Here is a 55,858-nt window from a genome sequence, read left to right on the forward strand (position 1 = left end):
GGCCGGGCGGGCCCGGCGGGCGGCGGGGGCGCCGCGGCCAGGTCCCGTTCGGCCCGCGCCTCCGCGTCGTGCCGCCGCGCCGGTGCGGGGAGCCGCCCGGGCGGGCAGGGCTCTATCTCACTGCCGTCGACGGGGTTGACGGTGAGCAGGTAGTCCCCGGCGACGAGCTGGACGACCCGGACCGGTACGGGCCCCTGGCCCGCGTCCTCCGCCGGGGAGTCCGCACCCGTACGGCCCTCACCCGTGCGCGGTCCCTCGGGTGTCCGGTTGGTCGGGTCCATCGTTCAAAGCCCCCCAGTCGCGTGGCGTGCCGTCGTGTCTCCCGGCCTGTCCGCGCACTTCCGACCACCGGTCCGGCGCCCGTCGCGGGCTTGCGAGCCTTCGGAGCGACGGGAAACCGAACAGACCTTGGGACAGTATCTCCGACCAAGGGGGCACGTGTTGCCCCGGGCGTCACAGTCTTCCGGGGATTCGGGGCACTCGTCTCACACCCGGCTCATCCGGCGCGCTCGCACGCCGGGAGCGAGGCGGCGTGGCCCTGGCGCGCGCCCACCTCACCGGTCTCGCCGGCTCCTTCGCCCTCGATGGCGAGGATGCGGTGCAGCCGGGTGGCCACCAGCACCCGCTGCATCCGGTCCGGCACCCCGCGGAGCACCAGCCGCCGGCCGGTGCGCCCGGCCCGGCGGTGGGCGCCCATGATGACGCCGAGGCCGGTGGCGTCCCAGGAGTCCAGCTCGGTCAGGTCGAGGACGAGGTCGCCCCGGCCGGCGTCGAGGGCGGAATGCAGGACCGTACGGGCGTCCGCCGCGTTGCGGACGTCGAGGCGGCCCCCGACGACCAGTTCGGCGTGGTCGCCCCTGATATGCATATGCGCTCCCCTGAGTGCTGCTGGTGTGGGTGTGGCTCTAAAGAACTGACTGCCTCTCACACGCGAAGGTTGCCGTCTGTTAGCGAACCAATACCGAATTCACACTGTGGGGTGAACAGGTTTTGGTGCCGACGGGTCAGTACTGGTAAAAGCCCTGTCCGCTCTTGCGGCCGAGGTCGCCCGCGTCGACCATGCGGCGCATGACCTCCGGCGGGGCGAACTTCTCGTCCTGGCACTCGGTGTAGATGTTGCCCATGGCGTGCAGGAGGATGTCCACGCCCGTCAGGTCGGTGGTGGCCAGCGGGCCCATCGCGTGGCCGAAGCCCAGCTTGCAGGCGATGTCGATGTCCTCGGCGGAGGCCACCCCGGACTCGTACAGCTTCACGGCCTCGCCGACCAGGGCGGTGATCAGGCGGGTGGTGACGAAGCCGGCCACGTCACGGTTGACGACGATGCAGGTCTTGCCGACGCCCTCGGCGAACTCGCGCGCCCGGGCGAGCGTTTCGTCGCTGGTCTTGTAGCCGCGCACCAGCTCGCACAGCTGCATCAGCGGAACCGGGGAGAAGAAGTGGACGCCCACGACGCGCTCGGGGCGGGAGGTGGCGGCGGCGATCTTGGTGATCGGGATGGCGGAGGTGTTGGAGGCCAGGACGGTCTCCTCCCCCACCAGACCGTCGAGGGTGCGGAAGATCTCGCGCTTGGTGTCGACGTCCTCGAAGACCGCCTCGACCACGACGTCCGCGTCGGCCGCCGCGTCCAGGTCGGTGGTGGCCGTGATCCGCCCGAACGCCGCGTCGGCCGCCTCGGCCGTCAGCTTCCCCTTGGAGACGAACTTGTCGTAGGAAGCCCTGATCCCGTCCGTGCCCCGCTTCAGCGCCTCGTCGGTGACATCCCGCAGGACGACCTCCCAGCCGGCCTGGGCGGAGACCTGGGCAATCCCGGAACCCATCAGTCCGGCTCCGACGACGGCGAGCTTCTTGGCCACTGCTGTCCCCTTAATTCCTGTTCGCTTACCGGCGGTTCACTTACGGCTCCGCTGCGGACCTTAGCGCCCGTCACCGCGCTGGTGGAGGTTTGGAGATGCGCGTCACGTCCCAAATGACGGACATCACACCGGACACCTCGGCGGCTCGAACGCACACAGCAATCCAGCCACTCCCGTACCGCCGGTCACACCCCCTCCGGGGCCCGGAACGCTCCGGGAGGCCGCCCGGGCGGTGGCGGGGCTAGGCTCGGGGGCATGGTCAACCTGACGCGCATCTACACCCGCACCGGCGACAAGGGCACCACCGCGCTGGGCGACATGAGCCGCACCGCCAAGACCGACCCCCGCATCGCCGCCTACGCCGACGCGAACGAGGCGAACGCCGCGATCGGGGTGGCCCTCGCGCTCGGACAGCTGCCGGAGGACGTCGCACGGGTGCTCGTCCGGGTGCAGAACGACCTGTTCGACGTGGGGGCCGACCTGTCCACGCCCGTCGTCGAGAACCCGAAGTACCCGCCGCTGCGGGTGGAGCAGTCGTACGTCGACCGGCTGGAGGCGGACTGCGACCTGTTCCTGGCCGGCCTGGAGAAGCTGCGCAGCTTCATCCTGCCCGGGGGCACCCCGGGGGCGGCGCTGCTGCACCAGGCGTGCACGGTGGTGCGCCGGGCGGAGCGCTCGACGTGGGCGGCCATGGACGTGCACGGGGAGACGATGAACCCGCTGACGGCCACCTATCTGAACCGCCTCTCCGACCTGCTGTTCATCCTCGCGCGGGCCGCCAACAAGGAGGTCGGGGACGTGCTGTGGGTGCCCGGGGAGAACCGGTAGGCGTCAGGCGTCGGGGGCGCGCCGCGACCCCAGGCTGTAGTAGGCCGCGACCGCCACATTGATGCCGATCATGATCAGCATCTTCGACTGCCAGGCCCGCAGCGAGGACGTGTCCCCGTCCGACCCGACGTACCAGACGGCCGCCTGGAGCAGGGCCAGGGCCACCAGCCCGGCCGTCACCCACCGGCCCGCGGTCCTCCATTCGTGCACGGCCCGCTCCCGTCCGTACTTCGGCGGCTTCACCGGCGGCGGGCCGCCCGCGAACCGGTGGGCGAACCGCTGGTCCGCCCAGGTGATCATGGAGTGGCCGAGGCCGACGGAGAAGCCGACGTAGACCGCGGCCAGGCCGTGCTTCCAGTCGGCGGTGGCGCCGTTCCGCAGGTCGATCGCGGTGGCGACCAGGAGCACCAGCTCCAGCACCGGCTCCAGCAGCAGTACGGCGACCCCGGCCCGCGGCATCCGGGCCAGGTAGCGCAGGCTCAGCCCGCCGGCCAGCAGCACCCAGAAGCCGACCTCGCAGATCACGATCAGCGTGATGATCACAGCGTCCTCCTCCCTCCGTCGTCCCTCCCTTCCAGCGTGACCGCCGCCCGCGGCCGTCCCCTCCTCTCGGCCGACGATCCGGGGCTACATCCTTCGATGTACCGGACGGGCGCGAGCGGACCCGGGCGAAGGGCGACCCCACCCGCTCCCACGTGCTGTGATGGGGGTATGCCGGTCCGACTCCCCCGCCGCCTTCCGCTGGAGGAGGCGCTGATCGCGGCGGCCGGTGTGGCCGGCGGGATCGCCCTCTACGCCCTCGGGCTCACCAGCACCTCGCTGGGGCTCGCGCACCGCTGGACGCTGGCCGCCCTGGTGGTGATGGCCGGGGCGGAGCTGCTGCGCCGCCGGGCCCCGCTGGCCGGGCTCGCCGTCGGTTCGGCGGCGCTCGGCCTCGACATCGTCTCCGGCAGCCTGATCGCGACCGTCCTCATGTACACGGACCTGGTGTACGCGGCGGTGCTCCACGGCCCCCCGGCCGCCTACCGCCTGATCCCCCGGGCCGCGGCGTTCGTCAGCATCGTCGGCACGCTGCTCGCCGTCGCGGCCATCCGGGAGCCGCAGGCGGTACTGATCGGGCTGACACTCGCCCTCGTCACGGTGGCCCCCGCCTGGACCGGGGTCGGCGTCCGGCAGCACCGGGACGCCGCGGAGGCCGCCCGGCTCGCGGCCGAACGGACCGTCCTGCTGGCCGAGATGGACCGGCGCGAGGCGGTCGTCACGGAGCGCGCGCGGATGGCCCGCGAGCTGCACGACGTGGTCGCGGGCCATCTGTCGGCCATCGCGATCCACTCCACCGCCGCCCTGTCGATCGACGAGGCGGACACGTCCCGCGAGGCGCTGGGCGTCATCCGGCGGAACAGCGTGCAAGGTCTGGCCGAAATGCGCCGCCTCATCGACCTGTTGCGCACGGCGGACGCGGCCGGCGACCCGGCCGCCACCCCCACCCTCGACAGCCTCGACGCCCTCCTCGACCGGACCCGTTCCGCACTGCCCGGCGAGCGCTTCACCGTCGTCCTCCGCGACGCCCGCGGGCCCGGGCCGCTGCCCGCCCCGGTGGAGCTGGCCGCCTACCGCATCGTCCAGGAGTCCCTGACCAACGCCGTCAAGCACGCGGCACCGGGCGAGGTGACGGTGGAGCTCACCGGCGGGGACGTCCGGGCCAGGGGCCGCGGGCTGACCGTGCGGGTGACCAGCGCCCTGGACCGGGCGACGGAACCGCGGGCCCCGGGCTCCGGGGCGGGCCTGGTGGGGATGCGGGAACGCGTCGTCCTGCTCGGCGGCCGGCTGACGGCCGGACCGGCCGCGGAGGACGGCGACACCTGGGAGGTACGGGCCGAACTGCCCCTGAACGACGAGGAGAAGAACGCATGAGCGAACAGGAACAGCCGATCCGTGTGGTCGTGGCCGAGGACCAGGCGTCCGTACGGTCCGGCCTGATCCTGATCCTGGGATCGTCCCCCGGGGTGGAGGTCGTCGGGGAGGCCGCGGACGGCGAACAGGCCGTCCGCCTGGCCAGGGAACTCCGCCCGGACCTCGTCCTGATGGATGTGCAGATGCCGCGCCTGGACGGCATCTCGGCCACCCGGCTGATCGCCGGCGAGGGCCTCGCCGACGTCCTGGTCCTGACCACCTTCGACCTCGACGAGTACGTCTTCGGCGCGCTGCGCGCCGGAGCCGCCGGCTTCCTGCTCAAGGACAGCGAGGCCGGTGAGCTGCTGACGGCCGTACGGACCGTCGCCCGCGGCGAGGGCCTGATCTCACCCGCCGTCACCCGCCGGCTGATCTCGGAGTTCGCCCGCCGCGCACCCGACCCCGCGGCGCATCCGGACGCCGCCGCGGTCGACTCCCTCACCCCCCGCGAGCGCGAGGTGCTGGGCTGTCTCGGCGGCGGGCTGTCCAACGCGGAGGTCGCCGCGCGGCTGGGGATGGCCGAGGCGACCGTGAAGACCCATGTCAGCAGGGTGCTGGCCAAGTTGGGGCTGCGGAGCAGGGTGCAGGCGGCGGTGCTGGCCCAGGAATGGGGCATGGTCCAGACCTCTTGACCGTTGGTACAGACCTTCTTACGCTCCCCTCACAGTCGTGGTGAGCGTCATCGCGAAACGCACCCCCCTGCAATGGCCCGCCCCCCTCCCGCTTTCGCGTGCTCACCTCGCTGCGCACAGGTCACGGAACCCCCCACCCACCCCCCACACCTCCTGACCTCACCGAGGAGCACTGTCTTGAGAACAGAGACCTCGCGACATCACCGACACCTCTCGTGTACCTCACCCCTCACCCGCATCGTCGCCGTCCTCGGCGCGCTGCTCCTCCCGGCCGCGGCGCTCGTCGGCCTCGCCGCACCGGCCGGCGCGGCACCGGCGAAGGCCGCCTCCGCCACCGCGTCGTTCGCCAAGACCGGTGACTGGGGCTCTGGCTACCAGGGCGAGTGGACCGTCAAGAACACCGGCACGACGACGATCGACGGCTGGACCGTCGAGTGGGACTTCCCCGGTTCCACCACGGTCGGCGCCTACTGGGACGCCCTGATCACCGGCTCCGGCACGCACTACACGGCCAAGAACCGCGAGTACAACGGCTCCATACCGCCGGGCGGCAGCGTCAGCTTCGGCTTCGTCGCCACGGGCGACGGGACCCCGGCCGGCTGCAAGCTCAACGGCGGCGCGTGCGACGGCTCGTCCACCGACACCCCGCCCAGCGCCCCGGGCACCCCCGCGTCGACCGGGATCACCGCCGACAGCATCGCGCTGAAGTGGGCGGCGGCCACCGACGCCAAGGGCATCAAGGACTACGACGTCTACCGCGGCACGGCCAAGGTCGCGACCGTCACCAAACTCGCCTACACCGACACCGGGCTGACGGCCGACACCGAGTACACGTACACCGTGGTCGCCCGCAACCTCGACGGCAAGACCGGCCCCGCGAGCCCCGCGGCCACCTTCCGCACCACGAAGGGCGGCTCCGACAAGCCCCCGTCCGCGCCCGGCACCCCGCAGGCCACGGCGGTCACCGACACCTCGGTCGCCCTCAAGTGGGCCGCCGCGACGGCCGACAAGGGCGTCAAGGACTACGACGTCTTCCGCGGCACCTCCAAGGTCGCCACCGTCACCAAACTCGCCTACACCGACACCGGCCTGAAGCCCGGCACCGACTACACCTACACCGTGGTCGCCCGGGACACCGCGGGCCAGACGGGTCCGGCCAGCCAGCCGCTCACCGTACGGACCAGCGGCGGCGAGCCGCAGCCCACGGGCGACATGATCAAGGCCGGGTACTTCGCGCAGTGGGGCATCTACGGCCGCGGCTACACCGTGAAGTCCCTGGACACCACCGGTGCCGCCGCCAAGCTCACCCACATCAACTACTCCTTCAGCAACATCGACCCGAACAACCTCACCTGCCTCAACGGCGTCACCAAGGCCACCGGCTCCAACCCCCAGGACCCCAACCAGGGCGACGGCGCCGGTGACTCCTGGGCCGACTACGAGAAGTCCTTCGGCTCCGGCGAATCGGTCAACGGCAGCCAGGACACCTGGGACCAGCCCCTGGCCGGCAACTTCAACCAGCTCAAGCAGCTCAAGGCCAAGTACCCGAAGCTCAAGGTCATGATGTCGATCGGCGGCTGGACGTACAGCAAGTACTTCTCCGACGTCGCGAAGACCGACGCCTCCCGGCAGAAGTTCGTGAAGTCCTGCGTCGACATGTACCTCAAGGGGAACCTGCCCGTCACCAACGGACGCGGCGGCAACGGCGTCGCCGCCGGCATCTTCGACGGCTTCGACATCGACTGGGAGTGGCCCGGCTCCGAGGGCCACGCCGGGAACCACATCTCGAAGGACGACAAGGCCAACAACACCCTGCTGTTCGCCGAGTTCCGCAAGCAGCTCGACGCACTGGGCGCGTCCACCGGCAGGAAGTACCAGCTCACCGCCTTCACCCCGGCCGACCCCGGCAAGATCGAGGCGGGCTGGGACATCACCACCAAGGACGGCACGCCCAGCGTGTTCGACTACATGGACTTCGCCAACGTCCAGGGCTACGACTTCCACGGCTCCGGCAGCGACAACAGCTGGGAACCCAACCTCACCGGTCACCAGGGCAACCTGTACCCCGACGCCAAGGACCCGTACACCACGAAGTTCAGCGTCGAGAAGACCGTCCAGACCTACCTCGACGCCGGCGTCACCCCCGCCAAGATCGTCCTCGGCCTCGCCTTCTACGGCCGCGGCTGGCAGCAGGTCGCCGACGGAGGCGTCCACGGCGTCTGGCAGAAGGCCAACGGCGCCGCCCCCGGCCAGTTCCCCGAGGAGTCCGGCACCCGCGGCTACGACAACCTGCTGGCCTCCGTGCCGAATCTGAAGATCTACCACGACGAGGAGTCGGTGGCGACGTACGGCTACACCGGCGACAACGGGCAGTGGTGGACGTTCGACGACGCCTGGTCGATCGGGAAGAAGACGGCTTGGCTGAAGTCGAAGAAGCTCGGTGGAGCGATGGTGTGGGAGATGTCGGGTGACAGCGGCACTCTGATGACCGCTCTCGACAACGGCCTCCGCTAGGTGAAACCGCGCTGCGCGCGGTTGTCCTCAAACTCCCCCAGAGGGGGCACCCCCAACGGGCTGAGATAGCCCGTCCGGCGTTTGAGGACAGCGCGCGCAGCGCGCTTCTGGGGGCGCGGGGGCTCGCCCCCGCAAGAAACGGTGAAAGGGCGGGCCAGGGGCAAAACCCCCTACGCCACATTCACCCGCTGCCCAGGAGGCGCGGCCTCCAGCCACGCCAGAAACCCGGTGAGAGCGTCCTCGCTCATCGCCAGTTCCAGAAGCGTCCCCCGGTGCGAGCACCGCAACACCACCGCGTCCGACAACAGGGCCAGTTCCTCATCCCCCAGCGGCGCCCGCCGCTCCAGGACCTCGATGGACGCCCGCTCCAGCACCCGCCGCGGCCGGTACGCATAGGAGAAGACCCGGAACCACTCGATCCGGTCACCGCTGTACCGCGAGACGCCGTACACCCACCCCTTGCCGGCCGGGTCGGCGGCCTGCTCGGGGACGTCCCAGCGCAGGCTGCAGTCGAAGGTGCCCCCCGACCGCTGGATGAGCCGTCTGCGCAGCCCGAAGACGAAGAGTCCCAGCAGTACCAGCAGAACGACGATGCCGCTCACGAGCAGAGCGAGGACCATCACCACCGACCTCCTCGCATCATCTAGAGCAACCGCACCTGTATTGCCTCAGCCGCGGACCGCCCTGGATTCTTCCAGGCGGTCCGCGGCTGAGGGACGTACTTCAGTGTGGCCGTGGGCTAGTGAGGGCCCGCGACCGCACGCAGTCGGACATCCGCGCGACGCTCGGCGGCGGCGTCGGCGTCCGACTTCGCGCGCTCCCGAGCCCGCTCCGCGCGGGTGACGTCGATCTCGTCCGCCAGCTCGGCGATCTCCGCGAGCAGCGACAGCTTGTCGTCCGCGAAGGAGATGAACCCGCCGTGCACCGCGGCGACGACGGTGCCACCGCCGGCGGTCCTGATGGTCACCGGGCCGGACTCCAGCACACCGAGCAGCGGCTGGTGGCCGGGCATGACGCCGATGTCACCCGATGTGGTACGCGCGATGACCAGAGTGGCCTCGCCGGACCAGACGCTTCGGTCCGCCGCGACCAGCTCGACGTGCAGCTCAGCAGCCAACGTGGCTCCTCGGGTCTCCACCCGCCGGGCGCGGCGGGTGTTGGGTCAAAGAATAGGGGACGTACGGTCCGGGGGCGGGAGTGCCCCGCCCCCGGGCCGCGAGCATCGGGATGCTCAGGAGACGCCCAGCTCCTTGGCGTTCTTCTTGAGGTCCTCAAGACCACCGCACATGAAGAAGGCCTGCTCCGGGAAGTGGTCGAACTCACCGTCGCAGATCGCGTTGAACGCGGCGATGGACTCGTCCAGCGGAACGTCCGAACCGTCGACACCGGTGAACTGCTTCGCCGCGTGGGTGTTCTGCGACAGGAAGCGCTCGACGCGACGGGCGCGGTGGACGACCAGCTTGTCCTCTTCGCCCAGCTCGTCGATACCGAGGATGTTGATGATGTCCTGGAGGTCCTTGTACTTCTGCAGGATCCCCTTGACGCGCGAGGCGCACTCGTAGTGGTCCTGCGCGATGTAGCGCGGGTCCAGGATCCGGGACGTGGAGTCCAGCGGGTCCACGGCCGGGTAGATGCCCTTCTCGGAGATCGGACGGGAAAGCACCGTCGTCGCGTCGAGGTGGGCGAAGGTGGTGGCCGGGGCCGGGTCGGTCAGGTCGTCCGCGGGGACGTAGATCGCCTGCATGGAGGTGATCGAGTGACCGCGGGTCGAGGTGATGCGCTCCTGGAGGAGGCCCATCTCGTCGGCCAGGTTCGGCTGGTAGCCCACCGCGGAGGGCATACGGCCGAGCAGGGTCGAGACCTCGGAACCGGCCTGGGTGAAGCGGAAGATGTTGTCGATGAAGAACAGCACGTCCTGCTTCTGCACATCGCGGAAGTACTCCGCCATGGTCAGACCGGCCAGGGCGACGCGCAGACGGGTGCCCGGGGGCTCGTCCATCTGGCCGAAGACCAGCGCGGTCTTGTCCAGAACGCCCGACTCTTCCATTTCCGCGATGAGGTCGTTGCCCTCACGGGTGCGCTCACCGACACCGGCGAACACGGAAACACCGTCGTGCAGCTTGGCCACACGCATAATCATTTCCTGGATCAGCACGGTCTTGCCGACACCGGCACCACCGAACAGACCGATCTTGCCGCCCTTGACGTACGGGGTCAGCAGGTCGACGACCTTCAGACCGGTCTCGAACATCTCGGTCTTCGACTCGAGCTGGTCGAACGCCGGCGCCTTGCGGTGGATGGACCAGCGCTCGGTGACCTCGTTCTCGGCCTCGGGGTCGTTCAGGATCTTGCCCAGGGTGTTGAACACCCGGCCCTTGGTGACATCGCCGACGGGAACGGTGATGCCGTTGCCGGTGTCGGTCACCGCCGCCTGGCGGACCAGGCCGTCGGTGGGCTCCATGGAGATGGCGCGCACCAGGCCCTCGCCCAGGTGCTGCGCGACCTCGAGCGTCAGGATCTTCTTCTTGCCGGCCTCGGCCGGGTCGGAGACCTCGACGGTCAGGGCGTTGTAGATCTCCGGCATCGCGTCGACGGGGAACTCCACGTCGACGACCGGGCCGATGACCCGGGCGACGCGGCCCGTCGCGGCGGCCGTCTCAACAGTGGTGGTCATTTATCGGTCACTCCCCGCGGTCGCGTCGGCCAGGGCGCTGGCGCCACCGACGATCTCGCTGATTTCCTGGGTGATGTCGGCCTGTCGGGCCGCGTTGGCAAGCCGCGTGAACGACTTGATGAGCTCTTCGGCGTTGTCGGTCGCCGACTTCATCGCCCGGCGCCGGGCCGCGTGCTCGGAGGCCGCGGCCTGCAGGAGGGCGTTGTAGACCCGGGACTCGACGTACCGCGGCAGCAGCGCGTCGAGCACGGCCTCGTCCGACGGCTCGAACTCGAACAGCGGAAGGATCCGGTCCTTCGCCGCCGCGTCCTCGGCGTCCGCCTTGTCGAGGGTCAGCGGCAGCAGCCGCTTGTCCACCGGCGTCTGCGTCATCATCGACACGAACTCCGTGGAGACGATGTACAGCTCGTCCACGCCGCCCTCGGCCGTGTCCTTGAGAACGGCCTCGATCAGCGGGTCGGCCACCTTCTTGGCGTCCGCGTACGTCGGGTTGTCCGTGAAGCCCGTCCACGACCCGGCGACCGGGCGCTCCCGGAAGGAGTAGTAGCCCACGCCCTTGCGGCCGACGATGTAGTGGACGATCTCCCGGCCCTCGCCGCGGAGCCGCTCGGTGAGCTGCTCCGCCGCCTTGATGGCGTTGGAGGAGTAGCCGCCCGCCAGACCGCGGTCGCTCGTGACGAGCAGGACCGCGGCCCGCGCCGGCTGCTCGACCTCGGTCGTCAGCGGGTGCCGGGTGTTGGAACCGGTGGCGACGGCGGTCACGGCCCGGGTGAGCTCACTGGCGTACGGAGTCGACGCGGCCACCCGGCGCTGTGCCTTGACGATGCGCGAGGCGGCGATCATCTCCATCGCCTTGGTGATCTTCTTGGTCGCGGAGACGGCTTTGATCCGCCTCTTGTAGACCCGGAGCTGGGCACCCATGCTCAGCCCTCGCCCAGCAGCTTGCCGTCCGCGGTCTGGAACTGCTGCTTGAAGGACCCGACGGCGTCGCCGAGCGCCTGCAGCGTGTCGTCCGACATCTTGCCGCCCTCGACGATGCTGGTCATCAGGCCCTTGTGCGCCTGGTGCAGGTAGTCCAGCAGCTCGCGCTCGAAGCGGCGGATGTCCTCGACCGGGACGTCGTCCATCTTGCCGGTGGTGCCGGCCCAGATGGAGACGACCTGGTCCTCGGTGGCGTACGGGGCGTACTGGGTCTGCTTCAGCAGCTCGACCATGCGCTTGCCGCGCTCCAGGGACGCCTTGGAGGCCGCGTCCAGGTCGGAACCGAAGGCGGCGAACGCCTCCAGCTCACGGAACTGGGCGAGGTCCACACGGAGGCGGCCGGACACCTGGCGCATGGCCTTGTGCTGGGCGGAGCCACCGACACGGGAGACCGAGATACCGACGTTCAGGGCCGGGCGCTGGCCGGCGTTGAACAGGTCGGACTCCAGGAAGCACTGGCCGTCGGTGATGGAGATGACGTTGGTCGGGATGAACGCCGACACGTCGTTCGCCTTGGTCTCGACGATCGGCAGACCGGTCATCGAGCCGGCGCCCATGTCGTCGGAGAGCTTGGCGCAGCGCTCCAGCAGACGCGAGTGCAGGTAGAAGACGTCACCCGGGTAGGCCTCGCGGCCCGGCGGGCGGCGCAGCAGCAGGGAGACGGCACGGTAGGCGTCGGCCTGCTTCGACAGGTCGTCGAAGACGATCAGGACGTGCTTGCCCTGGTACATCCAGTGCTGGCCGATGGCGGAGCCGGTGTACGGCGCGAGGTACTTGAAGCCGGCCGGGTCGGACGCCGGGGCGGCGACGATCGTCGTGTACTCCAGGGCGCCGGCCTCCTCCAGCGCGCCGCGGACGGACGCGATGGTGGAGCCCTTCTGGCCGATGGCGACGTAGATGCAGCGGACCTGCTTCTTGGGGTCGCCGGTGCGCCAGTTGGCACGCTGGTTGATGATCGTGTCGATCGCCAGGGCGGTCTTGCCGGTCTGGCGGTCACCGATGATCAGCTGACGCTGACCGCGGCCGATCGGGGTCATGGCGTCGACGGCCTTGTAGCCCGTCTCCATCGGCTCGTGGACCGACTTACGGACCATGACGCCGGGGGCCTGCAGTTCGAGGGCGCGGCGGCCCTCGGTCTCGATCTCGCCGAGGCCGTCGATCGGGTTGCCCAGCGGGTCGACGACGCGGCCGAGGTACTTCTCGCCCACTCCAACGGAGAGCACCTCACCGGTGCGCTGCACCGGCTGGCCCTCCTCGATGCCGCTGAACTCGCCGAGGACGATCGCACCGATCTCGCGCTCCTCAAGGTTGAGGGCGAGGCCGAGGGTGCCGTCCTCGAACTTCAGCAGCTCGTTCGCCATGGCCGAGGGAAGACCCTCGACCTTCGCGATGCCGTCGCCGGCAAGGCTGACCGTACCGACCTCCTCGCGCGAGGCCGCGTCCGGCTTGTACGCCTGGACAAAGTTCTCCAGCGCGTCCCGGATCTCCTCCGGCCGGATCGTGAGCTCCGCCATCTGGGTTCCCTGCTCTCCTTGTTGGGCCCGAAGTATTTCTCTCCCGCGGGGATTCCCCCGTGGGACACCGTCGGCCCAACCCGGGCCGTCAGTCATGCTCTTGAGTTGGTGGCCGCTCAGCCGGCCAGCTGCCGGCTCGCCTCGGCCAGCCGGTCCGCGATGGTCCCGCTGATGACCTCGTCGCCGATGCGCACCTGGATGCCACCGAGGACCTCCGGGTCGACGTCCAGGTTGAGGTGGACGCCCTTCCCGTACAGCCTGGCCAGCGCATCGCCGAGACGCTGCTTCTGCCGGTCGTTGAGCGGCACCGCGGAGGTGACCTCCGCGACGACGCGGTTCCGGCGGTCCGCGGCCAGCTTGGAGAGGGCGGTGAGCCCTGCCTCCAGGCTACGGCCTCGCGGCGCGGTGACGAGGCGGACGACCAGCCGCTCGGTGACCGGGTTGGCCCGGCCGCCCAGCAGACGGCGCAGCAGCTCGGCCTTGGCGGACCGCTCGGCGACCTTGTCGGTCAGCGCGGAGCGCAGACCGGGGTTCGAGTCGACGATCCGGCCGAAGCGGAACAGCTCGTCCTCGACGTCGTCCAGCTGGCCGGCCCGCTGGGCGGCTGCCAGGTCGGCCGTCGCGGCCAGCTCCTCCAGTGCGTCCACCAGGTCGCGCGAGGACGACCAGCGCGAGCGGACCATGCCGCTCACCAGGTCGGCGCTGTCGGCACCGACCTGTCCGCCGAGCAGACGCCCGGCCAGCTCGGCCTTGGCCTGGCCGCCCTGCGCCGGGTCGGTGAGGACCCGGCGCAGCGAGACCTCGCGGTCGAACAGCGCGGTGACGGAGGCAAGGTCCCCGGCCAGCTTCGCGGCGTCGACCGAGGCGCTGTCCGCCAGCGCGTTGAGGTTCTCGCGTGCCGAGGCAAGGGCCTCGCGGCTCGCTCCGTTCATCGCGTGACCTCAGCCTTCGTCGTGTCGGCCGGCTTGGCCTCGAGCGCGTCGAGGAACCGGTCGATGGTGCGCTCCTGTCGGGCGGAGTCCTTCACGGACTCGCCGACGATCCGGTCGGCCAGGTCGATGGCCAGCTTGCCCACGTCCTGACGGAGCGAGGCCGCGGCGGCCTGGCGGTCCGCCTCGACCTGGGCGTGACCGGCAGCGATGATCTCCTCACGCTGCCGCTGGCCCTCGACCCGCATCTCGGCGACCATCGCGGCGCCCTGCTCCTGCGCGTCCTGGCGCAGCTGTGCGGCCTCGTTGCGGGCCTCGGCGAGCTGCGCGCGGTAATCGTCGAGAACCTGCTGCGCCTCGTCCTGGGCGGCCTTGGCCTTCTCCAGACCGCCCTCGATGGCCACCCGGCGCTCGTCCAGGACCTTGTTCAGGTTCGGGAGGAGCTTCTTGCCCAGGAAGAAGAGGACGATGAGGAAGGCGAGCAGGCCGATGACAAGCTCCGGCATCGGCGGGAGGAACGCGGGTTCCGTCTCCTCCGACGCCAGCGGTACCAGGGCGATCACATCAGTGCCTTTCGTCGCGTAATGAGTGGCCGTCTACGGATCAGCTGTAGACGAAGCCCATGACGAGGCCGATGAGGGCGAGCGCCTCACAGAGGACGAAGCCGAGGATCTGGTTGGCGCGGATCAGGCCGGCCGCCTCGGGCTGACGGGCGAGGGCCTGGGTGCCGTTACCGAAGATGATGCCGACGCCGACGCCGGGGCCGATGGCGGCCAGGCCGTAGCCGACCGACGCGACGTTGCCGACGAGGTTCTCCTTGGCACCGGCGGCGAGGTTGACCATTTCGAGAGCAGCGGACATGCCGTTACTTCCTTCTCTTTCACGGACCGGTGGGGGTTGGCCACCGGACGTCTGGGGGTCTGTGGGGAGGGTCTGCTCAGTGGTGCTTTGCGAGAGCGCCCTGAATGTAGGAGCAGGCCAGGAGCACGAAGACGTACGCCTGAAGGGCCTGGATAAACATCTCGAAGACGGTCAGCAGGATGACCATCACGAAGGAGACACCGGCGTAGGCGATGCCGATCCCGTTCAGCAGGTACCAGCTGGCGATCGTGAAGATCAGCAGCAGCACGTGGCCCGCGAACATGTTGGCGAAGAGCCGCACGGCGTGGGTGAAGGGCCGGATCAGCAGGTTGGAGAACAGCTCCAGAACCATGACCAGCGGAAGAACCCAGCCGAGTTCCTTGTTGTAGCCGCTGATGTTCTTGATGCCGCCGATGAAGCCGTGCCGCTTGAACGTCAGGGGCACCCAGATCAGGTAGACCAGCAGGGCCAGACCCGCCGGGTAGGCGATGATCGACGTCACCGGGAACTGGGCGACCGGGATGATCGACCAGAGGTTCATCATCCAGATGAAGAAGAACAGCGAGACCATGAGGGGGACGTACTTCTCGCCCTCCTTCTTCCCCAGGGCCTCGTAGACGATCCCCTTGCGGATGAAGTCGTAGCCCGCTTCACCGACCATCTGGAGCTTGCCGGGGACCAGCTTGGCCCGGCCGAAAGCGGCCCAGAGGAACACGATCGTGATGACCGAGCCCAGGACGGCCAGGAGCATCGGCTTGTTGACCTCGATACCGCCGACGGTGAACAGCGGCTCGAACACAAAGGAGTGGAGCCCTGGCGTCGGGAAGCCGCACCCGTCGAAGATGTGGCAATCGGTCTCGAAGGCGAGCATTTGGTCAGCACTCACCGCGAGCTCCTTCAGCGTGGCGCATAGGTACGGCAACCTCGTTGTGTCGGCGCGGCAAGCAGCCACGGAACGGCACTGGACTGGTCTTACGGTTAGGGGTGCGGCAGGTCGGCCGGTGGCCGGGAGCCATCGCGGGCATCAGCTGCGCGGACCGCCGATTCGCTCCCGCCGGAAGCGGGGACCCGGCTGTCTGCGTCCGCTGCACCTCAGATGGCACCGGACGATAGCAGGTGAGCACCTGGGCGTTTATCCCGGCCCTACCTGTCATGACGGAGACTCCGCCGGCGCGGGCTTCTTCGCGTCGGCGGCGGCCTCCGGATCGACGTAGAGGATCTTCATCTTCATGTGGGCACGCAGCTGTGCGGCGACCCACACCAGGGTCCCGGCGAGCACGGAGAAGGCGAAGGCCCGCGGGTTGAAGAGCGTCGTGTCCTTCAGGACGCCGAGGAGGACGGCGATCACCAGGAACTGCACGGCGTAGAGCGCGAGGCCCATCATCTGGAAGACCTGCGGCCATTGGCGCGCGGTCCGCTGGAGCATGTAGAGGCCCAGGGACATGTTCGCCAACGCCAGGAGGATCCCCGCAGCGGCCCCGATGCCACCCTTCCCGCCCGCCACCGCGAAACCGATGGCGACGGCGACAGCCCCCGCGACAAGGGTCGGGACGGCGCACTGAAGTAGCGTTCGGGCGTCGTTGGCCTGCATGAAGGGTCTCTCCGGCGGATTCGGAAGCAACGATTCGTCGGGGACGAGCGTATCCCGGTGGTGGGCGCGACCTCGCGACGAAGGAACCGCCGGGGGGCGCTCCACTACGGTCCTTCGGCTCTGCCACGGGTTTCGTGAACGGTATCACAAACTATTTGATGAGGTCTTTACCTATATCGTGTGCCGCCTGTCACACACAAGAGTCAAGCCGCCCGTCATTGTGCTGACGAGCGGCCTGTTCTCTGATAGAAGCCCGCGGTCTGCCTGTCGGCAGGTGGGCTAACGGTGGGTGCTGATGTTGCGGGCGTGACTGAACCGTGAGCGGTCGCCGACGGCCGTGGCACCGTGCAGCCCCGCCGGCACCGGCTCCTGCTCCTTCTCGTCGACGGCCGGTGTCTCTTCCGGCGCCTCCGTCGCCACAAGCCCCTCGGGACCCTCCTCCGCCCCATGAGCGGACGCCCCGGCCCGGCGTTGCCGGTAGCGGGGCGGCACCAGGCGCTCGGCCCAGCGCGGGGCCCGCGGCCGGAAGCGCGGCATCAGCAGCAGCACCAGGCCGACGGCGCTGAGCGCGACGATCAGCAGCAGCACCATGACCGCCGAGTTCACCGAGTACGCCACCGTGCCGAAGGCGATGAGCGCCGACCAGAAGTACATGATCAGCACGGCCCGGCTGTGCGAGTGGCCGATCTCCAGCAGCCGGTGGTGCAGGTGGCCGCGGTCGGCCGCGAACGGCGACTGACCGTTCCACGTCCGGCGCACGATCGCCAGCAGCAGGTCCGCGGCCGGGACGGCGATGATCGTCAGCGGCAGCAGCAGCGGGATGTAGACCGGCACCGTGGCCTGGACGGTCGCCTTCTCCGAGCCGGTGAAGGTGCCCAGCAGGTCGGGGTCGACCTGACCGGTGATGGAGATCGCCCCGGCGGCCAGCACCAGCCCGATGAGCATCGAGCCCGAATCGCCCATGAAGATCCGGGCAGGATGCATATTGTGCGGCAGGAAGCCCAGGCACATACCGATCAGGATCGCCGCGAACAGCGTCGCCGGGGCGGCCGCCTCCACGTTGTGCCCGTACCAGAGCCGGTACGCGTAGAGGAAGAACGCCGCCGCGGCCAGGCACACCATGCCCGAGGCGAGGCCGTCCAGGCCGTCCACGAAGTTCACCGCGTTGATGGTGATGACGACCAGCGCGACGGTCAGCAGGGTGCCCTGCATGGGGGTCAGGACCACCGTACCGACGCCCGGTACCGGCAGCCAGAGGATCGTCAGACCCTGGAGCACCATCACACCGGCGGCGATCATCTGTCCGCCGAGCTTCACCAGGGCGTCCACGCCCCACTTGTCGTCCAGCACCCCGAGCAGCCAGATCAGCCCGGCGCCCGAGAGCAGCGCCCGCGGCTCGTTCGAGGTCTCGAAGACCTGCTTGAGGCTCGACAGATGGGAGGCCACCAGCAGCCCCGCGCAGAGACCGCCGAACATGGCGATCCCGCCGAGCCGCGGCGTCGGTTCGCGGTGCACGTCACGCGCCCGGATCTCGGGCATCGCGCCCGCCGCGATGGCGAACTTCCGCACCGGGCCCGTGAGCAGATAGGTGACCGCCACGGTGACGCACAGCGTCAGCAGGTATTCACGCACGGGCTGCCCCAGGGATCTCGCCGGACATCACAGCCCAACACCATATTCGCGTCCGGTCCTGATCCGTGAATGCAGATGAAGACGTTCACCACCCCCTGATGGTTGCGAGCGACCTGACGTTTGCGAGCGACGCGCAAACGATCATGCCAGCGCAGGATACGGCGGAAAGTCCGCCGTCAGTTCCGCGACCGCCTCCCGGAGCCGGGCCCCCTGCTCCTCGCCCCGGAGCGCCGCCCCCATGAGCGCCGCCACCCGCGCCATCTCCGGCTCGCGCATCCCCTGCGTGGTCACCGCCGCGGTGCCCAGCCGCAGGCCCCGGGCCCCGCCGTGGCCCAGACCGCAGACGTCCAGCACGATGCCCGCCACCGCCAGCCTCCCGCGGGCCGCCGTGGCCTCCAGACCGAGCCCTGCGGCGTCCGCGGTCACCAGGTGGGTGTCCGTACCGCCGGTGGCCACCGAGAGCCCCTGCCCGGCCAGGGCGGCCGCCAGGGCCCGCGCGTTCGCCACCACCTGATGGGCGTACCCGGTGAAGGCCGGCGCCGCCGCCTCCCCGAACGCGACCGCCTTCGCCGCGACCGTGTGCATCTGGGCGCCGCCCTGCGTGAACGGGAACACCGCCCGGTCCACGCGGTCCGCCGACCGTGCCCCGCACAGCAGCATCCCGCCGCGCGGGCCGCGCAGCACCTTGTGCGTGGTGGCGCACACCACATCCGCGTACGGGACCGGATTCGGTGCCGCTCCCCCGGCCACCAGCCCGATGGGGTGCGCCGCGTCCACGATCAGGAAGGCGTCCACCTCGTCGGCGATCTCGCGGAAGAGCGCGTAGTCGATGTGGCGCGGGTACGAGATCGAACCGCAGACGATCGCGCGCGGCCGCAGCTCGCGGGCGAGGTCCCGCACCCGGTCGTAGTCGATGAGCCCGGTGTCCTCCCGGACCCCGTAGCCCGTGAAGTCGAACCACCGCCCCGAGAAGTTCGCCGGCGACCCGTGCGTCAGATGACCGCCCTCCCGCAGCCCCATCGCCAGCACCCTGTCCCCCGGCCTCAGCAGCGCCGCGTACGCCGCCAGCACCGCCGCCGACCCCGAGTGCGGCTGCACATTCGCGTGATCCGCCCCGAACAGCGCCTTCGCCCGCTCCGTCGCCACCCGCTCCGCGAGGTCCACCACCTCGCATCCGCCGTGGTGGCGCGCCCCCGGATACCCCTCCGCGTACTTGTTCACCAACGGCGACCCCAGGGCCGCCAGCACCGCCGGCGACGTGAAGTTCTCGGCCGCGATCAGCTGCAGGCCCGTGCTCTGCCGTCTCGCCTCGCCGAGGAGGATGCCGGCGATCTCGGGGTCCTGTCGCATCAGCGCGTCGGTCGCTGCTTCGGCCCTGGAGGGTGCGGGGGTGACGGGCATCGGAGGCTCCGTGCGGTGGACGGGTGAGCGCCGTACTCACCACCCAATGTAGGCCGGGTGGGTGCGCGATGCGCTGCGGGAGGGGTGCCCCGGTCCCGCCCTTTCACCGTTTCTTGCAGGGGCTGCGCCCCCACACCCCCGCGAAGCGCGCTGCGCGCTCCCCCAGAGGGGGTACCCCCAGTCCTCAAACGCCGGACGGGCTATTCAGCCCGTCCGGCGTTTGAGGACAAGCGGCGAAGCCGCTTTCACGGGGTCCGGGGCAGGGCCCCGGGAATCGGCGAAGGGGCGGGACCGGGGCACCCTCAACCCGCCGGCACCCCGGTGAGCGCCGTCACCACAGGATCCAGCGCCTGCTGAATCTCATCCCCGATCGACCGGAAGAACGTGATCGGCGCCCCATAAGGATCATGCACCTCATCCGCCTCCGCGTCCGGCGCCAGCAACCACCCCCGCAACGCCGCAGCCGCCTGCACCAACGCCCGGGCCCGCTCGACAACCCCCCCGACCTGGTCGGGACCGGGCAGCGTGACGGGATCGATGGCCCGCACCAGCCGGGTGAACTCCTTGAGGGTGAAGGTGCGCAGCCCGGCGGAGTGCCCCATGGAGATCACCTGGGCCCGGTGGTCACGGGTGGCGGTGAGCACCAGATCGGCACGGATGACGTGCTCGTCCAGCAGCTCCCGCCCGGTGAACCCGTGCGGATCGGCGCCGAAGTCGGTCAGCACGGTGGCGGCGTGGGCCTCCATGGGCGCACCCTCGTGCCCCCAGGTGCCGGCGCTCTCGACCACGAGCCCGCCCGGGCCGCCGAGACGCTCGGAGAGGGCATGGCGGGTCAGCCGCTCGGTGATGGGCGAGCGGCAGACGTTGCCGGTGCTGACGTGGAGGATGCGGAAGATGTCGGTGCTCGTCCCCGGTCCCGCTATGCCACGCCCCTGCGGGGCGATCAATTCGCCACCTCGAGGTCGGGTACCACCTCGCGGAGCTGCTCGGCGCTGATCGCACCGGCCCGCAGCAGCACCGGCACCTTGCCGGTGACGTCGACGATGGAGGACGGCACGTCGGCGGGGGTGGCACCGCCGTCGAGGTAGACGGAGACGGAGTCGCCGAGCATGTCCTGCGCGGCGTCGCAGGTCTGCGGCGCCGGGTGGCCGGTGAGGTTGGCGCTGGAGACGGCCATGGGGCCGAACTCGGTGAGCAGCTCGATGGCGACCGGGTGCAGCGGCATCCGGACCGCGACGGTGCCGCGGGTCTCGCCCAGGTCCCAGGTCAGCGACGGCTGGTGGTTGGCGACGAGGGTGAGCGCGCCGGGCCAGAAGGCGTCGACGAGCTCCCACGCCTGCTCGGAGAAGTCGGTGACGAGCCCGTGCAGGGTGTTCGGGGAGCCGACGAGGACGGGCGAGGGCATGCCCCGGCCGCGGCCCTTGGCCTGGAGGAGGTCGCCGACGGCTTCCCGGCTGAAGGCGTCCGCACCGATGCCGTACACGGTGTCGGTGGGCAGCACGACCAGCTCGCCGCGGCGGACCGCGGCGGCCGCTTCGCGCAGACCGGTCCTGCGGTCGGTCGCGTCGCCGCAGTCGTATCGCCGAGCCATTGAGCCAACCTCCTCGTACGGGGCAAATGTCTGATGTGCCGCGGTGGTCACGGCAGGGCCTTCCGGGCCGTCGCGAACCGGGGCCGGTTGTTCAGGTCGGGGTGGTCGGCCGCGTCGGCCCAGCCCCGCTCCTCGGTGAAGATCCACGGCACCTGGCCGCCCTGGGTGTCGGCGTGCTCGATGACGACGACGCCGCCGGGGCGCAGCAGCCGGTGGGCGGTGCGCTCCAGGCCGCGGATGGTGTCGAGGCCGTCCTCGCCCGAGAACAGGGCGAGCTGCGGGTCGTGGTCGCGGGCCTCGGGGGCGACGTACTCCCACTCGGTCAGCGGGATGTACGGCGGGTTGCTGATGACCAGGTCGACCTGGCCGTCGAGCTCGGGGAGCGCCTCCAGGGCGTTCCCGTGGTGCAGCTGGACGCGCGAGCCCTCGACGTTCTTGCGCGCCCAGGACAGGGCGCCCTCGTCCAGTTCGACGGCGTGCACGCGCGAGCGCGGCACCTCCTGGGCGAGGGCCAGGGCGATGGCCCCGGAGCCGGTGCACAGGTCGACGATCAGGGGCTCGACGACGTCCATGGCGCGGACCGCGTCTATGGCCCAGCCGACGACCGATTCGGTCTCCGGCCGGGGGACGAAGACGCCGGGTCCGACCTGGAGTTCCAGGTAGCGGAAGAAGGCGCGGCCGGTGATGTGCTGGAGGGGTTCGCGGGCCTCGCGGCGGGCGACGGCCTCCCAGTAGCGGGCGTCGAAGTCCGCGTCGGCGACCAGGTGCAGCTCACCCCGCTTGACGCCGTGCACGAAGGCCGCGAGCTCCTCCGCGTCGAAGCGCGGGGAGGGTACGCCGGCGTCGGCCAGCCGCTGGGTGGCCTGTGCCACCTCGGCGAGCAGCAGGTTCACTGGACCTTCCTCCTGTTGCGCTCCATGTTCGGACCCTCCACGCTCCCCACGGACCTACTGGGCGGCCGCGAGCTTGGCCGCCGAGTCGGCGTCGACGCACGCCTGGATGACCGCGTCCAGCTCGCCGTCGAGCACCTGGTCCAAGTTGTACGCCTTGAAGCCGACCCGGTGGTCCGAGATGCGGTTTTCCGGGAAGTTGTACGTCCGGATCTTCTCGGAGCGGTCGACGGTGCGGACCTGGCTGCGGCGCGCGTCCGCGGCCTCGGCCTCGGCCTTCTCCTGCGCGGCGGCGAGCAGCCGGGAGCGCAGGATGCGCAGGGCCTGCTCCTTGTTCTGGAGCTGGCTCTTCTCGTTCTGGCAGGAGGCCACGACACCGGTCGGCAGGTGGGTGATGCGCACGGCCGAGTCGGTGGTGTTGACGGACTGGCCGCCGGGGCCGGACGAGCGGTAGACGTCGATCCGCAGGTCGTTGGGGTTGATCTCGACGTCGATCTCCTCGGCCTCGGGCGTGACGAGCACACCGGCGGCGGAGGTGTGGATGCGGCCCTGGGACTCGGTGGCCGGCACGCGCTGGACGCGGTGCACACCGCCCTCGTACTTCATCCGGGCCCAGACGCCCTGGCCGGGCTCGGGGGTGACGTTGCCCTTGGTCTTGACGGCGACCTGGACGTCCTTGTAGCCGCCGAGCTCGGACTCGGTGGAGTCGATGATCTCGGTCTTCCAGCCGACGCGCTCGGCGTAGCGGAGGTACATGCGCAGCAGGTCACCGGCGAAGAGCGCCGACTCGTCGCCGCCCGCGCCCGCCTTGATCTCCAGGATGACGTCCTTGTCGTCGCTGGGGTCGCGCGGGACGAGCAGCAGGCGCAGCTTCTCGGTGAGCTCCTCGCGCTGCTTCTCCAGCACCTTGACCTCGGCGGCGAAGTCGGGGTCGTCGGCCGCGAACTCGCGGGCCGTGTCGATGTCGTCCGCGGTCTGCTTCCAGGAGCGGTACGTGCCGACGATCGGGGTCAGCTCTGCGTAGCGCTTGTTGAGCTTGCGGGCGTTGGCCTGGTCCGCGTGGACGGCGGGGTCGGCGAGCCGCTTCTCGAGGTCGGCGTGTTCGCCGATCAGTTCCTCGACTGCCTCGAACATCAAGATTCCCTAAGCGAAGGTGACGGACCTGCTGGACGACAAAGCGCCGGTGCGGCCGCCCTCGCGCGAGGGACGGCCGACCGGCGCCTGCGGGTCGCTACTTCTTGGCGGACCCGGCGTTCTTGCCGAAGCGGGCCTCGAACCGCGCCACACGGCCACCGGTGTCGAGGATCTTCTGCTTGCCCGTGTAGAACGGGTGGCACTCGGAGCACACGTCGGCACGGATGGTGCCGTCGGCGACGGTGCTACGCGTGGTGAACGAGGCGCCACAGGTGCAGCTGACCTGGGTCTCGACGTACTCCGGGTGGATGTCGCGCTTCAAGGGGTTCTCCTAGGTTCGGGAGGGCACCGGGTCGTGCGGCGGGATTGCCGTACGTGAACCGGGGCCGACGTACCAGTCTGCCAGTACCGGCCGCATCCCCCAAAACGGGGGTCGGGAGCCCGTTATTCCCGGGCTCCCGGGCGGGCCGGCCGGGCTCATCTGACCACGTCGTCCGCGTCCGTCTTCGTGCCGTCGCCGTCCTTGAGCGCGGACGCCGGGATGGGCCGGTCGTCGTGGAGCGCCTTCCAGATCTGCTTGGCCGACTGGAGCGGGACCACGCGGTTCTTGTCCAGGGGGTCGGTGGTCACCGGGAGCGTCGTCATATGCATGTCCGACGACCCGATGCCCTTGAGCCCGTTGGCGAAGGAGAGCAGCTTCTTCACCGAGGCCAGGTCGGAGTCGGTGGTCAGCGCCTTGGTGGCGGTGTCCGCGATCCCGTAGAGCTTGGTCGGGCTGGTGAACAGGCCGACGGACTTCACCTGGTCGATGAGCGCCTTGATGAACGCCTGCTGGAGCTTGATCCGGCCGAGGTCGCTGCCGTCGCCGACGCCGTGCCGGGTACGGACCAGGCCGAGGGACTGCTCGCCGTTGAGGGTGTGCTTCCCGGCCGGGAGGTCCAGGTGGCTCCACTTGTCGCGGATCGGCTTGGTGGTGGTGACCTCGACGCCGCCGAGCTTGTCGATGAGCTTCTGGAAGCCGGCGAAGTCCACTTCGAGGTAGTGGTCCATCCGGATCCCGGTCATGGCCTCGACGGTCTTCACGGCGCAGACGGCGCCGCCCACGGAGTACGCGTCGTTGAACTGCGCCCGCCGGACGGCCGGGCTGGTCTTGCCGTCGAGGGTCTTGCACTGCGGCCTGGGGACCATGGTGTCGCGCGGGATGCTGACGACGCTGGCCTTCTTGTGACCCGCGTAGACGTGGACGATCATCGCGGTGTCGGAGCGGGAGCTGCCCTCGTCCCGGCCGAACTTCTTGTTGTCGCCGGCCCGGGAGTCGGAGCCGAGGACGAGGATGTCCTGCGAGCCGTTGTCCACGTCGTCGGGGCGGTCGGTGCCGAGCGCGGAGTTGATGTCGACGCCGTGCAGATTGCCGTTGAGCTTGAAGTAGACGTATCCGAGTCCGGAGCCGCCCAGGACGACCAGTGCCGCGGCCGTCCAGAGGGCTATTCGCCAGCCCGTGCGGCGCGCACGGGGTTTGCGCCTGCGGCCACGGGGTCCGCCGGGGCGCCGACGGCGCGATCCCGCCTCCGTACCCCTGGTCTCGTCCGCCATACGCTCCTCAGTCCTCCGCTGGTGTCGGCTTCCCCCCTGCCGCCCGGATCAGGCGCGGTCCTCGCCACGTTCAGACGGCGAGGTCTGCGACAGGGTTGCACGGAGCCGTGTGAGCGCCTTCTGAGGAACGGCTCGGGCAGATGGGCACAACAAACCCGCCCACACCCCCTGCCACCTGCGATTTCACCCGTCGCATCAGGACTTGGGCGGGACCGTATCGGCGGCTGCCCCTGTGGCGGAAGTCTCAGGAGGTCACGAGGAGGACTCGGCAAGATCACGAAGGGAACACCCCGGAAACGCGGAACCTCCCCGCCACTTCCGTGACGGGGAGGTTCCGGGACGACGTCCGGCCGGGGCCGGTCAGCCGTGTCAGTCGTTGCCGTTGCCCGGGGCGGGCGCGGTCTTGGCGATCTGCATCAGGAACTCGGCGTTCGACTTCGTCTGCTTCATCTTGTCGAGGAGCAGCTCGATGGCCTGCTGCGAGTCCAGCGCGTGCAGCACCCGGCGGAGCTTCCAGACGATCGCCAGTTCCTCGCCGCCGAGCAGGATCTCCTCCTTGCGGGTGCTGGACGGGTCGACGTCCACCGCGGGGAAGATGCGCTTGTCGGCGAGCTTGCGGTCGAGCTTGAGCTCCATGTTGCCGGTGCCCTTGAACTCCTCGAAGATCACCTCGTCCATCCGCGAGCCGGTCTCGACCAGCGCGGTGGCCAGGATGGTCAGCGAGCCGCCGTCCTCGATGTTGCGCGCGGCACCGAAGAACTTCTTCGGCGGGTAGAGCGCGGTCGAGTCGACACCACCGGACAGGATGCGCCCGGAGGCCGGGGCCGCCAGGTTGTAGGCGCGGCCCAGACGGGTGATGGAGTCGAGCAGGACGACCACGTCGTGACCCAGCTCCACGAGGCGCTTGGCGCGCTCGATGGCCAGTTCGGCGACGGTGGTGTGGTCCTCGGCCGGACGGTCGAAGGTCGAGGAGATGACCTCGCCCTTGACCGACCGCTGCATGTCGGTGACCTCTTCCGGACGCTCGTCGACCAGGACGACCATCAGGTGGCACTCGGGGTTGTTGGTGGTGATCGCGTTGGCGATCGCCTGCATGATCATGGTCTTGCCGGTCTTCGGCGGGGCCACGATCAGACCGCGCTGGCCCTTGCCGATGGGGGCGACCAGATCGATGATACGGGTCGTCAGAACGCCCGGGTCGGTCTCCAACCGCAGCCGGTCCTGCGGGTAGAGCGGGGTCAGCTTGTGGAACTCGGGGCGGCCGCGGCCGGTTTCGGGCGCCATGCCGTTCACCGAGTCCAGCCGCACGAGGGCGTTGAACTTCTCACGCCGCTCGCCGTCCTTCGGCTGCCGGACCGCACCGGTGACGTGGTCACCCTTGCGCAGGCCGTTCTTGCGGACCTGGGCGAGGGAGACGTACACGTCGTTCGGGCCCGGCAGGTAGCCGGAGGTCCGGATGAACGCGTAGTTGTCGAGGATGTCGAGGATGCCCGCGACGGGGATCAGGACGTCGTCCTCGGACAGCTGCGGCTCGCTCGCGAACTCGTCACGGCCGCGACGGCCCCGACGGTCCCGGTAACGGCCGCGCCGGCCGCGCCGGCCGCCCTCGAAGTCGTCCTCGTCCTGCGGCGGGCCCTCGGCGCGCCCCGCGCGCTGCTGCTGGCGGTTGCCGCCCTGCTGGCCGGCACCGGCGCCCTCGTCGCCACGGCCGCGACGGTCGCGCTGACCGCGCTCGCCACGGTCGCCGCGCTCCCCGCGCTCGGCACGGTCGCCCCGCTCACCGCGGTCGCCGCGCTCCCGGCGGTCGCCCTTCTGGGCGCGCTCGCCGCGGTCCTGGCGGTCGGCCTTGCCGCCCCGGCCCTCGGCGGTGTCCACCGCGGCCTCGGGCTTCTCCGAGGTCAGCACCTCGGTACGGGCCTCGGCGCGCGCCTCGGCACGGGTCTCGCCCGCGGCCTCGGGGGCACCCGCGGGGGCGGTGGCGCGACGGCGGCGGCGCTCACCGGCCGGCGCCTCCTCGCTGCCCGGCTGTCCCGGGATCTCGATCTGCTGCTGGGCGGCGGAGGCCTGGTCGGCGGCCTTCTCGGCGGCCTCGCCGGTACGGGCCCGGGAGGTGGCCCGGCGCTTCGGCTTCTCCGCCGGCTGGTCCGCGGCCTGCTCGGCGGCGGGCTTGGCAGAGGCGCCGGAGCCGGCCTGCCTCTCCTTGATGACCTCGATCAGCTGGCCTTTGCGCATCCGCGCGGTGCCCTTGATGCCGAGGCTGGAGGCGAGCTGCTGGAGCTCGGCCAGGACCATGGCGTCGAGGCCCGTGCCCGAGCGTCGCCGCCGAGGGGCGGCGGAAGCACCGGTGGCGGGCGCGGCGGGAGCGTCCGTGGCGGGCGCGGAGGCATTGCCGGCGGCACTCTGCTTGGTGGCGGCGGCGTTCACGCCCATCAGATCGGTGGTGTCGCTCACGAAGGGGTCCTTCCCTGGAGCGGGCGTCGGCCTGTCTGGCTCGGCGACCGGTTGTGCTGTCCGGCTGCGGTCCTGCTTGCGGACCGGGCCGGGGCGGTGGTCCGCCGCGGTACGGCGGAAGAATCAGTGCATTGATGCCGGCGTGAAGGAATCAGTGAAGACATGACGCATCACTTCACTCATGTCGCCCCACGCCGATTCCGGAGCGTGCTCGAATCTGCTCAGGCAGTCTGGGAGGCTCCCGGAAGAAAAGCGGTCCCTGATCGGGACACAGAGCACCGAGCCGATGTGGCTTCGGGTGCAGACTTGAGGTTAACACTACCGGATCCCACAAACATTCCCCCTCTCAAAGACCGGCAACCGCGTTTTTCCGCGGTGCCTTCCTCGGCGGCGTACCACCGCGTCCGCCCCTGTTCAGGCGAGCGGCAGCACGCTCGCCCCCCCGGCGTCGAGGGCCAGCCGGTTGGCCGCCCACCCCTCGCCCGCCAGCCGTGCGACCTTCTCGGCCGCACTGTCCTCGACCAGCGCGAGCACCGTGGGGCCCGCGCCGGAGACGACCGCGGGGACGCCGTCCGCCCGCAGTCGGTTGACCAGGGCCACGCTCTCCGGCATCGCCGGGGCGCGGTACTCCTGGTGAAGCCGGTCCTCAGTGGCCGGCAGCAGCAGCTCGGGGCGCCTGGTGAGCGCCTCGACGAGCAGTGCCGCCCGGCCGGCGTTGGCCGCCGCGTCCACATGGGGGACCTGCCGCGGCAGCAGCCCCCGCGCGGTCTCGGTCGCCACGGGACGGCCGGGTACGAAGACCACCGGAACGATGGAATCGGCCGGGTCCATCCGCACCGCCCGGGCCGCTCCCCCGTCCATCCAGGCCAGGGTGAATCCGCCGAGCAGGCAGGCGGCGACATTGTCCGGGTGGCCCTCGATCTCCGTGGCCAGCTCCAGCATCGCCGTCGCGTCGAGCCGCTCGGCCCCGCCTATGGTCACCGCCCGGGCGGCGACGATGCCGGCGCAGATCGCGGCGGCCGAGGAGCCCAGGCCCCGGCCGTGCGGAATGCGGTTCGCGCAGACCACCTCCAGGCCGCGCGGCTGGCCGCCCAGCAGGTCGAACGTGGTGCGCAGGGACCGTACGAGCAGGTGACTCTCGTCGCGCGGGAGCGAATCGGCGCCCTCGCCGGCGATGTCGATGTGCAGCCCGGATTCGGCCACCCGGACCACGACGTCGTCGTAGAGGCCCAGGGACAGACCGAGGGCGTCGAAGCCGGGACCGAGATTGGCGCTGGTGGCGGGGGTGCGCACTCGGACGGCGGCGGCGCGGAAGGCGGGACCGGCCATCGCTCGATGACTCTCCTTGATGTGGCCTTGGTAGGGCGTGCGACTTCCGCAAGGGCCGCGACGGCGATGCCGCATGGAGGGCGGCTTGGGTCAGCGACGGGGCGGAGTGAGCACAGCCTATCGAAGGAAGGTTCTGTGGCGACATAGGGCGCACAGGAGGCGCGCGATGCGTGTCGCACGCCAAACCGTGCCCCATGTCGGCTTTGGCGGACTTTCGTCGGGGTTGTGACCTGGGGATATGCGGTTCCGGGCGGAGCGGACCGGGGTTTCCCGGGCTCCGCTCCCGGGGGCCGGGGGCGGGTTCCCGGGGCCGGTCGGCGGGTGAGCGCCCCCCGGCGGGCGGAGTGCGCCGGGCGGCCGGACGGGCCGGGGCGGCCTGGTGTGATGCCTGATGCGGGCCTGGTGCGGGCCTGGTGCGCGGCCGCCTCCCGGGGGTGGCGGCCGCGCGGACGGTCCCGGCGCGCCCTACGCGAGCCCGAGCCGCTCGGCAGCGGCCGCCGCGTCCACCGGCACGGTCACCGGCTGCGGAGCACCGGCCACCGCCCAGTCGGGGTCCTTGAGGCCGTTGCCCGTGACCGTACAGACGATGCGCTGGCCCGGATCGACCTTGCCCTGCTCGGCCGCCTTCAGCAGACCGGCGACGCTCGCCGCCGAGGCGGGCTCGACGAAGACGCCCTCCTGTGCGGCCAACAGCCGGTAGGCGGCGAGGATCTGGCGGTCGGTCACCTCGTCGATGTGCCCGCCGGACTCGTCGCGCGCCTGCTCGGCGAACCGCCACGAGGCGGGGTTGCCGATCCGGATGGCGGTGGCGATGGTGTGCGGCTCCTTCACCGGCTCGCCGCGCACGATCGGCGCCGAGCCCGCCGCCTGGTAGCCCCACATCCGGGGGGTGCGGGCGGCGATGCCGTCGGCGGCGTACTCCCGGTACCCCTTCCAGTACGCGGTGATGTTGCCCGCGTTGCCCACCGGCAGCACATGGATGTCCGGGGCGTCGCCGAGCGCGTCCACGATCTCGAAGGCGGCGGTCTTCTGGCCCTCGATACGCACCGGATTGACCGAATTCACCAGCGCCACCGGGTAGTTGTCGGCCAGGCTGCGCGCCAGGTCGAGGCAGTCGTCGAAGTTCCCGGCCACCTGGAGGATGCGGGCGCCGTGCACCAGCGCCTGGCCCATCTTGCCGAGCGCGATCTTGCCCTCGGGCACCAGGACGGCACAGACCATCCCGGCCCGGACGGCGTAGGCCGCGGCGGAGGCGGAGGTGTTGCCCGTGGAGGCGCAGATGACGGCCTTCGCGCCCTCCTCCTTCGCCCGCGTGATGGCCATCGTCATGCCGCGGTCCTTGAAGGAGCCCGTGGGGTTGGCGCCCTCGACCTTGAGGTGCACCTCACAGCCGGTGCGCTCGGAGAGCACCTGGGCGGGCACCAGGGGCGTGCCGCCCTCGCGCAGCGTCACCACGGGCGTGTCCGCCGAGACGGGCAGGCGGTCGCGGTACTCCTCGATGATGCCGCGCCACTGGCGGGTGGCGGGACGGTTGTTCCCAGACATGGCTGACACGCTTTCTCTTGCTCCCCTACTCACCTTCGACACGCATGATGCTCGCGACGCCACGCACCGTGTCCAGCCTGCGCAGCGCGTCGACCGTGGCGGACAGCGCGGCGTCGGGGGCCCGGTGGGTGACGACGACCAGCGACGCCTCCCCGTCCTTGCCCTGCTGGCGGACGGTGTCGATGGACACCCCGTGCTCGGCGAAGACCGTGGCGACCTGGGCGAGGACGCCCGGTTTGTCGGCGACGTCGAGGCTGATGTGGTAGCGCGTGACCACCTCGCCCATGGGGCTGACGGGCAGCCGCGCGTACGCCGACTCGCCCGGTCCCGTGGTCCCGCCCAGCTTGTTGCGGCAGACGGCGACCAGGTCGCCGAGGACCGCGGAGGCCGTCGGCGAACCGCCGGCGCCCGGTCCGTAGAACATCAGCTGCCCGGCCGCCTCGGCCTCGACGAACACCGCGTTGTACGCCTCGCGCACCGAGGCCAGCGGGTGGCTCAGCGGGATCATCGCGGGGTGGACGCGGGCGGTGACCGACCGGCCGTCGGCCGCCCGCTCGCAGATGGCCAGCAGCTTGATGGTGCAGCCCATCTCCTTCGCGGAGGCGAAGTCGGAGGCCGTGACCTCGGTCATGCCCTCGCGGTGGACGTCGTCCAGCCGGACGCGGGTGTGGAAGGCGATGCCCGCCAGGATCGCGGCCTTCGCGGCGGCGTCGAAGCCCTCGACGTCCGCCGTCGGGTCCGCCTCGGCGTAGCCGAGCGCCGTGGCCTCGTCGAGCGCCTCGGAGTAGCCGGCGCCGCTGGAGTCCATCTTGTCGAGGATGAAGTTGGTGGTGCCGTTGACGATGCCGAGCACCCGGTTGACCTTGTCACCGGCCAGGGACTCGCGCAGCGGCCGGATCAGCGGGATCGCCCCGGCGACGGCGGCCTCGTAGTAGAGGTCCGTGCCGTGCTGCTCGGCGGCGGCGTGCAGGGCGGCGCCGTCCTCGGCGAGCAGCGCCTTGTTGGCCGAGACGACGCTCGCGCCGTGCTCGAAGGCCGTGGTGATCAGGGTGCGCGCCGGCTCGATGCCGCCGATGACCTCGACGACCACGTCGATGTCGCCCCGTTTGACCAGCGCGGTGGCATCGGTGGTGATCAGCTCGGCGGGCACTCCGGCCCGGACCCGGCTCGGCCGGCGGACGGCGATGCCGGCCAGCTCGACCGGGGCGCCGATCCGGGCCGTGAGGTCGTCCGCGTGCGTCGTCATGATGCGCGCCACCTCGGAGCCGACCACTCCACAGCCCAGCAGCGCCACTTTCAGCGGACGCGTACGCATCATCCGACCTCGTTTCCTGTACATCTTGGGTGGTACACCAGTCTCACTCACCGGTCGGAGGGTTTCCCTCCCCCGTCCAGTATCCGAGATTCCGCCGTCCGGCAGGCGGGGTTTCCGGTGGGTGGGCCGACGCCCCGGCGGGCGCCGGCCCTGTGCGGCCGCGTTGCGGCCTTGTGCGGCCGCGTGCAACCGCGGGATCAGCCGACGGACCGGCCGACTGATTCGACCGACCGATCAGCTCCGGCCGATCAGCTCCGACTGATCAGCCGACGTCGAGTCGGAGGAGGTCCTCCTCCGTCTCGCGCCGGACGATCACCCGGGCCGTGCCGTCCTTCACCGCCACGACCGGGGGCCGCAGCGCGTGGTTGTAATTGCTGGCCATCGACCGGCAGTAGGCACCGGTCGCGGGCACGGCGAGCAGGTCGCCGGGGGCGACGTCGGCCGGCAGGAAGGCGTCGCGGACGACGATGTCGCCGGACTCACAGTGCTTGCCGACCACCCGGGAGAGCATCGGCCCGGCCGTCGAGGTACGGGACACCAGCGCCACCGAGTAGTCGGCGTCGTAGAGCGCGGTACGGATGTTGTCGGACATACCGCCGTCGACGCTGACGTACGTCCGCAGCCCCGGCAGCTCCTTGACCGTCCCCACCTCGTACAGCGTGAAGGCGGTGGGACCGACGATCGCGCGCCCCGGCTCGACAGACAGCCGCGGCACCGCGAGTCCGGCCGCCGCGCACTCCCGCTCGACGATGTCGCGCAGCGCGGCCGCGATCTCGTGCGGCTCGCGCGGGTCGTCCTCCGGGGTGTAGGCGATGCCCAGGCCACCGCCGAGGTCGATCTCGGGCAGCTCGACGCCGTGCTCGTCACGGATCTCGCCGAGCAGGCCGACGACGCGGCGCGCCGCGACCTCGAAGCCCGAGGTGTCGAAGATCTGCGAGCCGATGTGCGAGTGGATGCCGATGAGTTCGAGCCCGTCCAGCTTGAGCACCCGGCGCACGGCCTCGGCGGCCTGCCCGCCCGCCAGCGGCAGCCCGAACTTCTGGTCCTCGTGGGCCGTCGCGATGAACTCGTGGGTGTGCGCCTCGACGCCGACCGTGACCCGGATCTGCACCCGCTGCCGCTTCCCGGCCCGCTGGGCGATGTGCGCGACGCGCACGATCTCCTGGAAGGAGTCGACGACGATCCGGCCGACGCCGGCCTCGACGGCCCGGGTGATCTCCTCGATCGACTTGTTGTTGCCGTGCAGGGCGATCCGCTCGGCGGGCATGCCCGCGTCGAGCGCGGTGGCCAGCTCGCCGGCGGAGCAGACGTCGAGGTTGAGCCCTTCCTCGGTCAGCCAGCGCACGACGGCCCGGGACAGGAACGCCTTCCCCGCGTAGAAGACGTCCGCCTCCTCGCCGAACGCGTCCCGCCAGGCCCGGCAGCGGGCGCGGAAGTCGTCCTCGTCGAGGAAGTAGGCGGGGGTGCCGAACTCCTCGGCCAGCCGCTTGACGTCCAGCCCGCCGACGGTGGCGACGCCCTCTGCGTCCCGGGAGACGGTGCGGGACCACACGCGCGGGTCGAGGGCGTTGAGGTCGGCGGGCGGCGTCGGGTAGTGGCCCTCGGGCAGGACGTCGGCGTAGCGGGGCCCGGCGGGGTGGGCGGAGCGGCTCATGGCGCTGATCTCCTCGGTTGCTCAGAGACGTGCGGGTGCGGTGATGCCGAGCTGGTGGAGGCCGTCGGCGAGCACCTTGCCCGTGGCCTCGGCGAGGGCCAGGCGGGCGCGGTGGACGACCGAGGGTTTCTCGTCCCCCCGGGGCAGCGTCGTACACGACGTCTGCCAGCGGAGGAAGGCGTCGGCGAGGCGCTCCAGGGCCCGGGCGAGCCGCTCGGGGTCGCGGACGGCGACGATGCGGGGGTGGTCGGCGAGCGCGGCGAGGAGGGGGGCGGAGCCGTCCCCGAAGTCGTCGACGCTGTCGTCGACGTCCGGCCCGAATCCAAGATCACGGGCGTTACGGATCAGGCTGAGGCAGCGCGAGTGGGCGTACCGCACACGGAAGAGGGGGTTGCCGTCCCGCTGCACCAGCAGCAGGTCGCGGTCGAGGCCGGGCGGGCTGAGCAGGCTCCAGCGCGCGGCGTCGGACCCCAGGCGCCGGACGAGGGCGGCGGGCGGGTGCACCGGAAGCGGCTCCCGGTCCGCCGGCCGGCCGAGGACGTCCCGGACGAGGCGGGCCCGCGAGTGCCCTTGGAGGGTGATGTTGAGAAATCCGGGCCCGGCGATCTCGACCCGGGCGATGCCGGGTTCGCGCACCAGCCGGCGCCGCAGTACCTCCGCCACGTCCCGCGCGGGCCGGCCGCTCTCCTTGGCCAGCCGCAGGGCGACGTTGGTCGCGTAGTCCCCGCATCCCGGGTGCGGCGGCACCCGGACCCCGACCGTCGCCGGCACCACGGCGCACAGCTCGTCGGCCTCGACGGCACGACGCACGGTGCGCAGCACGGCACGGGAGAGATCTGCGGGGGTCATAGGGCCAAGCCTAGGGGAGGAAGCGGGTCACTCCGCCAGCCGGTTTCCCCGATGTTCCCCTGATGTCCCCCTGCCCCGTTGTCAGGGCCATCCAGCGGGCCGCACCACGGCCTCGGCATCCCCCGACGCGGCCGCCTCCGGCACCCCCGTCTCCCCCTCGCCCCCACGGCTCAGCAGCAACCTCCGCACCAGCCGCACCATCTCCGCCGGTTCGAAGGGCTTCGCCAAAAACGCGTCCACCCCCGCCGACCGCCCGCTCTCCACCTCCAGCTGCGTACACGCGCTGATGATGGCGACGGGTATGTCCCGCGTCCGCGCGTCGGCCCGCAGCCGCGCCGCCGTCCGCAGCCCGTCGAGCCGCGGCATCACGAAATCCAGAGTCACCACATCGGGACGCACGCGGTGCACGATCTCCAGGCACTCGGCACCATCGGCCGCGGTCACGACCTCGAAGCCCTCCAGCTCGAGGTTGACCCTGATCAACTGCCGGATGACCCTGTTGTCGTCGACAACGAGGACCCGGCCGGGCACGCCAGGCACACCCCGAGAGTAGGCGCGCCCACCGCGCCGCGTCCGGGTTTTCCCCACTTCCACCCCACCGGGGCGACCACCCCCGACTCCCCCCAAGATCCCCCACCCCACCGCACCCATCCCTCCCACCGCCCCTCCCCCATCCCCCCGCGGAACCCGTTACGGATCACCCGCCCGGAGCTGGTAATGTTCTTCCTGTCGCCGCCACGAGCGAGCGACACGCCCCCGTAGCTCAGGGGATAGAGCAACGGCCTCCGGAGCCGTGTGCGCAGGTTCGAATCCTGCCGGGGGCACTTCACTTGAAGTGCCGGAAGACCCCGCCACCAGCGAGAACGCTGCGGCGGGGTTTCTTCGTGTATGCGGACGACTGCTGGTCGATGAACGGGGGTTGCTCCCATTCGAGGGAGTGAGCCGTGCATACGTTATGTCAGCCACCTGGCAGCGCCATGACCGCGTCATCACTTTGTGTCATTCAACTGACACGGAAACGGTCTCCTCGCGCAGCGCCGCGTTCTCCCACGGACGTTTCAGTTCGAAGTGCAGGGTCAGCTCGCCCGGCCGTTCACCCGCGCGGAAGCGGAAATACTTGCGTCGCGTGGCCCCGATGCCTTCGGGTGCCTCGTTCGCGTACCCCTGGTCGATGAGGGCGACGCCTTCCCCGGGCTCCCGCGCCTGCCAGACGTAGCCGCTGGACGGGACCTCGTCGAGGTGGACCGTGAATTCACTGCCGCACTGAGTGTTGATGACCGGCTGCATGCTGTCACCCCTGATGTTGCTGCCCGGTCTTCCGGGTCATACGGTCATATTGGGGCTGATTCCCCATGAAGGCCAATAGGGGGTCGATGGTGGGGGCGGTGGGGGGCGATGGATGGGGGGCCAAGTTCAGATCAACTCTTCTCCCACAACGCTCAGGAGCGCGCCATGACCAAGGCCGAACACTCCGGAAACGGACACCGCATCCTGAACTGCCGCCCGTCCCGCGAGACCGAGAACGACTGGCGGTTGCGCCATGCCGAGGCCGCCGGGCTGACGGCGGCGCCGGTGGCGGCGCCTCCCGCTGAGGTGGACCTTCGCGAAGGCTGGTGGAAGGTCAACGACCAGAAGGACACGGGTTCTTGCGTCGGGTGGGCGACGGCGGACTCGATGCTGCGGTGGCATTTCGTCAAGGTCGGGCAGCTGGACCGGAGTGCCCTGCTGTCCTCCCGCTTCATCTGGATGTCGTCCAAGGAAACCGATGAAATCATGTCGGCGCCGACGACGTTCATCGAGCAGGAGGGCACCACGCTGAAGGCGGCGGTCGAAGTGGCGCGGAAGTTCGGGGTGGTCGACGCCGAGACGCTGCCCTTCGACGCGGGAAAGCTGTTCCAGGGCGAGACTGAGGAGTTCTACGCGCGGGCGGCGCGTCGGCGCATTGCCGCGTATTTCAATCTCGGCAATGATCCCGACAACTGGCGCACCTGGATGGCCTCGGGAGGCGGTCCCATTCTCACCCGGCTCGACGTCGACCGCACCTGGGACTCGGCCAACGCCAACGAAGGGCGGCTGGACGTCTACAAGCCCTACCCGCCGAAGGAAGCGCGCGGCGGACATGCCGTGGCCTTCGTCGGATACACGAGCGAGGGACGCTTCATCGTGCGCAACAGCTGGGGCACGGGCTGGGCCGACGGCGGCTTCGCCTACGCCACGGAGGAGTACGCGAAGAAGGCGTTCACCGAGACGTATGGCGTCTCCCTCGGCCATCCCCTGTGACGGACGGAAGTGGCGTACCGGAAGACCCCGCCCCCGGTCGGCAGAACCGCGGGAGCGGGGTCTTCGCGGGACGGTGGTCACCACATGGGGTGCCAGGTGGGCGGCCGAGTGCCGGACCAAGTGGGGGCGGGGGTCGCGGAATCGCACCACGTGGGAGCCGCTGTGAGGGTGGTGGGAGGTGGTGGTGAGGTCCGGGTGGTGAGGACAGTGAGGAGGGCCGCCAGGTCCTCCGGGGTCGGGTGGCCGCGGGTGATGCGGATGGGGTCGGTCACTGCGGCTGGTTCCCGTGTTTGCGGCTGGGCAGGGGGGCCTTCTTGGCGCGGAGCATGGCCAGGGCGTCGATCAGCCGGACGCGGGTCTCGGCGGGGTCGATGATGTCGTCCACCAGGCCGCGTTCGGCGGCGTAGTAGGGGTGCATGAGCTGGTCGCGGTACTCCTCGATGCGTTCCCTGCGGGTGCGTTCGGCGTCGTCGGAGGCGGCGATCTCGCGGCGGAAGATGACGTTGGCGGCGCCCTCGGCGCCCATGACGGCGATCTCGTTGGTCGGCCAGGCGAGGGACAGGTCGGTGCCGATCGAGCGGGAGTCCATGACGATGTAGGCGCCGCCGTACGCCTTGCGCAGGACGAGGGAGATCCGGGGGACGGTGGCGTTGCAGTAGGCGTAGAGCAGTTTGGCGCCGTGGCGGATGATGCCGCCGTGCTCCTGGTCGACTCCGGGCAGGAAGCCGGGCACGTCGACCAGGGTGACGAGGGGGATGTTGAAGGCGTCGCAGGTCTGGACGAAGCGGGCGGCCTTCTCGCTGGCGTGGATGTCGAGGACGCCGGCCAGGGAGGCGGGCTGGTTGGCGACGATGCCCACGACGTGGCCGTCGAGGCGGGCCAGGGCGCAGAGCACGTTGGCCGCCCAGAGCTCGTGGACCTCGAAGTACGCGCCGTCGTCGACGATCTCCTCGATCACCCGGCGCATGTCGTACGAGCGGTTGGGGTCGGCCGGCACCAGGTCGGTGAGGGCCTCGGTGCGGCGGTCGGCCGGGTCGCTGGAGGGCTCGACGGGGGGCAGTTCGCGGTTGTTGGAGGGCAGCAGGGACAGCAGGTAGCGGACGTCCTCCAGGCAGCTCTCCTCGTCGTCGTAGGCGAAGCCGGAGACGCCGGAGACCTTGGCGTGGGCGTCGGCGCCGCCCAGGTCGTCCTGGGAGATGACCTCGCCGGTCACCGCCTGCACCACATCGGGGCCGGTGATGAACATCTGGGAGGTGCCGCGCACCATGAAGACGAAGTCGGTGAGGGCGGGCGAGTAGGCGGCGCCGCCGGCGCAGGGGCCGAGGATCACGCTGATCTGCGGAAGGACACCGGAGTTGCGCACGTTGCGCTGGAAGATGCCACCGTAGCCCGCCAGCGCGCTGACGCCCTCCTGGATGCGGGCGCCCGCCCCGTCGCAGAGCCCGACCACCGGCGCACCGGCCGCCTCGGCCAGGTCCATCAGCTTGTGGATCTTCTCGGCGTGCGCCTCGCCCAGCGCCCCGCCGAAGATGCGGAAGTCGTGCGCGTAGACGAACACCGTCCGGCCGTGCACCTTGCCCCAGCCGGTGACCACACCATCGGTGTGCGGGCGTTTGAACTCCAGGCCGAAGCCGCTCGCCCGGTGCCTGCGGAACGGCTCCACCTCCGTGAAGGTGCCCTCGTCGAAGAGCAGCTCGATGCGGCGGCGCACCGTCAGCTTGCCCTTGGCGAGCTGCGCTTCCGTGGCACGGGCGTCGGGGCCCTGGAGGACGGATTCCCTGAGCGCGGCCAGTTCCGCCACGCGGTCGCTCGTACGGGCCGCGGGGGGCGGGCCGGCGGCCGTGCCGTCGTCCTGTGCCGTGCGGTCCAGGGGCATTTCCTGGGTGATGCTCATCGCGCGTGGACGCCCTTCGTGTGATGCGGCCCCCGGTGGTCCGGTTCGCGACGCGTTCCGGGGGACGTGCTCGGACCTTCCGGGTCGAGCCTGCGGCGGGCCGCTCAAAGCGGACTCGAAATTCCCTCGATCTCGAAATGCGGCGTCCGCAGCCAAAGCCGGGTGCGGTCACGGGTCGCCCGCCCTTGAGCCGGGCTCCGGGTGCTTTCCAGGGCGGCTCCAGGGGAATTCACCAGGATTCCGGTGGTCGATTCGCCCTCGGAAAGGACGGAACACCTTGTCCGCACAGCCGCCCGAGCATCACGTCGAACACGAGGTCACCGTACGCGTACCGGCCGCCGCGGCCTTCTCGGCCGTCGAGAACGTCCTGGACTGGCCGGTCCTCCTGCCGCCCATGGTCCATGTCGAACCCATAGGGACAGGCGGGTCCGACGGGCCCGACCGGATCAAGGTCTGGGCTTCCGCGGGCGGCGACATCAAGACCTGGACCACCGGCCGTGCCGTGGACCACCGCCTGCTGCGCGTGACGTTCGTCCAGGAGGCGTCGCCGCCGCCGCTGGCGGCGATGTCCAGCGAGTGGAGCGTCGAGCCCCGGGGCGAGCGGGAGTGCGCGGTCCGCATCCGGCACCGGTTCCGGCTGCCGACGGGCATGGACGAGCGGCTCGCCCCGCTCCGTACGGCGATGAGCGACAACACCGCCGCCGAACTGCGCGCGCTGAAAGGTGTGTTGGAGCGACGCGACACCGCTGACACGGTCCGGTGGGAGGAGTCGGCGCGGGTGCGCGGTGGAGTGGCGGAGGCGTACGCGTTCCTCCGCGCGCCGCGGGAGTGGCCGGGGCGTGTGGCGGGTGTGGCGGACGTGACGCTCACCGAGCCGGCGCCGGACGTGCAGATCGTCGCGACCAACGACAGCGCGGCGGGCCAGGAGCCCCGGACGGCCTGTGTGCGGGTGCTCCTCCCGGACGCGCGCCTCGTCTTCAAGAGCCTCGCACCCGGGCCCGGACTGACCGCACACACCGGTGAGTGGCGGCTCGAACCCGCGGACGACGGCACGACGACGGTCGTCTGCCGCCATACGGCCGTGCTCACCCCGGACGCGGTGGCAGCCGGGCGGCGGGACGAGGTCCTGGCGGAGGCCGGCGGGGCGAGCCGGGCGCTCCTGGGCGCGCTGGGGAGCGGCGTGCGGGTAGCGTGAACAGCCCATGCGTGAACAGCCCCCTCCCCCTGCGGAAGGGGCTGTTCTCCCCTGCGGAAGGGGCTGTTCACATGGGCCGGAACTCACATGGCCCGGAACTCACATGGGCTAGAACGCCACCGCCGCCGCCCCGTCCACCGGCAGGACCGCCCCCGTCGTGAAGCCCGCCTCCGGGCGGGACAGCGCGACGATCCACCAGGCGATCTCCTCCGGGCGCCCGATCCGCCCCAGCGGCACCCGTGCGCGCTGGGCCGCGCGCAGTTCGGCGATCCGGTCGGCGGACAGCCCGGAGTTCTCGGCGATCTCGGTGTCGACAGGGCCCGGGGCCACGCCCACCACGCGGACGCCGTCGGCGGCCAGTTCGACCGCCCAGGTGCGGGTCAGGAAGTCCAGCCCCGCCTTGGTGGCCCCGTACACGGAGTTCGCGGGCCAGCCGCGCACGGCGCCGGCCGTGGACACGTTGACGACGGTGCCACGGGCGCGCCGCAGCGGTTCCAGGCAGGACTGGGTGAGGCGCAGCGGTGCGAGCAGGTTCGTCTCGATCTGGCGGCGCGCCTGTTCCTCGTCGATCCGGCCCAGCGGGGCCCTGACGACCAGGGCGGCGTTGTTGACCAGCACGTCGATGGCGCCGAACCGGTCGAGCGCGGCGGCGGCCACGGCGTCCGGGGCGTCGGGGGCGGTGAGGTCGGCGACGCAGGGGTGGATGTCCGGCCGGTCCGCCGCGGTGGCTTCCAGCCGGTCCCGCTGCCGGCCGACGGCCAGGACGCGGGCCCCGGCGTCGGCGAAGGCGTGGGCCGTGGCCCGGCCGATGCCCGTCCCGGCGCCGGTGACGACCACGACGGGGCCGCTCGGTGACGTCCACCCGCCGGGGGCGTCCGGCAGGGCGGAGGTGTCTGACAGGGCGGAGGGTGCGGCGGGCGGCGCCCCGGGCGCTCCCTGTGACGGTTCCTGCGGCATGCGGCATCTCCTCGGCCGGTCTGTGGACGGGTCGGTGGGTCCAGTGGGTCGTGGGCCCGGTGGGTCGTCGGTCCGGCGGGTCATGGGTCGCTCGACTGCTGGACGCGACGCCACCAGGCTGGGCGGAATTTCTCGACGCCCGGTCGAGATTCGCTGGAGACGGCCGACGGGTTCGTGGGAGACGGCCGAGGGAGTTCGTAGGAGACGACCGGTCACCATTCCCGGAGCCACTCGGCCCGCAATTCCCCGAAAAGGCAATCCCCCCTTCGAACCGCGCTCTAGTTCCTCTCTAGCCGCTGTCACCAGTCTCGTTCCCGGCCGCCCCGAGCCCCCGGAACAGCCGGCGGAAAAGGCGGGCGGACATCGCCGACCATTTCCCCTTCCCCTTCCCCCGAGGATTCGAGGAGCAGTCCCATGGCCGTTTCCCACACCGCCGTGGCCGGTGCCGCGGGAACCTCGGTGCCCGCCGAGGTGTACCTGGCCGTCCAGCGGTTCTACGCGCACCAGATGTTCCTGCTGGACGAGGGGCGCGTCGAGGAGTGGACGGACACCTTCACCGAGGACGGGGTCTACCGGTCCAACTCCCTCCCGGCGCCCGTGCGGGGGCGGCGGACCATCTGTGCGGAGACCCTCGTCAACTACGAGAAGCGGGTGAGCGCCGGCGTGGTGCACCGCCACGTCGTGACGATGCTCTCGGTGACGCCGGGGCCGGACGCCGGCACGTACCTCGCCCGCTCGTACGTCCTGGTCGTCTCGACGCCGCGCGGCGAGCAGTCGCAGGCGTGGGCGCAGACGGTCTGCCAGGACGTGCTGGAGCGCCGCGCGGACGGGGCCGGGGACGAGGACGGATGGCTGGTGCGGGAGCGCAGCGTCCACCTGGACCGGCTGGGGCCCTCGCTCCCGCCGCCCGGTGCCTGATCTCCCCGATACCTCAAGGCCGAGCGAAGGACGGAATCCGCACATGCAACCAACAAGCCGGACGGCAGTGGCGGCGGTGGCGGCAGAGGTGGTCGAGGTCGCCGACGGCGTCCACGCCTACCTCCAGCCGGACGGCGGCTGGTGCCTCAACAACGCGGGGTTCGTGGTGGGGTCCGGGGCCGTCACGGTCATCGACACCGCCGCCTCGGAGGCCCGGGCCCACGCCCTGCGCGAGGCGGTCGCGGCGGTGACGCCGACGCCCGTCCGGACGGTGGTCAACACCCACAGCCACGGCGACCACACCTTCGGCAACTTCGTGTTCCCGGAGGCCGAGGTCCTCTCCCACGACATCGGCCGCGTGGAGGTGATCGAGGCCGGTCTCACGCTCCAGGGCCTGTGGCCGGACGCCGACTGGGGCGAGGTCACGCTCCGCCCGCCGACGGCGACGTTCACCGACCGGCTCACCCTGCACCGGGGCGACACCCGGCTGGAGCTGCTCCACCTCGGTCCCGCGCACACGGTGAACGACGTCGTGGTGTGGCTGCCGGCGGAACGGGTGCTGTTCGCGGGCGACATCGCGATGTCGGGCGTCACCCCGTTCGTCCTCATGGGATCGGTCAGCGGTTCGCTGGCCGTCCTGGAGGAGCTGGCCGGGCTCGGGGCGCGGACCGTGGTGTGCGGTCACGGCCCGCTGGCCGGCCCGGAGGTACTGGAGGACAACGCGCGGTACCTGCGCTGGCTCCAGGAGACGGCGGCCGGGGCGCGGCGGGCGGGGCTCACCCCGCTGGAGGCGGCACGCGAGGCGGACCTGGGCGAGTTCGCCGGTCTCATCGACGCGGAACGCCTGCTGGGCAATCTGCACCGCGCCTACGCGGAGGACGCCGGGGCGGCGCCGGGCGCCCGGCTGGACGTCGTCGCCGTCTTCGAGGAGATGGTCACGTTCAACGGCGGCCGGCTGCCTGCCTGCCGCATCTGAGACCACCACACGCGGCACACACAGCACACGCGACACCTGCGACACCCACGAGAGAGGACCGGACTTCAGTGAAGCTTCAGGGAAAGACGGCCGTCGTCACCGGTGGCAGCCGGGGGCTCGGCCGGCGGATCGCGGAGGCGTTCCTCGCGCAGGGCGCCCGGGTGGTGCTCGCGGCGCGGAGCGCGGAGCCGGCCAAGGACCTCCTGGAGGCGGCCGGGGACCGGGCGGTCTTCCAGGCCGTGGACGTACGGGACGCGGCCTCGGCCGAGGAGCTGATGGCCACCGCCGCCCGGCACTTCGGCGGGCTGGACATCGTCGTGGCCAACGCCGGGGTCAGCCGCCCGGGTCCGGTCGCGGGGCTGAGCCCCGAGGACTGGCGGGAGACGGTCTCCACCAACCTCGACGGCACCTTCCACTGTGTGCGGGCGGCCGTCCCGTACCTGGAGCGCAGCCGCGCCGGCCGGCTGATCACCCTGTCCTCCGCGCTGGCCACCCGGGTGACCCCGGGCGCGTCCGCCTACTGCGCGACGAAGGCGGCCGTCGAGACCTTCACCCGGGTGAGCGCCGTGGAGCTGGCGCCGCGCGGCATCACCGTCAACTGCCTCTGCCCGGGCTTCATCGACGAGGGCATGGGCAAGGAGCTCGCCGCCAACGAGGTGGTCTGGGGGAAGTACGCACCCAAGGTGTCGCTGGGGCGCATGGGACGGCCGGAGGAGGTGGCCGAGGCGGCGGTGTTCCTGGCGGGCGAGGACAGCGGCTACATCAACGGCCATGTGCTGGAGGTCAACGGCGGCCTGTCCTGGTGACGGGAGCGGCCACCCACAGACGGAACCAGAAGCGGAAGCGGAACCGCAACCACCACCGACGAGGAGAGACATGCTGAAGGACCATCCCGTGGCCCTGGTCACCGGGGCGACATGCGGCATCGGCCTGGCCGTGACGCGCACCCTCGCCCGCGCCGGCGCCCGGGTGTTCGTGTGCGCCAGGAACGAGGACAACCTCGCCGCCGCGGTCAAGGAGCTGCGCGACGAGGGGTTCGACGTGGACGGCACCACCGCCGACGTGCGCTCCCCCGAGGACGTGCGCCGCTTCGTCCGGAGCGCGGTGGAGCGGTACGGACCGGTGGACATCCTGGTCAACAACGCGGGACGGAGCGGCGGCGGAGTGACCGCCGAGATCGCGGACGAGCTGTGGGACGACGTGGTCGCCACCAACCTCACCAGCGTCTTCCGGGTCACCCGGGAGGTGCTGACCACCGGCGGCATGCGGGAGCGGAAGAGCGGCCGGATCATCAACATCGCCTCCACCGCGGGCAAGCAGGGTGTGGTGCTCGGCGCCCCCTACTCGGCGTCCAAGCACGGCGTCGTCGGCTTCACCAAGGCGCTCGGCAACGAGCTGGCCCCCACGGGGATCACGGTCAACGCGGTCTGCCCCGGCTATGTGGAGACGCCGATGGCTGCCCGGGTCCGGCAGGGGTACGCGGCGGCCTGGGACCTGCCCGAGGAGGAGGTGCTCCGGCGCTTCCAGGCGAAGATCCCGCTCGGCCGGTACTCCACCCCCGAGGAGGTGGCCGGGCTGGTGGGCTACCTCGCGTCGGAGACCGCCGCGTCGATCACCGCCCAGGCGCTCAACGTCTGCGGCGGCCTGGGCAACTTCTGATCCGCCCCCCACTGATCCGACCCCCACTGATCCCGCCCCCACTGATCCGACCCCTACTGATCACCACCACGGCCCGCTCCGGCACGCACGCCGGAGGACCCGGGCAGGAGCGAGGGAGACCCATGGCAGACCCGCAGACGCGGCGCACCACCCACCGGATCGAGGTCGCGGCCCCCGCGGAGGCCGTCTACGGCCTGGTGGCCGACGTGGAGAGCTGGCCGCGGGTGTTCCCGCCCACGGTCCACGTGGAGCACCTGGAACGCGACGGGAACCAGGAGCGGATCCGGATCTGGGCGACCGCCAACGGCGAGATCAAGACCTGGACCTCGCGCCGGCGGCTCGACCCGGCGGCGCGCCGCGTGGAGTTCCGCCAGGAGGTCTCGCAGCCGCCGGTGGCCGCGATGGGCGGGGCCTGGGTGATCGAGGCGATCGGCCCCGGCCGGACGCGGGTGGTGCTGGAGCACGACTACGCGGCGGTGGGCGACGACCCGGACAACGTCGCCTGGATCGAGGCGGCCATCGACCGCAACAGCGAGGCGGAGCTGGCGGCGCTCCGTGCCACCGCCGAACAGGAGGGTGCGCGCGACGAGTTGCTGCTCTCCTTCGACGACACCCTCCAGGTCGCCGCTTCGGCCAAGGACGTGTACGCGTTCCTGTACGACGCGCGCCGGTGGGAGGAGCGGCTGCCGCACGTGGCCCGGGTGGACCTGCGGGAGGACGTCCCGGACCTCCAGGTCCTGGAGATGGACACCCGCACCAAGGACGGTTCGACGCACACGACCAGGTCGGTGCGGGTCTGCTTCCCGCACACCCTGATCGCCTACAAGCAGCAGGTGGTCCCGGCGCTGATGAGCGCGCACACCGGGTACTGGCTGCTGGAGGAGACGGACGGCGGGGTGCGCCTGACGTCGCACCACACGGTCGTGCTCCGGCGCGAGAACATCCCCGCCGTGCTCGGCGAGGCGGCCACGGTCGCCGACGCCCGCGCGTACGTCCGTACCGCGCTGAGCGGCAACAGCACGGCCACCATGCGCCTCGCCCAGGAGTACGCCGAGGGGCGCGCCGCATAGCCGGACGGGACGCGGACGACCTGCCCGAGAACGTGAGAAGGAACGCGGCCCCGAGGACGACAGCAGGTCCTCGGGGCCCCGGAACGAACCGAGGAGAAGCACCGTGACGCAACCGGCCGTGACCGCCCCCGCCCCCACCCCCGTCTCCGGGGCCGACTACCAGGAGATCCAGCACTTCTACGCCCGGCAGATGCGCCTGCTCGACCTGGGCGAGGCCGAGGCGTGGGCGGAGACGTTCACCGAGGACGGGGTCTTCGAGCAGAACGTCAGCCCGCAACCGGTGCGCGGGCGCGCCGCGATCGCGACGGGCATGCGCGCGGGCCTGGACCGGCTGGCCGGCACCGGGCTGGTGCGCCGGCACTGGATCGGCATGGTGGCGGCCGACGTCCACGAGGACGGGACGGTGCGCAGCCATTACTACGCGACCGTCTTCGAGACGACCAAGGGGGGCACCCCGCAGGTGCATCTGAGCACCACCGCCGAGGACGTCCTGGTGCGGCGGGACGGCGGCGGGTGGCTGGTCGCGCACCGGACAGTGCGGCACGACGGGGTCTGACCGCGGGAACGCGGCGACGGCCGGCCCGCCCGGGGGACGCTCCCCCGGGCGGGCCGGCCGTTTTTCCGCACCCGTCCACGTCGCCGCCGACGCCGTCAGTTCCGTTCCGGACGGCCCTCCATGACGACCGAGCACATGTGGGGGTCCCCCTGGACCAGGTCCGAGACGCCGCTGAACCGGGCGCGGAGCGTCTCGTCGGCGGCCGCCTGCTCGTTGGCGCGGTGGAAGGCCGCGGCGTCCGCCCACTCGGCGACGTTCCAGTACACCGAGGTGTCCTTCAGCGACCGCAGCAACTCGTAGTCGAGGAGGCCGGGTTGCTTCTCCATGAAGCCGCCCGCCTCCCGGTACACCTGCTCGTATTCCTCCGCAGCCCCGGTGAGAACCATTCTGTTGACGAACACGGCCATGTCGGCGCCTCCGTTTCCCGGGCCGGCCCGGTTGCCGGCCCGGCCACTGTGGGACGGTCCGCTGGAGAGCCGCTCAAGTTCCGCCGGACGATGCCGTACGCGACATTCAGGATGGGCCTCGGAGGCAACCGGGGAAAACGGCGGTGTATCGCCGTTCGAGTCTCTTTCTAGGCACCACTGACAGGTTATTCCCGTCGCCATGGGCTGCACCAAGGGCGGAGTGGCCCTCCCACATCAGCCAATTGAGCAAGGCGAGGACGCAGCATGCCTATCGACGCCGACGGATTCCGGGAGATCTTCGCTTCTCTGCCGACGACGGTCGCCGTGGTCACCGCGGTCGGCCTGGACGGGATTCCCCGGGGGATGACCACGAATACGGTGACCGCGCTCTCCAGGAATCCCCCGCTCCTCCTGGTGTGCATGGACGAGGCTTCGCAGACGCTGCCCGCGGTGCGGGAGTCCGGTTTCTTCGCGGTGAATTTCCTCGCCGATTCGGGCGACGGGATTTCGCAGACGTTCGCCGGAAAGGCGCCGGACAAGTTCGCGCGGTTCGACCACCTGCCCGCCCGGCAGGCGGGCGGCGCCCCCGTGTTCACCGCCGACGTCGTCGCGCACGCCGAGTGCTCCGTGCACGCCGAGATCCCGGCCGGCGACCACTCGATCGTCATCGGCGCGATCCGGGCCGGGGCGGCCCGCGACCGCGCCCCCCTGATGTACCACCGCCGGAGCTACTCGTCCTGGCCGCCCGCGCAGCAGCTGGTCGCCGCCGACTGACCCCCGGCCGTTCCCCCGACACCTTCCCCTCTCCTCTCCACAGGGAGCATCCACCCATGAAGTTCGGTATCAACCTGGCCCCGACCGTCTCCCCGGACGAGAAGTCCGGCGGTCAGTACTACGAGGAGTCGCTGCGGCTGGCCATCCTCGCCGAGGAGCTCGGGTTCTCGCACGTCAAGACCGTGGAGCACTACTTCACCACCTACGGCGGCTACAGCCCCGACCCGGTGACGTTCCTGGCGGCGGTGGCCTCCAGGACCGAGCGGATCCGGCTGGTGACGGGTGCGGTCCTGCCGGTCTTCAGCCACCCGGTGCAGCTCGCCGGGAAGCTCGCGATGCTCGACAACATCTCCAAGGGACGGCTGGACGTGGGCTTCGGCCGGGCGTTCCTGCCGTCGGAGTTCGAGGCGTTCGGCATCTCGATGGACGAGAGCCGGGAGCGCTTCGACGAGGGCGTGGAAGCGTGCCGCCGGCTGTGGGCCGAGGAGGACGTCACCTGGAACGGTACGTTCCACCAGTTCGGTCCGGTGACCATGCTGCCCCGCCCCTACCAGCGGCCCTACCCGCGCATCCTGGTGGCGACCGCGCGCACCCCCAAGTCCTGCGAGGCGGCCGGTACCGCCGGGTTCGGCCTGATGATGGTTCCCGCCATCAACACGGTGGAGTCGGTGCAGGGCATGCTCGGCCTCTACCGGGACGCCTACGCCGCCGCAGGCCACACCCCCGGCGCCCAGGAGGTGCACCTCAGCTACAACTGCTACCTGGCCGAGGACGCCGACGAGGCGTACCGGCTGGGCAAGGCCGCCGCCGCGAACGCCGGTGCCAAGCTGGCCGGGGCGGTGGCCGGCTGGAGCACGACCCGCAGCTCGGCCTACGAGGGCTACGAGAAGCTCGGCAGCCGGCCCAAGGGCGACCACTTCGACGAGCACCTGGCGGAGAACAAGGTGCTCATCGGCACGCCGGAGCACGTCGCCGGCCAGCTGGAGGCGATCCGCGGCTGGTACGGGGACGACATCACCGTCAGCCTCCAGGTCGCCACCGGCAACATGCCGGTCGAGGAGTCCGTGCGCACCATGGAGCTGCTCGCCCAGCGCGTGCTGCCCAAGTTCCTCTGAGCCGGGGCCGGTCGACGATGGTGGAGCACGTTCCCGTCCTCATCGCCGGCGGTGGGCTGTCCGGCCTCACCACGGCGCTCTTCCTCGGCCTGCACGGCGTCCGGCCGCTGCTGGTCGAGAAGCATCCCGGCACCTCCGTGGTGCTGAAGGCCCGCGGCCAGTACCCGCACACCATGGAGGCGCTGCGCGTCGCGGGGGTGGCCGACCGGATCACCGCCGCGAGCCCGGGCGGCACCGGCGACTTCTACATGGTCGTCGCCGAGTCGCTGGCCGGGCCCGTCCTCCAATCGATCATGACCCGGGGCGAGATGGCCATGGACCACGTCTCCCCCGAGCAGTGGGCGATGGCCAGCCAGGAGCGCACCGAGGAGATCCTGGCCGAGCGGGCCGCGGAGCTCGGTGCCCGGCTGGAGTTCTCGACCGAGCTCGTCTCGTTCACCCAGGACGAGGACGGGGTGACGGCCGTCCTCCGCGAGCTGACCACCGGGCGGGAGCGCACGGTGCGCGCCGGCCACCTGGTCGGGGCGGACGGCTGGCGCAGCCCGGTGCGGGAGGCGCTGGGCATCGGCACCCACGGCCGGGGGACGCTGGGCCACGTCCTGCGGGTGTTCTTCACCGCCGACATGTCCGCCCATCTGAGCGGGCTGCCGGGGGTGGCCGAGGGGCACCGGTTCGCCCTGTTCCACCTGCTGGGCGAGGGCCACGGGGTCTTCTACACGACGGACACCCCCGGGCTCTACGGCTGGGTCGGCCCGCTCACGACCGAGCCGACCGGAGCCACGACGCTGTCCGACGCCGAACTGACCGAGCTGATCCGGCGCAGCACCGGGCTCCCCGCACTCCGGCTCACGATCACGGAGAAGGGCGAGACGCCGATCCTGCTCAACGTGGCGGACCGGTTCTCGTCCGGCCGGGCCCACCTGGTCGGCGACGCGGCCAAGGTGATCCCCGCCCCCGGCGGGCTCGGCGGCAACACGGCGGTCATGGACGGCTTCTACCTCGCCTGGAAACTGGCCGCGGTGGTCCGGGGCGAGGCCGGTCCCGGGCTGCTGGACAGCCACGACGCCGAGCGCCGGCCGGTCGCCGACATGATCGCGGACCAGCAGTTCGCCAACACCGTCCTCCGCATGGCCCCGGAGCTCGACGACGGCACGGCGGTCGACACGATCGCCCCCGTCGTGCAGGTCTTCGGGTACCGCTGCGTCCAAGGCGCCGTCGTGCCCGAACCAGGCGACGACGGCGCCCTGCTGGAGGATCCGGCCGCGCCCACCGGCCGTCCCGGCTCCCGGGCCCCGCACGTCGGACTGGTCAGGGACGGCCGCCCGGTGTCGACAATCTCCCTGTTCGGCCGGGGGTTCGTCCTGCTGGCCGGCGCGGAGGGCACGGCGTGGGAGAAGGCGGCGGACGAGGCCGCGGCCGAACTCGGCGTCCCCCTGCGGTACCACCGCGTCGGCGGTCCCGGCGCGGAGCTCCAGGACCCCGGCGGCCGCTGGGCCGCCGCGTACGGAGTGACGGCCGGCGGGGCGGTGCTGGTCCGCCCGGACCGGTTCGTCGCCTGGCGCTCGCCGGCCGAGGGCACCACCGACGACCTGGTGCGCGCGCTGCGGACGGTCCTCGACCGGCCCGCCGAGGGGCATCCGGTCCGTGTCGCCGAAGACCTGATCCCTGCTGCGAAAGCGAGGACGACATGATTCTGGTGACCGGTGCCACCGGCACCGTCGGCAGCCGGGTGCTCGCCGGGCTGCTGGACGCCGGGGTGAAGGCCCGGGCGCTGACCCGCGATCCGGCCCGGGCCGCCCTGCCGGCGGGCGCCGAGGCGGTGGCCGGCGACCTGGCCCGGCCGGAGACGCTGGGCCCCGCGCTGGAGGGGGTCGAGAAGGTCTTCCTGATGGCGCTGGGCCACCACAAGGCCGTCTACGACGCCCACTTGGTGGAGGCGGCGCGCGCCCACGGCGTGCGGCACGTCGTCCAGCTCTCCACGCTGGGCGTCGCGGAGGCCGTCCACGAGGGTGAGGACAACGAGCTGGCCCGCTGGCACCGCGAGGCGGAGGACGTCCTGACGGCGTCCGGGCTGGACTGGACGATCCTGCGGCCGGGCGAGTTCATGTCGAACGCGCTGGCCTGGGCGGCGTCGGTGAAGTCCGGGGGCACGGCGCGCGGCCCGGCCCCCGACCTGCTCCAAGTGCCCACGGATCCGGCGGACATCGCCGCCGTGGCCGTCACCGCGCTCCTCGGCACCGGCCACGAGGGCCGGGTGTACCCGCTCACCGGGCCCGAGCCGATGACCCCGGCGGACCAGCTCGCGACGCTGGGCGAGGTGCTGGGGCGACCGCTGCGCTTCGAGCGGATCACGGTGGCCGAGCAGCGCGCGGTGATGCTGCGGCACCTGCCGCCGGAAACCGTCGACGGCGTCCTGGGCGCCCTCGAACAGGCCCTCGCCGGGGACGGCGCCTTCCGCGGCCTGGTCCTGCCGACCGTTCCCGACCTCCTGGGCCGCCCGGCGCGCTCGTTCCGCGACTGGGCGCGGGCGCACGCCGACGCGTTCCGCTGACCCGGCACCCCCGGCCCGTCCCCCGTACCGGCGTAACCCCGTACCGCCGTACCGCCGTACCGCCGTACCGCACTCGATCCCGTCCGACAGGAGCACCCGCACGTGACGACCTTCCCCTCGACGCCGCCCGTCGGCCTGGAGTACACGGACGTCCAGCACTTCTACGCACGTCAGATGAGGTGGCACGACGAGGGCGAGGCCGAGCTGTTCGCGGCGACGTTCACCGTCGACGGCAGCTTCGACGCCACCCCCTTCCCCGCGCCCGCCGTCGGCCGCCCGGCGATCGCGGAGGCCGTGCGCCAGGCCCGGGTCCGCCACGCCGAGCTGGTGCGCGACGCGCACATCCGGCACTGGGTGGGCATGACGGCCGTCGACCTCCAGGACGACGGCACGCTGCGGGTGGAGAGCTACGCGGTGGTGTTCCGCACCCCGTTCGGCGGCTCGCCCTCCCTCCAGTCCACCGCGACGCTCAGCGACGTACTGGTGCGGGACGGCGACGGCTGGCTGGTGCGCAGCCGGCTGGTGCGCCCCGACGAACTGGAATGACCGCACGGCGGACGGCCGCTCCCGCCCGACCTCCCGAAAGGAAAACGCGCATGGTCGTGTTCATCAACAAACTCGTGCTCACCGGCTCCGCGGCGGAACTGGAAGCCGCCTACGCCGAGGTGGCGGAATTCATGCTCAGCCGACCCGGGCTCATCCGTTTCCGGTTCCTCCGCTCGGACGACCACCCGGAGGTCTATTTCAATGTGGCGGAATGGGAGGACCGGGAGGCGCTGGACACGGCGCTCAAGGACCCCGAGTTCCATGCCCGGGTGAGCAAGGTGCTGCCGCTCATCAAGGGCGATCCGCACATCGCCGAAGTGGTGCACCACGGCGCGCCCGCGCGCGTCTGACACCCCTCCGGTATCCCCCGGGCGGCGGCCGGACTTCCGGCCGCCGCCGTCGTTTTGGGCGCCGCGGCGTCCGAAGTACGTACCGCGGCGCCATGTCCGGCGGGGTTCGAGCGGCACTTGAGGTGTGCTGCCGATATTCGATGTCGAAGGCTTCCGGCGAGAAGGGAAAGTCCCGCGTGAGCACTCCGCATCATTCGAACGGGCCGCGTCCGGTCCGTCAGTTCTTCTCTGCTGAAGGGGGTGCGTGATGCGACGGCGCGTCGTCATCACGGGAATCGGCACGGTGGCACCGGGCGGTGTCGACAGGAAACAGTTCTGGGAGTTCATCTCGTCCGGCCGCACGGCCACCCGGACCATCTCCCTCTTCGACGCCGCGTCGTTCCGCTCACGCGTCGCCGCGGAGGCCGACTTCGACGCGTCGGCGCTCCTGAGCCTGCGGGAGGCGCGGCGGCTGGACCGGGCCGCACAGTTCGCGGTGGTCGGTGCCCGGGAGGCGTTGGCCGACAGCGGGCTGGACCTCTCCGCGACCGACCCGCACCGCGTGGGCGTCACGCTCGGCAGCGCGGTGGGCGCGAGCGCCAGCCTGGACCAGGAGTTCGCGGTCGTCAGCGACACCGGCCGGCAGTGGCTGGTGGACCACCGCTACGCCGTGCCGCACCTCTACGACTACTACGTGCCCAGCTCGATGGCGGCCGAGGTCGCCTGGGTGGCCGGCGCGGAGGGCCCGACCGCCCTGGTCTCCACCGGCTGCACCTCCGGGCTGGACGCGGTGGGGCACGCGGTGGAGCTCATCCGCGAGGGCTCGGCCGACGTCATGGTCGCGGGGGCGACGGAGGCCCCGATCTCCCCGATCACCGTGGCCTGCTTCGACGCCATCAAGGCCACCACGCCGCGCAACGACGACCCGGAGCACGCCTCCCGCCCCTTCGACCGGACCCGCAACGGGTTCGTGCTCGGCGAGGGGTGCGCCCTGTTCGTCCTGGAGGAGCTGGAGAGCGCCCGGCGGCGCGGCGCCCATGTGTACGCGGAGATCGCCGGTTTCGCGTCCCGCTGCAACGCGTACCACATGACCGGGCTGCGGCCGGACGGCAAGGAGATGGCGGCGGCCATCGGCGCGGCCCTGGACGAGGCCCGGCTGGACGGCGACCGTATCGACTACATCAACGCCCACGGCTCGGGGACCAAGCAGAACGACCGGCACGAGACCGCGGCGTTCAAGCGCAGCCTCGGCGAGCACGCCTACCGGACACCGGTCAGCTCGATCAAGTCCATGATCGGTCATTCCCTCGGGGCCATCGGCTCGCTGGAGATCGCGGCGTGCGCGCTGGCGATGGAGCACTCGGTGGTGCCTCCCACGGCCAACCTGCACGAGCCGGACCCCGAGTGCGACCTGGACTACGTGCCCCTGGAGGCCCGCGAGCGGCGGCTCGACGCCGTCCTGAGCGTGGGCAGCGGCTTCGGCGGCTTCCAGAGCGCGATGGTCCTCACCAACCCGGAGGTGCGGGCCGCATGAGCACACCGACCGTCACGGACGACCGCACCGCCCCCGCGGCGGCCGGCCGGACCACCGGCCGGGCCGTCGTCACGGGGCTGGGCGTCCTGGCCCCCAACGGCCTGTCCGCGGAGGCGTACTGGGAGGCGGTGCTGGCCGGGCGCAACGGCATCCGGCGCATCACCCGCTTCGACCCGGCCCCCTACCCGTCGGTCCTCGCCGGGGAGATCACCGACTACCGCGCCGAGGACCACATCCCCAGCCGGCTGCTGCCGCAGACGGACCATGTGACCCGGCTCTCGCTGACGGCCGGCGAGGCCGCGCTCGCGGACGCCGGGGTCGACCCGGCGGAGCTGGACGAGTACGGCGCCGGCGTCGTCACGGCCAGCTCGGCCGGCGGCTTCGAGTTCGGCCAGCGCGAGCTCCAGGCCCTGTGGAGCAAGGGCGGTTCGCACGTCAGCGCGTACCAGTCGTTCGCCTGGTTCTACGCGGTCAACACCGGGCAGCTCTCCATCCGGCACGGCATGCGCGGGCCCAGCGGCGTCCTCGTCAGCGAGCAGGCCGGCGGCCTGGACGCCATCGCCCAGGCCCGCCGCCAGCTCCGCAAGGGCATCGGGCTGCTGCTCACCGGCGCCGTCGACGGGTCACTGTGCCCGTGGGGCTGGACCGCGCAGCTGGCCGGCGGCGGACTCAGCACCCGGACCGATCCGGCCCGCGCCTACCTGCCGTTCGACCAGGACGCCAACGGGTTCGTGCCGGGCGAGGGCGGCGCCGTCCTCGTCCTGGAGGAGGCCGGGGCGGCCGCGGCCCGCGGGGCGCGGGTGTACGGCGAGATCGCCGGGTACGCAGCGACGTTCGACCCGCGGCCGGGCAGCGGCCGACCGCCCGGCCTGCGCCGGGCCGTCGAACTCGCCCTCGTCGACGCCGGGGTGGCCCCGGCCGACGTCGACGTGGTCTTCGCGGACGCCGCCGGGACCCCGGAGGCGGACCGGGCCGAGGCCGAGGCCCTCGCGGCCGTCTTCGGCCCCGGCGGGGTGCCGGTGACGGCGCCCAAGACGCTGACCGGACGGCTGAACGCGGGCGGTGCCGCACTGGACGTCGCCACCGCCCTGCTCGCCCTGCGGGACGGCGTGGTGCCGCCCACCGCCCATGTGACCCGCCCGGCGTGGGGTGGGCACATCGCCCTGGTGACCGGTGCGCCGCTGCGGGCCCCGCTGCGGCACGCCCTCGTCCTCGCCCGCGGGCGAGGGGGTTTCAACACCGCGCTCCTCGTGCGCGGCACCGCCTGACCGTTCACATCCCCCTCCCGCATTCCACACAGTTCCTCCGTGATTCCGCGGGCGGGAAACCGAAGAGAGAGAAAGGTGTAATTCATGTCGGAATTGACCGTGGTGGACCTGGTCGAGATCCTGCGCTCGTGCGCGGGCCAGGACGAGTCCGTCGACCTGGAGAGCGACGACGTCCTGGACACCCCTTTCGGCGACCTCGGCTACGATTCGCTGGCCCTGCTCCAGGCGACCGGCGAGATAGAGCGGCTGCACAATGTGACACTGGCCGACGAGACCGTGGGCGAGGCGAATACGCCCCGGAAATACCTCGACCTGGTCAACGCGAGCATCCGGCAGGCCGTCTGATTCCCCGCGCCACCTGCCCCGGCGGGCGTTCGGGCGCCCGCCGGGAGGGCGGCGTCAGGATTGCGCAACCCCTCTTGCACCCCTCTTGCACCCCCTACTAGGGAGGCCACACCTATTACGTTTCACCCGTTGATTCCGGCGGACCCCCGTGGGCCGTCGGAATTTCGGCGTGCGCGCCTTGACAGTGCACTGCCGGCGTGACTCGGGGTACCGCGTGGCCGGTTCCCGACGTTGGCTCCGTCACATTGACAGAATTAATGATTGATTCTTTGATGTAGCGAGCATTGGAAAAGTGCGAAGTTTATTTCCGCATCGGCGTACCGGACGGACGGTCCGGAGCCGCCGCTGCGTCGCCACGCCGACTTCTCACGCGTCACGGAGAGGTACCGTTCCAGCGTTAAGGGGGAAATTCATCATGGATGTGGGCATTCTGGGTCCGCTTCGGATACGGGTCCACGGGCAGTCGGTGGTGCCGAGCGCCGCAAAACCACGCAAAATCCTCGCGTTACTCGCGCTGGGCGCGGGCCGCATGGTGCGGGTGGAGGATCTGGTCGAGGAGCTGTGGGAGCAGTCGCCGCCGCGGAGCGCCATGACCACCCTCCAGACCTACATCATGCAGCTGCGCAATCTGCTGCGCCGGGCCGGCGCGGGCTGCGGCACCTCCGTGGACCCCAAGGACGTCCTGGAGACCCGCACCGGCGGCTACCGGCTCAACCTCGACGGCGGTTCCCGGGACATCGACGCCTTCGACCGGTTCGCGCGGATGGGATACGACGCGCTGAAGACCGGCGATCCCCACACCGCCCGCCACTGGCTCCGCACCGCGCTGGACCTCTGGTGCGGCAGCGCGCTGGAGGACGTCATGGCCGGCCCGATCCTCCAGGGCAAGGTGGTCCGGCTGCACGAGGCCCGGCTGAGCGTCCTCGAACAGCGCATCACCGCCGACCTCCAGCTGGAACGCTACTTCGAACTCACCGGCGAGCTCACCGAGCTGGCGTCCCAGCACCCGCTCAACGAGAAGTTCCACGAGCAGCTCATGGTCGTGCTGCACCGGACCGGCCGCCGCAGCCAGGCCCTGGAGGTCTACCAGCGGCTGCGGGGCAACCTGGTCGAGCAGCTGGGCATGGAACCGGCGGCACCGCTGCGCCGGCTCCAGCAGGCGCTGCTGCACTCCGACAGCGACGTCTTCGACTCCTCGGTCCGGATCCCCGTCGCCTCCCAGACCTTCTGAGGCTCCCCCGGGGACCGCGGCCGCCGCCCTCCCCACACCCGCTTCCCCTACACCCTCTTCCCCTCACCCGGCCCGGCGCGACAGCGTTGTCGCGGCCGCGGTCCGGACCCTTCCCCGGCCCGTACGGGCCACCGCTGCCGGTCCCCGCCCCCACGCGGCGGGGACCGGCAGCGGTCTTCATGGGCATGTCACGCCGTAGGTGACGCCGCCCCGGCCGGCTCGTCCTGGACCACGGACTCCGCCTCGTCCCGCTCCCGCCCGCCGATGAGGGTGAGCGCGGCGACCAGCGCCAGCAGCACAAAGCCCACGCTGACGTAGAACCCCATCGTGTAGCCCTCGGTCAGGGCCACCTCGGTGCGGTGTTCGCCGCCGGAGGTCACCGAGCTGGTCCGGGCGACGGCGACGGCGTCCAGGATGCCGAGGCCGAGCGCCCCGCCCACCTGCTGGGCGGTGTTGACCAGGCCGGACGCTAGGCCCGCCTCCTCCGGACGGGTCCCGGAGACGGCGGCGATGGTGATCGGCACCACCGACAGCCCGAA

At 71.3% G+C, this 55,858-nt stretch carries 56 protein-coding genes, 1 tRNA gene and 1 pseudogene (1 of these 58 cut by a window edge); 23 read left to right on the plus strand and 35 right to left on the minus strand.

Annotated features, from left to right (window positions below; all coding sequences use genetic code 11):
* From HN013_RS21430 to HN013_RS21440, 3 genes and pseudogenes are all read right to left on the minus strand, one after another.
* Positions 1-281: pseudogene (locus HN013_RS21430) on the minus strand (ATP-binding protein); the annotation flags it as partial.
* Between the two features lie 215 nt (positions 282-496).
* Positions 497-868 (minus strand): STAS domain-containing protein, encoded by a 372-nt coding sequence (locus HN013_RS21435; RefSeq protein WP_249375211.1) that lies wholly within the window; start codon positions 866-868, stop codon positions 497-499.
* Between the two features lie 136 nt (positions 869-1,004).
* A complete protein-coding gene (locus tag HN013_RS21440) occupies positions 1,005-1,853 on the minus strand; it encodes a 3-hydroxyacyl-CoA dehydrogenase family protein (RefSeq protein WP_171168652.1) in 849 nt (282 codons plus the stop codon).
* A gap of 255 nt (positions 1,854-2,108) precedes the next feature.
* Here HN013_RS21440 and HN013_RS21445 point away from each other — a divergent pair, with 255 nt between their 5' ends.
* The gene (locus tag HN013_RS21445) at positions 2,109-2,681 is read left to right on the plus strand and encodes a cob(I)yrinic acid a,c-diamide adenosyltransferase (protein ID WP_171168654.1); all 573 of its coding nucleotides are present in this window, start codon (positions 2,109-2,111) and stop codon (positions 2,679-2,681) included.
* A gap of 3 nt (positions 2,682-2,684) precedes the next feature.
* Here HN013_RS21445 and HN013_RS21450 read toward each other — a convergent pair whose 3' ends face one another.
* Positions 2,685-3,224, minus strand: a complete 540-nt coding sequence (locus HN013_RS21450) for a hypothetical protein (RefSeq protein ID WP_171168655.1) — start codon at positions 3,222-3,224, stop codon at positions 2,685-2,687.
* A gap of 168 nt (positions 3,225-3,392) precedes the next feature.
* Between HN013_RS21450 and HN013_RS21455 the strand changes: the two genes are divergently transcribed.
* The 3 genes from HN013_RS21455 (at position 3,393) to HN013_RS21465 (ending at position 7,780) form a co-directional block, all read left to right on the plus strand.
* Positions 3,393-4,595, plus strand: coding sequence for a sensor histidine kinase (locus tag HN013_RS21455; RefSeq protein WP_171168657.1), 1,203 nt, complete (start codon positions 3,393-3,395; stop codon positions 4,593-4,595).
* Positions 4,592-5,266 carry a response regulator transcription factor gene (locus HN013_RS21460; protein ID WP_171168659.1) on the plus strand — a complete coding sequence of 225 codons (675 nt, stop codon included), beginning with the start codon at positions 4,592-4,594 and terminating at the stop codon, positions 5,264-5,266. Before HN013_RS21455 ends, HN013_RS21460 begins: the two co-directional genes overlap by 4 nt.
* A 72-nt stretch (positions 5,267-5,338) precedes the next feature.
* Positions 5,339-7,780, plus strand: a complete 2,442-nt coding sequence (locus tag HN013_RS21465; RefSeq protein ID WP_398980442.1) for a glycosyl hydrolase family 18 protein — start codon at positions 5,339-5,341, stop codon at positions 7,778-7,780.
* 170 nt (positions 7,781-7,950) lie between these two features.
* Here the strand turns inward: HN013_RS21465 and HN013_RS21470 are convergent, their stop codons facing one another.
* The 25 genes from HN013_RS21470 to HN013_RS21590 all read right to left on the minus strand — a co-directional run bounded on the left by HN013_RS21470 (position 7,951) and on the right by HN013_RS21590 (position 34,365).
* A complete protein-coding gene (locus HN013_RS21470) occupies positions 7,951-8,400 on the minus strand; it encodes a DUF2550 domain-containing protein (protein ID WP_171168808.1) in 450 nt (149 codons plus the stop codon).
* Between the two features lie 119 nt (positions 8,401-8,519).
* Positions 8,520-8,897 (minus strand): F0F1 ATP synthase subunit epsilon, encoded by a 378-nt coding sequence (locus HN013_RS21475; protein ID WP_171168663.1) that lies wholly within the window; start codon positions 8,895-8,897, stop codon positions 8,520-8,522.
* A gap of 114 nt (positions 8,898-9,011) precedes the next feature.
* Complete coding sequence (gene atpD / locus HN013_RS21480; protein ID WP_171168665.1) at positions 9,012-10,454, minus strand: F0F1 ATP synthase subunit beta; 1,443 nt, start codon at positions 10,452-10,454, stop codon at positions 9,012-9,014.
* Positions 10,455-11,375 carry a F0F1 ATP synthase subunit gamma gene (locus HN013_RS21485; protein WP_171168667.1) on the minus strand — a complete coding sequence of 307 codons (921 nt, stop codon included), beginning with the start codon at positions 11,373-11,375 and terminating at the stop codon, positions 10,455-10,457.
* Positions 11,376-11,377: 2 nt separating this feature from the next.
* Positions 11,378-12,949 (minus strand): F0F1 ATP synthase subunit alpha, encoded by a 1,572-nt coding sequence (gene atpA / locus HN013_RS21490; RefSeq protein WP_171168669.1) that lies wholly within the window; start codon positions 12,947-12,949, stop codon positions 11,378-11,380.
* Between the two features lie 116 nt (positions 12,950-13,065).
* Positions 13,066-13,881 carry a F0F1 ATP synthase subunit delta gene (locus HN013_RS21495; RefSeq protein WP_171168671.1) on the minus strand — a complete coding sequence of 272 codons (816 nt, stop codon included), beginning with the start codon at positions 13,879-13,881 and terminating at the stop codon, positions 13,066-13,068.
* Entirely contained in the window at positions 13,878-14,441 is a 564-nt protein-coding gene (locus HN013_RS21500; RefSeq protein WP_171168673.1) for a F0F1 ATP synthase subunit B, read from the minus strand. The genes HN013_RS21495 and HN013_RS21500 overlap by 4 nt, the downstream gene beginning before the upstream one ends.
* Positions 14,442-14,481: 40 nt before the next feature.
* The gene (locus HN013_RS21505; RefSeq protein ID WP_171168675.1) at positions 14,482-14,739 is read right to left on the minus strand and encodes a F0F1 ATP synthase subunit C; all 258 of its coding nucleotides are present in this window, start codon (positions 14,737-14,739) and stop codon (positions 14,482-14,484) included.
* A gap of 76 nt (positions 14,740-14,815) precedes the next feature.
* A complete protein-coding gene (gene atpB, locus HN013_RS21510) occupies positions 14,816-15,610 on the minus strand; it encodes a F0F1 ATP synthase subunit A (RefSeq protein ID WP_171168810.1) in 795 nt (264 codons plus the stop codon).
* A gap of 279 nt (positions 15,611-15,889) precedes the next feature.
* On the minus strand, positions 15,890-16,330 hold the full coding sequence (locus HN013_RS21515) for a hypothetical protein (protein ID WP_171168677.1): 441 nt from the start codon (positions 16,328-16,330) through the stop codon (positions 15,890-15,892).
* 279 nt (positions 16,331-16,609) lie between these two features.
* The gene (locus HN013_RS21520; protein WP_312018675.1) at positions 16,610-17,962 is read right to left on the minus strand and encodes an MraY family glycosyltransferase; all 1,353 of its coding nucleotides are present in this window, start codon (positions 17,960-17,962) and stop codon (positions 16,610-16,612) included.
* A 141-nt stretch (positions 17,963-18,103) separates the two neighbouring features.
* Positions 18,104-19,363, minus strand: coding sequence for a serine hydroxymethyltransferase (gene glyA / locus HN013_RS21525; protein WP_171168679.1), 1,260 nt, complete (start codon positions 19,361-19,363; stop codon positions 18,104-18,106).
* A gap of 302 nt (positions 19,364-19,665) precedes the next feature.
* On the minus strand, positions 19,666-20,310 hold the full coding sequence (locus HN013_RS21530; protein WP_171168680.1) for a protein-tyrosine-phosphatase: 645 nt from the start codon (positions 20,308-20,310) through the stop codon (positions 19,666-19,668).
* Positions 20,307-20,954, minus strand: coding sequence for an L-threonylcarbamoyladenylate synthase (locus HN013_RS21535; protein WP_171168688.1), 648 nt, complete (start codon positions 20,952-20,954; stop codon positions 20,307-20,309). The genes HN013_RS21530 and HN013_RS21535 overlap by 4 nt, the downstream gene beginning before the upstream one ends.
* 47 nt (positions 20,955-21,001) lie before the next feature.
* Positions 21,002-21,847 carry a peptide chain release factor N(5)-glutamine methyltransferase gene (gene prmC / locus HN013_RS21540; protein WP_171168690.1) on the minus strand — a complete coding sequence of 282 codons (846 nt, stop codon included), beginning with the start codon at positions 21,845-21,847 and terminating at the stop codon, positions 21,002-21,004.
* 54 nt (positions 21,848-21,901) lie between these two features.
* Complete coding sequence (gene prfA / locus HN013_RS21545) at positions 21,902-22,978, minus strand: peptide chain release factor 1 (protein WP_171168692.1); 1,077 nt, start codon at positions 22,976-22,978, stop codon at positions 21,902-21,904.
* Between the two features lie 97 nt (positions 22,979-23,075).
* Complete coding sequence (gene rpmE, locus HN013_RS21550) at positions 23,076-23,300, minus strand: 50S ribosomal protein L31 (protein ID WP_004953295.1); 225 nt, start codon at positions 23,298-23,300, stop codon at positions 23,076-23,078.
* A gap of 155 nt (positions 23,301-23,455) precedes the next feature.
* The gene (locus tag HN013_RS21555) at positions 23,456-24,571 is read right to left on the minus strand and encodes an LCP family protein (protein ID WP_171168694.1); all 1,116 of its coding nucleotides are present in this window, start codon (positions 24,569-24,571) and stop codon (positions 23,456-23,458) included.
* A 369-nt stretch (positions 24,572-24,940) separates the two neighbouring features.
* Positions 24,941-27,022: a transcription termination factor Rho gene (rho, locus tag HN013_RS21560; RefSeq protein WP_171168696.1), complete on the minus strand. Its 2,082-nt coding sequence runs from the start codon at positions 27,020-27,022 to the stop codon at positions 24,941-24,943.
* Between the two features lie 414 nt (positions 27,023-27,436).
* Complete coding sequence (gene thrB, locus HN013_RS21565; protein WP_171168697.1) at positions 27,437-28,351, minus strand: homoserine kinase; 915 nt, start codon at positions 28,349-28,351, stop codon at positions 27,437-27,439.
* Positions 28,352-28,816: 465 nt separating this feature from the next.
* Complete coding sequence (thrC, locus tag HN013_RS21570; RefSeq protein WP_171168698.1) at positions 28,817-29,896, minus strand: threonine synthase; 1,080 nt, start codon at positions 29,894-29,896, stop codon at positions 28,817-28,819.
* Between the two features lie 25 nt (positions 29,897-29,921).
* The gene (locus tag HN013_RS21575; protein WP_171168699.1) at positions 29,922-31,214 is read right to left on the minus strand and encodes a homoserine dehydrogenase; all 1,293 of its coding nucleotides are present in this window, start codon (positions 31,212-31,214) and stop codon (positions 29,922-29,924) included.
* 259 nt (positions 31,215-31,473) lie between these two features.
* Positions 31,474-32,865, minus strand: a complete 1,392-nt coding sequence (gene lysA, locus HN013_RS21580; protein WP_171168700.1) for a diaminopimelate decarboxylase — start codon at positions 32,863-32,865, stop codon at positions 31,474-31,476.
* 21 nt (positions 32,866-32,886) lie between these two features.
* The gene (nrtL, locus tag HN013_RS21585) at positions 32,887-33,714 is read right to left on the minus strand and encodes an ArgS-related anticodon-binding protein NrtL (RefSeq protein ID WP_171168701.1); all 828 of its coding nucleotides are present in this window, start codon (positions 33,712-33,714) and stop codon (positions 32,887-32,889) included.
* An 81-nt stretch (positions 33,715-33,795) separates the two neighbouring features.
* Positions 33,796-34,365, minus strand: a complete 570-nt coding sequence (locus HN013_RS21590) for a PleD family two-component system response regulator (RefSeq protein ID WP_212764652.1) — start codon at positions 34,363-34,365, stop codon at positions 33,796-33,798.
* 101 nt (positions 34,366-34,466) lie between these two features.
* Between HN013_RS21590 and HN013_RS21595 the strand changes: the two genes are divergently transcribed.
* Positions 34,467-34,538: transfer RNA gene (locus HN013_RS21595), tRNA-Arg, on the plus strand.
* A gap of 175 nt (positions 34,539-34,713) precedes the next feature.
* On the opposite strand, the gene HN013_RS21600 is transcribed toward HN013_RS21595, so the two are convergent.
* Positions 34,714-35,001, minus strand: a complete 288-nt coding sequence (locus HN013_RS21600) for a protease inhibitor I42 family protein (RefSeq protein ID WP_171168702.1) — start codon at positions 34,999-35,001, stop codon at positions 34,714-34,716.
* 165 nt (positions 35,002-35,166) lie between these two features.
* Between HN013_RS21600 and HN013_RS21605 the strand changes: the two genes are divergently transcribed.
* Complete coding sequence (locus tag HN013_RS21605; protein WP_171168703.1) at positions 35,167-35,994, plus strand: C1 family peptidase; 828 nt, start codon at positions 35,167-35,169, stop codon at positions 35,992-35,994.
* A gap of 77 nt (positions 35,995-36,071) precedes the next feature.
* Here HN013_RS21605 and HN013_RS34190 read toward each other — a convergent pair whose 3' ends face one another.
* Complete coding sequence (locus HN013_RS34190; RefSeq protein WP_171168704.1) at positions 36,072-36,266, minus strand: acyl-CoA carboxylase subunit epsilon; 195 nt, start codon at positions 36,264-36,266, stop codon at positions 36,072-36,074.
* A complete protein-coding gene (locus HN013_RS21615; RefSeq protein WP_171168705.1) occupies positions 36,263-37,888 on the minus strand; it encodes an acyl-CoA carboxylase subunit beta in 1,626 nt (541 codons plus the stop codon). The genes HN013_RS34190 and HN013_RS21615 overlap by 4 nt, the downstream gene beginning before the upstream one ends.
* Positions 37,889-38,165: 277 nt before the next feature.
* Between HN013_RS21615 and HN013_RS21620 the strand changes: the two genes are divergently transcribed.
* Complete coding sequence (locus tag HN013_RS21620; RefSeq protein ID WP_171168706.1) at positions 38,166-39,083, plus strand: SRPBCC family protein; 918 nt, start codon at positions 38,166-38,168, stop codon at positions 39,081-39,083.
* Between the two features lie 108 nt (positions 39,084-39,191).
* Here the strand turns inward: HN013_RS21620 and HN013_RS21625 are convergent, their stop codons facing one another.
* A complete protein-coding gene (locus HN013_RS21625; RefSeq protein WP_171168707.1) occupies positions 39,192-40,040 on the minus strand; it encodes an SDR family NAD(P)-dependent oxidoreductase in 849 nt (282 codons plus the stop codon).
* Between the two features lie 414 nt (positions 40,041-40,454).
* Between HN013_RS21625 and HN013_RS21630 the strand changes: the two genes are divergently transcribed.
* From HN013_RS21630 to HN013_RS21655, 6 genes are all read left to right on the plus strand, one after another.
* A complete protein-coding gene (locus tag HN013_RS21630; protein WP_171168708.1) occupies positions 40,455-40,958 on the plus strand; it encodes a nuclear transport factor 2 family protein in 504 nt (167 codons plus the stop codon).
* A 43-nt stretch (positions 40,959-41,001) separates the two neighbouring features.
* Positions 41,002-41,934: an MBL fold metallo-hydrolase gene (locus HN013_RS21635; RefSeq protein ID WP_171168709.1), complete on the plus strand. Its 933-nt coding sequence runs from the start codon at positions 41,002-41,004 to the stop codon at positions 41,932-41,934.
* Positions 41,935-42,002: 68 nt separating this feature from the next.
* Positions 42,003-42,740: an SDR family NAD(P)-dependent oxidoreductase gene (locus HN013_RS21640; protein WP_171168710.1), complete on the plus strand. Its 738-nt coding sequence runs from the start codon at positions 42,003-42,005 to the stop codon at positions 42,738-42,740.
* A gap of 70 nt (positions 42,741-42,810) precedes the next feature.
* Positions 42,811-43,593, plus strand: coding sequence for a 3-oxoacyl-ACP reductase (locus tag HN013_RS21645; RefSeq protein ID WP_171168711.1), 783 nt, complete (start codon positions 42,811-42,813; stop codon positions 43,591-43,593).
* A 122-nt stretch (positions 43,594-43,715) separates the two neighbouring features.
* A complete protein-coding gene (locus HN013_RS21650; protein ID WP_171168712.1) occupies positions 43,716-44,663 on the plus strand; it encodes an aromatase/cyclase in 948 nt (315 codons plus the stop codon).
* A gap of 103 nt (positions 44,664-44,766) precedes the next feature.
* Positions 44,767-45,219, plus strand: coding sequence for a nuclear transport factor 2 family protein (locus tag HN013_RS21655; protein WP_312018676.1), 453 nt, complete (start codon positions 44,767-44,769; stop codon positions 45,217-45,219).
* 95 nt (positions 45,220-45,314) lie between these two features.
* Here HN013_RS21655 and HN013_RS21660 read toward each other — a convergent pair whose 3' ends face one another.
* Positions 45,315-45,626, minus strand: a complete 312-nt coding sequence (locus HN013_RS21660; protein ID WP_171168713.1) for an antibiotic biosynthesis monooxygenase — start codon at positions 45,624-45,626, stop codon at positions 45,315-45,317.
* 264 nt (positions 45,627-45,890) lie between these two features.
* On the opposite strand from HN013_RS21660, the gene HN013_RS21665 reads away from it, so the two are divergent.
* The 10 genes from HN013_RS21665 (at position 45,891) to HN013_RS21710 (ending at position 55,319) form a co-directional block, all read left to right on the plus strand.
* Positions 45,891-46,400, plus strand: a complete 510-nt coding sequence (locus HN013_RS21665) for a flavin reductase family protein (protein WP_171168715.1) — start codon at positions 45,891-45,893, stop codon at positions 46,398-46,400.
* A 56-nt stretch (positions 46,401-46,456) separates the two neighbouring features.
* Positions 46,457-47,515, plus strand: a complete 1,059-nt coding sequence (locus HN013_RS21670) for an LLM class flavin-dependent oxidoreductase (protein WP_171168716.1) — start codon at positions 46,457-46,459, stop codon at positions 47,513-47,515.
* A 17-nt stretch (positions 47,516-47,532) separates the two neighbouring features.
* On the plus strand, positions 47,533-49,206 hold the full coding sequence (locus HN013_RS21675) for an FAD-dependent monooxygenase (RefSeq protein WP_171168717.1): 1,674 nt from the start codon (positions 47,533-47,535) through the stop codon (positions 49,204-49,206).
* On the plus strand, positions 49,203-50,066 hold the full coding sequence (locus HN013_RS21680; RefSeq protein WP_171168718.1) for an NAD(P)H-binding protein: 864 nt from the start codon (positions 49,203-49,205) through the stop codon (positions 50,064-50,066). Before HN013_RS21675 ends, HN013_RS21680 begins: the two co-directional genes overlap by 4 nt.
* 102 nt (positions 50,067-50,168) lie before the next feature.
* Positions 50,169-50,612: a nuclear transport factor 2 family protein gene (locus HN013_RS21685; protein ID WP_171168720.1), complete on the plus strand. Its 444-nt coding sequence runs from the start codon at positions 50,169-50,171 to the stop codon at positions 50,610-50,612.
* A 50-nt stretch (positions 50,613-50,662) separates the two neighbouring features.
* The gene (locus HN013_RS21690) at positions 50,663-50,962 is read left to right on the plus strand and encodes an antibiotic biosynthesis monooxygenase (protein WP_171168722.1); all 300 of its coding nucleotides are present in this window, start codon (positions 50,663-50,665) and stop codon (positions 50,960-50,962) included.
* Between the two features lie 247 nt (positions 50,963-51,209).
* Positions 51,210-52,475 (plus strand): beta-ketoacyl synthase, encoded by a 1,266-nt coding sequence (locus HN013_RS21695; RefSeq protein WP_171168724.1) that lies wholly within the window; start codon positions 51,210-51,212, stop codon positions 52,473-52,475.
* Positions 52,472-53,743, plus strand: a complete 1,272-nt coding sequence (locus HN013_RS21700) for a ketosynthase chain-length factor (RefSeq protein WP_171168726.1) — start codon at positions 52,472-52,474, stop codon at positions 53,741-53,743. Before HN013_RS21695 ends, HN013_RS21700 begins: the two co-directional genes overlap by 4 nt.
* Before the next feature lie 84 nt (positions 53,744-53,827).
* Positions 53,828-54,088, plus strand: a complete 261-nt coding sequence (locus HN013_RS21705; RefSeq protein WP_171168728.1) for an acyl carrier protein — start codon at positions 53,828-53,830, stop codon at positions 54,086-54,088.
* A gap of 415 nt (positions 54,089-54,503) precedes the next feature.
* Entirely contained in the window at positions 54,504-55,319 is an 816-nt protein-coding gene (locus HN013_RS21710) for an AfsR/SARP family transcriptional regulator (RefSeq protein ID WP_171168730.1), read from the plus strand.
* Between the two features lie 188 nt (positions 55,320-55,507).
* Here HN013_RS21710 and HN013_RS21715 read toward each other — a convergent pair whose 3' ends face one another.
* Positions 55,508-55,858: the end of a DHA2 family efflux MFS transporter permease subunit gene (locus HN013_RS21715; protein WP_171168732.1), read on the minus strand. 1,116 nt of this gene lie beyond the right edge of the window; the window shows 351 of its 1,467 coding nt (coding positions 1,117-1,467); its start codon lies beyond the right edge, outside the window — the gene reads right to left on this strand; the stop codon is at positions 55,508-55,510.

This window comes from Streptomyces sp. I05A-00742, from assembly GCF_013055795.1.
In the GTDB taxonomy this organism is placed as follows: Bacteria; Actinomycetota; Actinomycetes; order Streptomycetales; family Streptomycetaceae; genus Streptomyces.

Excerpts from the sequence above, each read along its gene's own strand:
- HN013_RS21600 (WP_171168702.1), bottom strand. The coding sequence starts at position 35,001 with ATGCAGCCGGTCATCAACACTCAGTGCGGCAGTGAATTCACGGTCCAC.
- HN013_RS21635 (WP_171168709.1), top strand. The coding sequence starts at position 41,002 with ATGCAACCAACAAGCCGGACGGCAGTGGCGGCGGTGGCGGCAGAGGTG.
- HN013_RS21605 (WP_171168703.1), top strand. The coding sequence starts at position 35,167 with ATGACCAAGGCCGAACACTCCGGAAACGGACACCGCATCCTGAACTGC.
- HN013_RS21680 (WP_171168718.1), top strand. The coding sequence starts at position 49,203 with ATGATTCTGGTGACCGGTGCCACCGGCACCGTCGGCAGCCGGGTGCTC.
- HN013_RS21710 (WP_171168730.1), top strand. The coding sequence starts at position 54,504 with ATGGATGTGGGCATTCTGGGTCCGCTTCGGATACGGGTCCACGGGCAG.
- HN013_RS21705 (WP_171168728.1), top strand. The coding sequence starts at position 53,828 with ATGTCGGAATTGACCGTGGTGGACCTGGTCGAGATCCTGCGCTCGTGC.
- thrC (WP_171168698.1), bottom strand. The coding sequence starts at position 29,896 with ATGTCTGGGAACAACCGTCCCGCCACCCGCCAGTGGCGCGGCATCATC.
- HN013_RS21660 (WP_171168713.1), bottom strand. The coding sequence starts at position 45,626 with ATGGCCGTGTTCGTCAACAGAATGGTTCTCACCGGGGCTGCGGAGGAA.
- prfA (WP_171168692.1), bottom strand. The coding sequence starts at position 22,978 with ATGTTCGAGGCAGTCGAGGAACTGATCGGCGAACACGCCGACCTCGAG.
- HN013_RS21495 (WP_171168671.1), bottom strand. The coding sequence starts at position 13,881 with ATGAACGGAGCGAGCCGCGAGGCCCTTGCCTCGGCACGCGAGAACCTC.
- HN013_RS21590 (WP_212764652.1), bottom strand. The coding sequence starts at position 34,365 with ATGGGTGCGGTGGGGTGGGGGATCTTGGGGGGAGTCGGGGGTGGTCGC.
- atpB (WP_171168810.1), bottom strand. The coding sequence starts at position 15,610 with ATGCTCGCCTTCGAGACCGATTGCCACATCTTCGACGGGTGCGGCTTC.
- HN013_RS21445 (WP_171168654.1), top strand. The coding sequence starts at position 2,109 with ATGGTCAACCTGACGCGCATCTACACCCGCACCGGCGACAAGGGCACC.
- HN013_RS21535 (WP_171168688.1), bottom strand. The coding sequence starts at position 20,954 with ATGGCTCGGCGATACGACTGCGGCGACGCGACCGACCGCAGGACCGGT.
- HN013_RS21460 (WP_171168659.1), top strand. The coding sequence starts at position 4,592 with ATGAGCGAACAGGAACAGCCGATCCGTGTGGTCGTGGCCGAGGACCAG.
- nrtL (WP_171168701.1), bottom strand. The coding sequence starts at position 33,714 with ATGACCCCCGCAGATCTCTCCCGTGCCGTGCTGCGCACCGTGCGTCGT.
- HN013_RS21575 (WP_171168699.1), bottom strand. The coding sequence starts at position 31,214 with ATGATGCGTACGCGTCCGCTGAAAGTGGCGCTGCTGGGCTGTGGAGTG.
- HN013_RS21555 (WP_171168694.1), bottom strand. The coding sequence starts at position 24,571 with ATGGCGGACGAGACCAGGGGTACGGAGGCGGGATCGCGCCGTCGGCGC.
- HN013_RS21515 (WP_171168677.1), bottom strand. The coding sequence starts at position 16,330 with ATGCAGGCCAACGACGCCCGAACGCTACTTCAGTGCGCCGTCCCGACC.
- HN013_RS21470 (WP_171168808.1), bottom strand. The coding sequence starts at position 8,400 with ATGGTCCTCGCTCTGCTCGTGAGCGGCATCGTCGTTCTGCTGGTACTG.
- atpA (WP_171168669.1), bottom strand. The coding sequence starts at position 12,949 with ATGGCGGAGCTCACGATCCGGCCGGAGGAGATCCGGGACGCGCTGGAG.
- HN013_RS21485 (WP_171168667.1), bottom strand. The coding sequence starts at position 11,375 with ATGGGTGCCCAGCTCCGGGTCTACAAGAGGCGGATCAAAGCCGTCTCC.
- HN013_RS21625 (WP_171168707.1), bottom strand. The coding sequence starts at position 40,040 with ATGCCGCAGGAACCGTCACAGGGAGCGCCCGGGGCGCCGCCCGCCGCA.
- HN013_RS21615 (WP_171168705.1), bottom strand. The coding sequence starts at position 37,888 with ATGAGCATCACCCAGGAAATGCCCCTGGACCGCACGGCACAGGACGAC.
- HN013_RS21630 (WP_171168708.1), top strand. The coding sequence starts at position 40,455 with ATGGCCGTTTCCCACACCGCCGTGGCCGGTGCCGCGGGAACCTCGGTG.
- HN013_RS21435 (WP_249375211.1), bottom strand. The coding sequence starts at position 868 with ATGCATATCAGGGGCGACCACGCCGAACTGGTCGTCGGGGGCCGCCTC.
- HN013_RS21665 (WP_171168715.1), top strand. The coding sequence starts at position 45,891 with ATGCCTATCGACGCCGACGGATTCCGGGAGATCTTCGCTTCTCTGCCG.
- HN013_RS21645 (WP_171168711.1), top strand. The coding sequence starts at position 42,811 with ATGCTGAAGGACCATCCCGTGGCCCTGGTCACCGGGGCGACATGCGGC.
- atpD (WP_171168665.1), bottom strand. The coding sequence starts at position 10,454 with ATGACCACCACTGTTGAGACGGCCGCCGCGACGGGCCGCGTCGCCCGG.
- HN013_RS21465 (WP_398980442.1), top strand. The coding sequence starts at position 5,339 with ATGGCCCGCCCCCCTCCCGCTTTCGCGTGCTCACCTCGCTGCGCACAG.
- lysA (WP_171168700.1), bottom strand. The coding sequence starts at position 32,865 with ATGAGCCGCTCCGCCCACCCCGCCGGGCCCCGCTACGCCGACGTCCTG.
- glyA (WP_171168679.1), bottom strand. The coding sequence starts at position 19,363 with ATGCCCGTCACCCCCGCACCCTCCAGGGCCGAAGCAGCGACCGACGCG.
- HN013_RS21675 (WP_171168717.1), top strand. The coding sequence starts at position 47,533 with ATGGTGGAGCACGTTCCCGTCCTCATCGCCGGCGGTGGGCTGTCCGGC.
- HN013_RS21650 (WP_171168712.1), top strand. The coding sequence starts at position 43,716 with ATGGCAGACCCGCAGACGCGGCGCACCACCCACCGGATCGAGGTCGCG.
- thrB (WP_171168697.1), bottom strand. The coding sequence starts at position 28,351 with ATGGCCGGTCCCGCCTTCCGCGCCGCCGCCGTCCGAGTGCGCACCCCC.
- HN013_RS21505 (WP_171168675.1), bottom strand. The coding sequence starts at position 14,739 with ATGTCCGCTGCTCTCGAAATGGTCAACCTCGCCGCCGGTGCCAAGGAG.
- HN013_RS21455 (WP_171168657.1), top strand. The coding sequence starts at position 3,393 with ATGCCGGTCCGACTCCCCCGCCGCCTTCCGCTGGAGGAGGCGCTGATC.
- HN013_RS21700 (WP_171168726.1), top strand. The coding sequence starts at position 52,472 with ATGAGCACACCGACCGTCACGGACGACCGCACCGCCCCCGCGGCGGCC.
- HN013_RS21695 (WP_171168724.1), top strand. The coding sequence starts at position 51,210 with ATGCGACGGCGCGTCGTCATCACGGGAATCGGCACGGTGGCACCGGGC.
- HN013_RS21690 (WP_171168722.1), top strand. The coding sequence starts at position 50,663 with ATGGTCGTGTTCATCAACAAACTCGTGCTCACCGGCTCCGCGGCGGAA.
- HN013_RS21670 (WP_171168716.1), top strand. The coding sequence starts at position 46,457 with ATGAAGTTCGGTATCAACCTGGCCCCGACCGTCTCCCCGGACGAGAAG.